Annotated in this window: 47 protein-coding genes and 2 tRNA genes; 15 read left to right on the top strand and 34 right to left on the bottom strand. The window is 44.2% G+C overall.

Annotated features, from left to right (window positions below; genetic code table 11):
• Positions 1–114: 114 nt before the first annotated feature.
• From ACVBIU_RS18480 to orn, 3 genes are all read right to left on the bottom strand, one after another.
• Positions 115–190, bottom strand: a tRNA-Gly gene (locus ACVBIU_RS18480).
• Between the two features lie 48 nt (positions 191–238).
• Positions 239–314, bottom strand: a tRNA-Gly gene (locus tag ACVBIU_RS18475).
• Between the two features lie 196 nt (positions 315–510).
• Positions 511–1,056 carry an oligoribonuclease gene (gene orn, locus ACVBIU_RS18470; RefSeq protein WP_447159582.1) on the bottom strand — a complete coding sequence of 182 codons (546 nt, stop codon included), beginning with the start codon at positions 1,054–1,056 and terminating at the stop codon, positions 511–513.
• Positions 1,057–1,168: 112 nt separating this feature from the next.
• Between orn and rsgA the strand changes: the two genes are divergently transcribed.
• The 5 genes from rsgA (at position 1,169) to ACVBIU_RS18445 (ending at position 8,127) form a co-directional block, all read left to right on the top strand.
• On the top strand, positions 1,169–2,233 hold the full coding sequence (gene rsgA / locus ACVBIU_RS18465) for a small ribosomal subunit biogenesis GTPase RsgA (RefSeq protein WP_447159583.1): 1,065 nt from the start codon (positions 1,169–1,171) through the stop codon (positions 2,231–2,233).
• A 159-nt stretch (positions 2,234–2,392) separates the two neighbouring features.
• The gene (gene asd / locus ACVBIU_RS18460; protein WP_447159584.1) at positions 2,393–3,256 is read left to right on the top strand and encodes an archaetidylserine decarboxylase; all 864 of its coding nucleotides are present in this window, start codon (positions 2,393–2,395) and stop codon (positions 3,254–3,256) included.
• A 14-nt stretch (positions 3,257–3,270) separates the two neighbouring features.
• Positions 3,271–4,149 carry a DMT family transporter gene (locus ACVBIU_RS18455; protein ID WP_447159585.1) on the top strand — a complete coding sequence of 293 codons (879 nt, stop codon included), beginning with the start codon at positions 3,271–3,273 and terminating at the stop codon, positions 4,147–4,149.
• A 69-nt stretch (positions 4,150–4,218) separates the two neighbouring features.
• Positions 4,219–7,407: a mechanosensitive ion channel domain-containing protein gene (locus ACVBIU_RS18450; protein WP_447164493.1), complete on the top strand. Its 3,189-nt coding sequence runs from the start codon at positions 4,219–4,221 to the stop codon at positions 7,405–7,407.
• A 24-nt stretch (positions 7,408–7,431) separates the two neighbouring features.
• Positions 7,432–8,127, top strand: a complete 696-nt coding sequence (locus tag ACVBIU_RS18445; RefSeq protein WP_447159587.1) for a glycerophosphodiester phosphodiesterase — start codon at positions 7,432–7,434, stop codon at positions 8,125–8,127.
• 71 nt (positions 8,128–8,198) lie between these two features.
• Here the strand turns inward: ACVBIU_RS18445 and ACVBIU_RS18440 are convergent, their stop codons facing one another.
• Positions 8,199–8,543 carry a DUF3392 domain-containing protein gene (locus tag ACVBIU_RS18440; RefSeq protein ID WP_447164494.1) on the bottom strand — a complete coding sequence of 115 codons (345 nt, stop codon included), beginning with the start codon at positions 8,541–8,543 and terminating at the stop codon, positions 8,199–8,201.
• 49 nt (positions 8,544–8,592) lie between these two features.
• On the opposite strand from ACVBIU_RS18440, the gene ACVBIU_RS18435 reads away from it, so the two are divergent.
• Together ACVBIU_RS18435 and ACVBIU_RS18430 are read left to right on the top strand one after the other, a co-directional pair.
• Positions 8,593–9,519, top strand: coding sequence for a D-2-hydroxyacid dehydrogenase (locus tag ACVBIU_RS18435; protein WP_447164495.1), 927 nt, complete (start codon positions 8,593–8,595; stop codon positions 9,517–9,519).
• 181 nt (positions 9,520–9,700) lie between these two features.
• Positions 9,701–9,892: a bacterioferritin-associated ferredoxin gene (locus ACVBIU_RS18430; RefSeq protein WP_447159590.1), complete on the top strand. Its 192-nt coding sequence runs from the start codon at positions 9,701–9,703 to the stop codon at positions 9,890–9,892.
• Positions 9,893–9,957: 65 nt separating this feature from the next.
• Here the strand turns inward: ACVBIU_RS18430 and parC are convergent, their stop codons facing one another.
• The 7 genes from parC to nudF form a co-directional block, all read right to left on the bottom strand.
• Positions 9,958–12,225, bottom strand: coding sequence for a DNA topoisomerase IV subunit A (gene parC, locus ACVBIU_RS18425; protein WP_447159591.1), 2,268 nt, complete (start codon positions 12,223–12,225; stop codon positions 9,958–9,960).
• Positions 12,225–13,328: a PQQ-dependent sugar dehydrogenase gene (locus ACVBIU_RS18420; RefSeq protein WP_447159809.1), complete on the bottom strand. Its 1,104-nt coding sequence runs from the start codon at positions 13,326–13,328 to the stop codon at positions 12,225–12,227. The genes parC and ACVBIU_RS18420 overlap by 1 nt, the downstream gene beginning before the upstream one ends.
• A gap of 77 nt (positions 13,329–13,405) precedes the next feature.
• Positions 13,406–15,292 (bottom strand): DNA topoisomerase IV subunit B, encoded by a 1,887-nt coding sequence (parE, locus tag ACVBIU_RS18415; protein ID WP_447159592.1) that lies wholly within the window; start codon positions 15,290–15,292, stop codon positions 13,406–13,408.
• A gap of 55 nt (positions 15,293–15,347) precedes the next feature.
• Positions 15,348–15,920, bottom strand: a complete 573-nt coding sequence (locus tag ACVBIU_RS18410; protein WP_447159593.1) for a YqiA/YcfP family alpha/beta fold hydrolase — start codon at positions 15,918–15,920, stop codon at positions 15,348–15,350.
• 27 nt (positions 15,921–15,947) lie between these two features.
• A complete protein-coding gene (cpdA, locus tag ACVBIU_RS18405; protein ID WP_447159594.1) occupies positions 15,948–16,787 on the bottom strand; it encodes a 3',5'-cyclic-AMP phosphodiesterase in 840 nt (279 codons plus the stop codon).
• Between the two features lie 21 nt (positions 16,788–16,808).
• Positions 16,809–17,243: a DUF1249 domain-containing protein gene (locus tag ACVBIU_RS18400; RefSeq protein WP_447159595.1), complete on the bottom strand. Its 435-nt coding sequence runs from the start codon at positions 17,241–17,243 to the stop codon at positions 16,809–16,811.
• 72 nt (positions 17,244–17,315) lie between these two features.
• The gene (nudF, locus tag ACVBIU_RS18395; RefSeq protein ID WP_447159596.1) at positions 17,316–17,918 is read right to left on the bottom strand and encodes an ADP-ribose diphosphatase; all 603 of its coding nucleotides are present in this window, start codon (positions 17,916–17,918) and stop codon (positions 17,316–17,318) included.
• 291 nt (positions 17,919–18,209) lie between these two features.
• On the opposite strand from nudF, the gene tolC reads away from it, so the two are divergent.
• Positions 18,210–19,529, top strand: a complete 1,320-nt coding sequence (gene tolC, locus ACVBIU_RS18390; RefSeq protein ID WP_447159597.1) for an outer membrane channel protein TolC — start codon at positions 18,210–18,212, stop codon at positions 19,527–19,529.
• A 104-nt stretch (positions 19,530–19,633) separates the two neighbouring features.
• On the opposite strand, the gene ACVBIU_RS18385 is transcribed toward tolC, so the two are convergent.
• From ACVBIU_RS18385 to ACVBIU_RS18375, 3 genes are read right to left on the bottom strand one after another with little or no spacing between them, the layout of a single operon-like run.
• Positions 19,634–20,371, bottom strand: coding sequence for a TIGR04219 family outer membrane beta-barrel protein (locus ACVBIU_RS18385; protein WP_447159598.1), 738 nt, complete (start codon positions 20,369–20,371; stop codon positions 19,634–19,636).
• A gap of 2 nt (positions 20,372–20,373) precedes the next feature.
• Positions 20,374–21,345, bottom strand: coding sequence for a DUF2333 family protein (locus tag ACVBIU_RS18380; RefSeq protein WP_447159599.1), 972 nt, complete (start codon positions 21,343–21,345; stop codon positions 20,374–20,376).
• 12 nt (positions 21,346–21,357) lie between these two features.
• Positions 21,358–21,837: a copper chaperone PCu(A)C gene (locus ACVBIU_RS18375; RefSeq protein ID WP_447164496.1), complete on the bottom strand. Its 480-nt coding sequence runs from the start codon at positions 21,835–21,837 to the stop codon at positions 21,358–21,360.
• 33 nt (positions 21,838–21,870) lie between these two features.
• Between ACVBIU_RS18375 and ACVBIU_RS18370 the strand changes: the two genes are divergently transcribed.
• Positions 21,871–22,608 (top strand): enoyl-CoA hydratase-related protein, encoded by a 738-nt coding sequence (locus tag ACVBIU_RS18370; protein ID WP_447159601.1) that lies wholly within the window; start codon positions 21,871–21,873, stop codon positions 22,606–22,608.
• A 228-nt stretch (positions 22,609–22,836) separates the two neighbouring features.
• On the opposite strand, the gene ACVBIU_RS18365 is transcribed toward ACVBIU_RS18370, so the two are convergent.
• The 5 genes from ACVBIU_RS18365 to ACVBIU_RS18345 all read right to left on the bottom strand — a co-directional run bounded on the left by ACVBIU_RS18365 (position 22,837) and on the right by ACVBIU_RS18345 (position 26,859).
• A complete protein-coding gene (locus ACVBIU_RS18365; protein ID WP_447159602.1) occupies positions 22,837–23,037 on the bottom strand; it encodes a PspC domain-containing protein in 201 nt (66 codons plus the stop codon).
• 128 nt (positions 23,038–23,165) lie between these two features.
• Positions 23,166–23,474 (bottom strand): hypothetical protein, encoded by a 309-nt coding sequence (locus ACVBIU_RS18360; RefSeq protein WP_447164497.1) that lies wholly within the window; start codon positions 23,472–23,474, stop codon positions 23,166–23,168.
• Positions 23,475–23,734: 260 nt separating this feature from the next.
• Positions 23,735–24,721 carry a tRNA dihydrouridine(20/20a) synthase DusA gene (gene dusA, locus ACVBIU_RS18355; RefSeq protein WP_447159604.1) on the bottom strand — a complete coding sequence of 329 codons (987 nt, stop codon included), beginning with the start codon at positions 24,719–24,721 and terminating at the stop codon, positions 23,735–23,737.
• A gap of 226 nt (positions 24,722–24,947) precedes the next feature.
• Positions 24,948–25,898, bottom strand: a complete 951-nt coding sequence (locus tag ACVBIU_RS18350; RefSeq protein ID WP_447164498.1) for a LysR family transcriptional regulator — start codon at positions 25,896–25,898, stop codon at positions 24,948–24,950.
• Entirely contained in the window at positions 25,882–26,859 is a 978-nt protein-coding gene (locus ACVBIU_RS18345) for a LysR substrate-binding domain-containing protein (protein WP_447164499.1), read from the bottom strand. The genes ACVBIU_RS18350 and ACVBIU_RS18345 overlap by 17 nt, the downstream gene beginning before the upstream one ends.
• 426 nt (positions 26,860–27,285) lie before the next feature.
• On the opposite strand from ACVBIU_RS18345, the gene ACVBIU_RS18340 reads away from it, so the two are divergent.
• Positions 27,286–29,466: an OmcA/MtrC family decaheme c-type cytochrome gene (locus ACVBIU_RS18340; RefSeq protein WP_447164500.1), complete on the top strand. Its 2,181-nt coding sequence runs from the start codon at positions 27,286–27,288 to the stop codon at positions 29,464–29,466.
• A gap of 148 nt (positions 29,467–29,614) precedes the next feature.
• Here the strand turns inward: ACVBIU_RS18340 and ACVBIU_RS18335 are convergent, their stop codons facing one another.
• From ACVBIU_RS18335 to dnaB, 3 genes are all read right to left on the bottom strand, one after another.
• Positions 29,615–30,940 carry a hypothetical protein gene (locus ACVBIU_RS18335; RefSeq protein ID WP_447164501.1) on the bottom strand — a complete coding sequence of 442 codons (1,326 nt, stop codon included), beginning with the start codon at positions 30,938–30,940 and terminating at the stop codon, positions 29,615–29,617.
• A gap of 69 nt (positions 30,941–31,009) precedes the next feature.
• On the bottom strand, positions 31,010–32,086 hold the full coding sequence (gene alr / locus ACVBIU_RS18330; protein ID WP_447164502.1) for an alanine racemase: 1,077 nt from the start codon (positions 32,084–32,086) through the stop codon (positions 31,010–31,012).
• 93 nt (positions 32,087–32,179) lie between these two features.
• Positions 32,180–33,586 carry a replicative DNA helicase gene (gene dnaB, locus ACVBIU_RS18325; RefSeq protein ID WP_447159609.1) on the bottom strand — a complete coding sequence of 469 codons (1,407 nt, stop codon included), beginning with the start codon at positions 33,584–33,586 and terminating at the stop codon, positions 32,180–32,182.
• A 123-nt stretch (positions 33,587–33,709) separates the two neighbouring features.
• On the opposite strand from dnaB, the gene ACVBIU_RS18320 reads away from it, so the two are divergent.
• Positions 33,710–35,929 carry a S46 family peptidase gene (locus ACVBIU_RS18320; RefSeq protein WP_447164503.1) on the top strand — a complete coding sequence of 740 codons (2,220 nt, stop codon included), beginning with the start codon at positions 33,710–33,712 and terminating at the stop codon, positions 35,927–35,929.
• Positions 35,930–36,164: 235 nt separating this feature from the next.
• Here the strand turns inward: ACVBIU_RS18320 and rplI are convergent, their stop codons facing one another.
• From rplI to rpsF, 4 genes are read right to left on the bottom strand one after another with little or no spacing between them, the layout of a single operon-like run.
• A complete protein-coding gene (gene rplI / locus ACVBIU_RS18315; protein WP_012278732.1) occupies positions 36,165–36,617 on the bottom strand; it encodes a 50S ribosomal protein L9 in 453 nt (150 codons plus the stop codon).
• 27 nt (positions 36,618–36,644) lie between these two features.
• Positions 36,645–36,872 carry a 30S ribosomal protein S18 gene (gene rpsR, locus ACVBIU_RS18310; protein ID WP_005497284.1) on the bottom strand — a complete coding sequence of 76 codons (228 nt, stop codon included), beginning with the start codon at positions 36,870–36,872 and terminating at the stop codon, positions 36,645–36,647.
• 11 nt (positions 36,873–36,883) lie between these two features.
• On the bottom strand, positions 36,884–37,189 hold the full coding sequence (gene priB / locus ACVBIU_RS18305) for a primosomal replication protein N (RefSeq protein ID WP_447159611.1): 306 nt from the start codon (positions 37,187–37,189) through the stop codon (positions 36,884–36,886).
• A gap of 6 nt (positions 37,190–37,195) precedes the next feature.
• A complete protein-coding gene (gene rpsF, locus ACVBIU_RS18300) occupies positions 37,196–37,609 on the bottom strand; it encodes a 30S ribosomal protein S6 (RefSeq protein ID WP_447159612.1) in 414 nt (137 codons plus the stop codon).
• Positions 37,610–37,954: 345 nt separating this feature from the next.
• On the opposite strand from rpsF, the gene ACVBIU_RS18295 reads away from it, so the two are divergent.
• The gene (locus ACVBIU_RS18295; protein ID WP_447159613.1) at positions 37,955–38,698 is read left to right on the top strand and encodes a DUF481 domain-containing protein; all 744 of its coding nucleotides are present in this window, start codon (positions 37,955–37,957) and stop codon (positions 38,696–38,698) included.
• A 230-nt stretch (positions 38,699–38,928) separates the two neighbouring features.
• On the opposite strand, the gene rlmB is transcribed toward ACVBIU_RS18295, so the two are convergent.
• The 8 genes from rlmB to zapE all read right to left on the bottom strand — a co-directional run bounded on the left by rlmB (position 38,929) and on the right by zapE (position 47,516).
• A complete protein-coding gene (gene rlmB, locus ACVBIU_RS18290; protein WP_447159614.1) occupies positions 38,929–39,669 on the bottom strand; it encodes a 23S rRNA (guanosine(2251)-2'-O)-methyltransferase RlmB in 741 nt (246 codons plus the stop codon).
• Positions 39,670–42,153, bottom strand: a complete 2,484-nt coding sequence (gene rnr, locus ACVBIU_RS18285; RefSeq protein ID WP_447159615.1) for a ribonuclease R — start codon at positions 42,151–42,153, stop codon at positions 39,670–39,672.
• A gap of 41 nt (positions 42,154–42,194) precedes the next feature.
• Entirely contained in the window at positions 42,195–42,818 is a 624-nt protein-coding gene (locus ACVBIU_RS18280) for a tetratricopeptide repeat protein (protein ID WP_447164504.1), read from the bottom strand.
• A 169-nt stretch (positions 42,819–42,987) separates the two neighbouring features.
• Complete coding sequence (locus ACVBIU_RS18275; RefSeq protein WP_447159617.1) at positions 42,988–44,283, bottom strand: adenylosuccinate synthase; 1,296 nt, start codon at positions 44,281–44,283, stop codon at positions 42,988–42,990.
• A 66-nt stretch (positions 44,284–44,349) separates the two neighbouring features.
• Entirely contained in the window at positions 44,350–44,538 is a 189-nt protein-coding gene (locus tag ACVBIU_RS18270; RefSeq protein WP_447159618.1) for a DUF2065 domain-containing protein, read from the bottom strand.
• Between the two features lie 665 nt (positions 44,539–45,203).
• Complete coding sequence (rpsI, locus tag ACVBIU_RS18265) at positions 45,204–45,596, bottom strand: 30S ribosomal protein S9 (protein ID WP_249000655.1); 393 nt, start codon at positions 45,594–45,596, stop codon at positions 45,204–45,206.
• A gap of 14 nt (positions 45,597–45,610) precedes the next feature.
• Positions 45,611–46,042 carry a 50S ribosomal protein L13 gene (gene rplM, locus ACVBIU_RS18260; protein WP_012278742.1) on the bottom strand — a complete coding sequence of 144 codons (432 nt, stop codon included), beginning with the start codon at positions 46,040–46,042 and terminating at the stop codon, positions 45,611–45,613.
• 364 nt (positions 46,043–46,406) lie between these two features.
• Positions 46,407–47,516 carry a cell division protein ZapE gene (gene zapE, locus ACVBIU_RS18255; RefSeq protein WP_447164505.1) on the bottom strand — a complete coding sequence of 370 codons (1,110 nt, stop codon included), beginning with the start codon at positions 47,514–47,516 and terminating at the stop codon, positions 46,407–46,409.
• Between the two features lie 295 nt (positions 47,517–47,811).
• On the opposite strand from zapE, the gene ACVBIU_RS18250 reads away from it, so the two are divergent.
• The 3 genes from ACVBIU_RS18250 to degS all read left to right on the top strand — a co-directional run bounded on the left by ACVBIU_RS18250 (position 47,812) and on the right by degS (position 50,923).
• On the top strand, positions 47,812–48,177 hold the full coding sequence (locus tag ACVBIU_RS18250) for a ZapG family protein (protein WP_442529498.1): 366 nt from the start codon (positions 47,812–47,814) through the stop codon (positions 48,175–48,177).
• 165 nt (positions 48,178–48,342) lie between these two features.
• Positions 48,343–49,698, top strand: a complete 1,356-nt coding sequence (locus ACVBIU_RS18245) for a DegQ family serine endoprotease (protein WP_447159620.1) — start codon at positions 48,343–48,345, stop codon at positions 49,696–49,698.
• Between the two features lie 142 nt (positions 49,699–49,840).
• A complete protein-coding gene (degS, locus tag ACVBIU_RS18240) occupies positions 49,841–50,923 on the top strand; it encodes an outer membrane-stress sensor serine endopeptidase DegS (protein ID WP_447159621.1) in 1,083 nt (360 codons plus the stop codon).
• The last annotated feature ends 98 nt before the right edge of the window (positions 50,924–51,021 follow it).

Here is a 51,021-nt window from a genome sequence, read left to right as displayed (position 1 = left end):
ATATCGGGTTCGAACCGATGACCTATACCTTGGCAAGGTATCGCTCTACCAACTGAGCTAATGTCGCGTAAATCTTTTTTACTTACCGGACTTGGTGTTCCCATAAGTTTAATTTGGAGCGACATATCGGGTTCGAACCGATGACCTATACCTTGGCAAGGTATCGCTCTACCAACTGAGCTAATGTCGCATAAATCTTTTTTACTTACCGAATGTAATCATCCCATAAGTTTTAATTTGGAGCGACATATCGGGTTCGAACCGATGACCTATACCTTGGCAAGGTATCGCTCTACCAACTGAGCTAATGTCGCATAAATCTTAATTTTGCATCTTAGCTTGTAACCACTCACTAAAGGTATCGTTCTTTCCTCTAGCAACTGAGCTAATGTCGCATTTCAACTTTTATCAGTAATCACTAAGTTTGGTGCTTAGCGAAAAGTTGAGGCCGCATTATATGAAAATATCCCTACGGTGCAACCCCTTCTTGCAAATAAACTGACTGATTGGTCAAATTCTAAATACTTTCGCTCGATAAAACTGCAATTCGGCGATAGATTCTTCGATATCTTGTAATGCTTGGTGAGTATTCTTTTTACTGAAACCTTCCATCGCGGTTGGTTCCCAGCGACGAACTAGCTCTTTAATTGTACTCACATCGATATTGCGATAGTGAAAGTAATCTTCTAAAGCTGGCATATAACGATTTAAGAAGCGGCGATCTTGACCAATACTGTTACCGCACATAGGTGAAACACCTGCGGGTACATATTGCGATAAGAAGGCAATAGTCTCTGCAATAGCCTGCTCTTCATTAACAGTACTCGCTTTTACGCGGTCCACAAGGCCAGACTCACCATGATGTTTCTGGTTCCAGTCATCCATCAAAGCAAGCTGTTCATCTGACTGATGGATAGCAAAAACAGGCCCTTGCGCGATAATGTTGAGCTCTTTATCTGTCACTATTGTGGCAATTTCAATAATTCTGTCAACGTCAGGCTCTAGCCCTGTCATTTCCAAATCGACCCAAATCAGATTGTTTTCATCTATAGCCATAAAGCGACCTGTTATTCCTGTTAGCCTAAATTCAGGCTTTTTTGTTTTAGACCGTGTATCATACTGCTTTTTTAAGCAACACAAAATCACCTTTATCATTGAAGACTAATACGTGAGCAAAAAGAAACCGCTAAGCCATGGTCAATTACGCAGAATGCGGACCAACCAAAAAAAGAAATTACAGAGCCACGACGCAGGCGAAACGACTGACTTACAAGACAGTACGTTAGGCCCTGAGCAGCAAGGCACCATTATTTCCCGTTTCGGTCAGCACGCTGACGTTGAGACCGACGGAGGACATCTTGCTCGCTGTAATATTCGACGCAATATTAAAAGTCTGGTCACCGGTGATAAAGTTATCGTTCGTTTAGCCTTGACCAGTGAGTCGGGCGCTAGCCGTATCGAAGGCATTGTAGAGGCTGTTCATCCAAGACATTCGCTGTTATCACGCCCGGATCTTTATGATGGCGTGAAAATCATTGCATCAAATATCGATCAGATTTTGATTGTCACCTCTACACAGCCGGCGTTTACTACCCAAATCATCGACCGTTATTTAGTTGCAGCTGAAGACACAGGCATCCAACCTGTCATCATCTTAAATAAAGTTGACTTAATTACGCCTGAAGAAGCGCCTGAAATCGATGCTGCACTTGAACGCTACAAAGCCATTGGATACCAGATTTACCGCGTAAGCAGCATAACCGGTGAAGGTGTAGAGCAGCTACACGCGTTAATGGATGGCAAAGTCAGTGTCTTTGTGGGGCAATCGGGTGTCGGTAAATCTTCAATGATTAATGCCATGATGCCGGATGCAGAACTAATCACCGGAGATATTTCTCAAAACTCTGGCTTAGGTCAACACACAACCACCACAGCTAAACTCCTGCATATTGCAACTGGCGGAGATTTAATTGACTCACCAGGTGTGCGAGAATTCGCGCTCTGGCACTTACCTGCAGACAGAGTGGGCTGGTGCTTTATTGAATTTAGAGACTATTTAGGCACTTGCAAATTTAGAGACTGCAAACACTTAAATGATCCTGGTTGCTCAATTACCGAAGCTTTTAAAGCAGGTGAGATCACCGAAGACAGATACAATAACTACCACCGTATTATTGCTAGCTTAGACGAGCAAAGACATGCCCGTCATTTTAGAGCGGGTCCAGACGAATAATAACGACTCGATAACTGTCAAATCAAAATAGATAAAGCGGTACGATGGCAAACTTGAGTGACGCTGCACTTAACGCAGCCCACTTGTGAAAATGGCCCACCCGCTTTATTAAAAACAGATAGCACCTCAAAATAGGTGAAAGATTAAAGGATATTGAAATTGGATAAAGTTAAAATTGCCCTGCAGTACATGATGCCAAAGCACTTGCTTTCTCGCCTTGTAGGCAAACTTGCCGCTGCAGAAATGGGGTCAGTGACGACAGCCGCTATTAACTGGTTTATCAAGCAGTATAAAATTGATATGAGTGAAGCCGCGCAGCCAGAAGCCACTGCTTATGCAAGTTTTAATGACTTCTTTACTCGCGCATTAAAACCAGGGATTCGTCCATTATGTGATGACAATGATTATATCGTTCACCCTGTAGATGGCGCAGTTAGCCAACTCGGCCCGATTAAAGAAGGACGTATTTTTCAGGCCAAAGGACATGATTATTCTTCACTTGCATTGCTAGGTGATCAGGCTGATGATGCTAAGCGTTTTGAAGGCGGCGACTTTGCCACAATTTACCTTGCACCAAAAGACTATCATCGCATTCACATGCCAATTAAAGGCACCTTGTCTAAGATGACTTATGTTCCTGGTGAACTCTTCTCTGTTAATCCATTAACAGCTGAAAACGTGCCCGGTTTATTTGCACGTAACGAGCGTGTTGTCGCTATTTTCGAAACTGAAATCGGCCCTATGGCCATGGTATTAGTTGGCGCTACAATTGTGGCAAGCATTGAAACAGTTTGGGCAGGTACAGTCACACCACCAACAGGCAAAAAAGTATTCACTTGGGATTACCCAACTGAAGGCCCTAATGCATTGACGCTTGATAAAGGCGCTGAAATGGGCCGATTTAAGCTAGGTAGCACTGTAGTGATGTTATTCGCTAAAGATGCCCTCGATGAATTTGCTACTGGAGTAGAACCAAAAAGCGTGACACGTATGGGTCAAGCTTTTGCAAAAATCGAAGACTAATCTCTAAGGTATGAATGGACAATAAAAAAACAGGGCTGTTAGAACTTCACTTCGCGGTGCTACTTTTCGGCGGCACCGCGCTGTTTTCAAAGCTTATCCCTCTTAGCGCACTCGATATCACCCTGCTACGCTGCGTTGTCGCTGCCACCGTATTAGCCTTAATCGTAAAGCTCAGTAAACAACGCCTGTCACTCAATGCTGGTAAAGACTACTTTATTGCCATAGGTCTAGGCATTCTTGTTAGTCTGCACTGGGTCACCTATTTTGCCTCTATGCAGCTATCATCGGTTGCCATAGGCATGATTGCCTTTTTTACTTATCCGGTTATGACCGTACTGGTTGAGCCTATCGTTACCAAAACAAAGCTTAAACTGGCTGATGTTGTCAGTGGCGTGGTGGTATTAATTGGTGTGTCTTTACTGATCCCGGAGGCGAGTCTAGGTAACGAGGTGACTTTAGGTATTGCTATCGGTATTTTATCTGCGGCACTATTTACAGCCCGCAATCTATTACATAAGCGATACTTTACCGCCTATAGCGGCCAGCAAGCCATGTTCTATCAGACCTCAGTTGCTGTATTCTTTCTGGCTCCATGGTTAAGTGTCGAGCTTAATACCATAGAGCAAAATGTATGGTGGTTAATTATTTTATTAGGCGTAGTGTTTACCGCTGCCCCTCATGCGCTATTTACTTCAGCATTAAGATTACTCAGCGCTAAAACGGTAGGATTAGTCTCATGCCTGCAACCTTTTTACGGCGCCATGCTGGCTTTATTCGTGCTTGGTGAAGACTTAGCAATGAAAACGATTATTGGTGGGATGCTAGTCGTCGCAACGGCCTTATTTGAAACCCAACAAAGTCACAGATCAAACCGAGCAAAAAAGAGTACATAGAGCGATTTATTTATCACGATAACTTGGCTACTATGAGCAAGTCCTTTTTGCCTTGTTCGTACTCTTATCATGCATCGTTTTTTATTACTCTTTCTGTGCTTATTCGCCTTATCCGCTAATGCGAACTCCCCACTCCAAATAGAGAAACGCCTTGGCCTGTCTCCCTCTAGTAGCGAGTCGACGCCACAAGAACAATTGAGCCTATTACAGGATAAAATTAACGATCTTGTCTTCACTGAAAATAGTGCCCGTGAACTACTGCAAAATTTTGATAAGCATAAACAAAACCTGCTCAATCAAATAAAAGATGCACAGAAGCCACTCACATCATCAAATCAAAAAGATATTAACCAACAAGCATCACTCGCATACCTACGCTTGTCGGAATTGAAAGAAGTAGAAATAAGCCTTAGTCAAAAAATCAATGCACTGATTAAATCCCATAATGAACTCCCAGATGCATTGGTAAAAGCTAGAGCTGCGCTGCAAAAGCACAAAAAAATCCGCATAGCTAAAGAACAAACGATTAATAACCAAATTTTGACGGCTCAGGGCGAACTGTACCAACAACATGTTAAGACCTTAGAAGCATTACTCGCAAGCAGCCAAAAAGAGATAGACCTTAATCAGTTACAGTTAAAGTTGGTACGTGAGCAACTCGCTCAGCAAGAACTTTTGATCGAACGCTTGAATCAACAAATCGTGCTACAGAGGCAAGCTCGCACTGAAGCGACCATTGCTGGCAGTCTTTTACCCAGTGGTAAAGACCACGACCCCGTAGCCCAAGAGCTCAGTGACAGTAACTTGCTTTATGGCGAAAGTTTAAAAAAACTGAATCACAAGATAAGCCTAGCACTGAGTCAACAAGAACAAGCCGAAGCCCTGTATCAAGCGCAAGCCATACAGTTAACCACTATTCAACAGCAGATTGGCTGGATTAAGCTCAACTCCGCCTTTGGTGAGCGTTTCTTACAGATGCTTCAAGCACTGCCTAAGCCGCCAAATCAGGATCCTGTACAGAACGAAATTGCCAATACTCGACTTGCTCGATATCAGGTAGAACAAGCGCAAACTCTTAATAGTCAGCAAGTGATAGATATTGGCGCCGATAACTCATTGCAAGCCAAACTGTTATCGTCTCAAGGCATGTTATTGCAGCAGTTGCTGCAAAGTTATGACCAATATTTAAGTGAACTGGCCGATCTTAGAGTTAGCTATGAGCAACTTAATCAGCAATATCTCACACTAAAAAGCACCTTAAATGAACATCTATTCTGGGTCCCCAATGCAAACAGTATTGGAGGTCTGTGGATCACCGACTTGCATCAAAGTATCCAATGGATGCTGCAACAAGCACCTTGGAATCAGATGCAAAGCTCTTTTAACGATCAAAGCTCGCTTTGGTCTTGGTGGCTGATCCTATTTGTCGTTAGCCTTGTCGCTCAGGATATCTTAACCCCTAAGTTTAAATCCGCCATGCGCCGCGAACTCGCTTTTGTGGGTAACGTTACCCAAGATAAGTTTATTTACACCTTCCATGTATTGGTTAACTCATTTTTCTATAGCCTATTAAAACCGCTACCAATAGTACTAGCAGGTGGCATTTTCCACCTTTCTAGCCATAATTTCGTCTCCGCAATTGGCATGGGGATCATGGCCCTTGGGATCTTGTATCAACTTTATCGATTTGTGTATCTACTAGCCCTAGACAGAGGCTTATTGATCAATCACTTTAAAGCCCCTAAAAGCATTGTAAGATCGGGACAAGAACGCTTCAGACAGTTCACCATTATGGCTACCCCATTTTTTGCCATCATGGCCTTTACTGAGATCATCGATACTTCATTGGTTCGAAACAGCCTAGGCCGTGGTGCATTTATCATTTTCTGTTTAATGCTGTTTTGGTTTTACAAAGATATGCTCAGCCTATCGAACAAACAAACCACTCCCGAACACAGCAAAAACAAAAAGCTCATTCAAAAACTCTTGTGGGCCATGTTAATCATTATGCCGCTTGCCTGTGCAGTTCTAGCATTTCAGGGCTATTACTACACTGCATTCCAGATGTTCCTGCAGTTGCAGCTATCATTAATTTTTGGCCTTGGTTTCCTACTGCTTTACCATCTCATTAAGCGTTGGATGTTAATTGAACGTCGTCGTATCGCCTTCGATCGCGCCAAAGCCAAACGTGCAGAAGTACTCGCGCAACGTGAAAAAGGTGATGTCGGTGTGAGTGAACAAGTCGATACCTATGAAGAACCGACGGTCGATCTGGAAACCATCTCTAGTCAGTCTTTAGGGCTAGTACGCTCATTGTTACTACTCGCGTTTCTTGCCAGTATTGTTGGTCTCTGGACCCAAACTCATACCGCACTGTTCTCATTACTTGATGGCGTCACGTTATGGTCTAGCAACACCACGATTAATGGTATTGAGCAACAGATCCCAATCACCCTTAAGTCCCTGCTGCTATCGCTAATAATCGTCGGTTTTTCGATGATGATAGCAACTAATCTACCTGGCCTTATTGAGCTAACCATTCTACAGAGGTTAGATCTCAGTCAGGGCACGGGTTTTGCTCTAACGACTGTAAGCCGTTATTTAGTCATATTATTTGGTGTACTCAGTGGCTTTTCAACCTTAGGGATGGAATGGTCGAAACTGCAATGGTTAGTGGCGGCACTGTCGGTTGGTTTAGGTTTTGGTCTGCAAGAGATCTTTGCAAACTTTATCTCAGGTTTGATTATTCTATTTGAAAAGCCTGTGCGAATAGGCGACACAGTCACCATTCGTGATTTAACCGGTACCGTGAGTAAAATTCAAATTCGAGCGACGACGATCGTCGATTGGGATCGCAAAGAGATCATCGTGCCCAACAAGGCCTTTATTACTGAACAATTGATTAATTGGTCTCTATCAGACCCGATTACACGCGTTATTGTTTATGTTTCTGTTGCACGAGACTCCGATCCTGCGCGTGTTGAAGCGGCACTTTATCAAGCGGTACAAGAATGTGATGATGCACTGCTTTCACCTGAACCTGAAGTTTGGTTTGCAGGATTTGGCCAACACACCCAAGACTTTGAAGTTCGAGCTTATGCTAAAGACATGGGTGCACGCTGGCCATTAAGACATAAACTCCACAAGCAGATTAGCAAGAAGTTACGAGAGAACGACCTAGAGCTTGCTTATCCGCAGCTTGAAGTACATCTGTCCCCTACCCAGAGTAAGGACGTACAAAGCTTGTTAAGAACCTAAACACAAGATTATTGAGAACTCGTTATGATGATATTTGCTCACCGCGGCGCCAGCGGTTATGTGGCTGAAAATAGTCTTGCAGCTTTTGCCAAAGCCGTTGAATTAGGTGCAAAGGCTGTAGAGCTTGATATCCACTTAGTCGAAGATGAGCTGTATGTATTTCATGATAGGCGCCTAGAGCCGAAAAGCTCAGGGACGGGTCTTATTGAACAATTCACTAAGGAGGCGTTAAGCTTAGTGACCATTGATGGTGAATCAATTCCAAGCTTAATCCAAGTGTTAAGCTTGCTTAACCCCCACAATACCTTAGTCAACATTGAACTAAAGGGACTAGCTTGCCTAGAAGCATTTATGGCTCTCTACCCAAAACTTCTTAGTGAACTTAAGTATGACGCTGACAAGCTATTGATCTCATCGTTTAATCATCCGTTTCTAGCGAGCTTTAAACAGCAATTTCCAGATGCGTTAGTTGCACCGTTAATCGAAGGTGTGCCACTCGAGCTCGCTCATATCGTCAGTCAACTCCATGCCTATTCAATCCATTTAGGGTTAAGTTTTACGACCCAAGAGATGGTTGATGATGCCCATAAGCGAGGTGCCAAGGTGTATGTTTATACTGTAGATAATCTTGACGATCTCGACATGCTAAAGCGAATGGGGGTCGATGGGATATTCACTAATTACCCAGACCGAGCACTGACTCATCTAGCGAAAAAATAGCGGCTCTGGCAAGCGAGACATTCGCTGATTTGCACAAAGTAAAAAAAATAAACTACACTAAAATTAACAACTTAAACTTGTCTATTGCGTTGTGCCCAGCTACCTATAGCGAAGAAAATGGTCACAAGCAAAACAAATAACCAGTGTAAGGGTATTTTGGCCATATATTGCGCTAACAATGGGCTTAAATTGATGATAATCAAACCATAGCCAAATGCATTCACAATCACAAAAATAAGTGTGCGTAGCAAAAACGAGCGCCCCGCAAAATATCGACGTAAAAAACGATTAATATCAGCGCCAAACACGACCAGACAGCAAGCGATAATTGCCGTTGAAACTTCAGCTAGCCAAGGGGTGATGAATCCGCCTAAATAGTTAAGAAATTCAATAGCATTAGATATTAGATTAGACATTGGCCAAGCAAGTTAAAACAAAGATAAATGTAGAATATAGGGAGTTAGTATGGGACACAAGCTACTATTGCTTACCAGAGAAAATGAGCGTTATCGCCAACTATTAAATTCGTGCCATCTTCCTAACACGCTCATTTTAGATGATGATCCTAAAAGTATTTTTAATGCCGATATCTGGTTAGCTGAACCACAATTGGCCGCTCCGCTGCTACCTCATGCTGCCAATTTAAAATGGATGCAATCGACTTTCGCGGGGGTCGACGCCCTGGTCAAACCTAGGCAAAGAAAAGACTATGAGCTCACCAATGTGAGAGGCATTTTCGGACCACTAATGAGTGAGTATCTGTTTGGTTACCTGCTGGCCTACCAAAGGCAGCATCGTAAGTATAAGACCCAACAGGAGCAGAAAATCTGGTTACCTGGCAGTTTTAAAACCCTACAAGGACAAACATTACTGTTACTAGGTACTGGCTCAATTGCCAAGCATATTGCTCAAACAGCCAAGCACTTTGGTATGCATGTTATTGGCATTAACCGTGGAGCTAAACCCACTAAAAGCTTTGATGAAGTTGATACTTTAGCCAACCTTAGCCGTTATTTACCCCAAGCCGATGCGGTTGCGAGTATCCTCCCCAGCACACCTGAAACACGAGGCGCACTAGACAAGCATACCCTGTCGCTCCTCAAAGAAGAGGTCGTGCTATTTAACCTAGGTCGCGGAGATGTACTGGATTTAGACGCGCTCTATCAACAGTTAATTTCGCACCCTGAGCAACAGGCGATTCTCGATGTATTTAATCAAGAGCCTCTGCCAGAAGAGCATCCAATTTGGTCCCTGGACAATGTTATCATTACACCGCATATTGCGGCGCCTAGCTTTCCTGAGCAGGTGGTAGAGATTTTTAGCGAAAACTTCCACAAGTGGATAAACGGCGAACAGCTTTCCCATAGAGTGCACTTTGAGCGTGGTTACTAATTAACGTCCAGTGGCGCACAAAATATGAGCAATACGGCAACCATAACAATAATGTGAGCTAAGCACGCTTTTTAATAACTGGCTTAGATGAAATGACCAATATCTATATCTAGTCGTTATTAGCATTGAGAATCATTTCCATTTATACTTCGGACCATGTTCGATTTAGAGATGATATTCCATGTACGTTTGTCTTTGCCATGCAATCACTGATACCCAGATTAAAGAAGCTGTTAGCCAAGGTGACTCTTCTTTAGCTGACGTTAAAAGGCGTCTTGGTGTGGCTGATCAATGTGGGAAATGTGCCAAGATGGCGACGCAGATCATCCAACGACAAGTTGATATCGAACCGAATTTCTACGAAGTCGCATAAACACGATTCATAAAAAATGCAGCCAATGGGCTGCATTTTTTGTTTAACGGCTAGATAAATAAACCCTAAATTACAGGCTCTCCGTCTCCTAGCTCTACGCTATCAACACGTTGCAAGCCACGCGGTAACTTAGCACCACGGCGGCCACGCTCACCACGATAATGCTCCAAGTCACTCGGCTTTAAGGTTAGCTTGCGCTTACCAGCCCACAGGGTAACCGCTGTATCTTCTGGGATCACATTCAAATGCAATAGCAGTTCTTCACGGCTCTTAGCTCGTTCGCCAGGGATGCCGATGATCTTATTGCCTTTACCTTTAGAAAGCTGAGGTAGCGCATCAAGTGAGAACAGTAACATACGGCCCTCATTGGTAATCGCTAATATCGACTGTGCCTTTGACTTATCCACCTTCTGTGGCAACAACACCTTAGCATTAGCTGGCAAGCTCAGCAGCGCCTTGCCCGCCTTATTACGCGACACCATGTCTTTGTTGGCACAGATAAAGCCGTAACCCGCATCAGACGCTAATAAGTAGCATTGCTCCTCATCAGACAGAAGCAAATGCTCCATGGTCGCTCCAGGGGCTAAATTAAACCTAGTTGTAATAGGTTCCCCCTGAGATCGTGCTGAGGGCAAGGTATGGGTTTCGGTGGCAAATGCCCTACCAGATGTGTCAATAAACACGCTCGGTTGATTACTGCGCCCTTGAGCAGAGCGTAAGAAGCTATCGCCTGCTTTGTAAGATAAAGTCTGACCATCAACATCATGGCCTTTAGCACAGCGCACCCAACCTTTCTCAGACAGCACAACCGTAACAGATTCTACTGCGACCAACTCTTGCTGAGTTAGCGCTTTAGACTCTGTACGCTCAACGAGTGGCGAACGACGCTCATCACCGTAATCTTCACCGTCTCTGATAAGTTCTTTCTTGATCAACGTCTTCATTCGACGCTCAGAGCTTAACAATAATTGTAACTTGTCACGCTCCTCTTCAAGCTCGCTCTGCTCACCCTTAATCTTAAACTCTTCAAGCTTTGCTAAGTGACGCAATTTCAAATCTAAAATAGCATCGGCTTGCTTATCTGATAAATCAAATCGAGAGATCAATTCAGCTTTAGGATCATCGTTATAACGAATAATCTCAATCACTTCGTCGATATTCAAAAATGCAATCATCAAAGCATCTAGAATATGTAATCTCGCTAAAATTTTATCTAATCGATATTCTAAACGGCGTTTAACCGTCGTCATTCTAAATGTGAGCCATTCAGTTAATAGCTCTAGCAAGCCTTTAACTTGCGGACGACCATTTAGCCCTAGTACGTTAAGGTTAACTCTAAAGCTTTTCTGCAGATCGGTGGTGGCAAACAGATGTGCCATCATCTGATCGCAATCAACACGATTAGAACGTGGCACTATGATAAGACGAACAGGGTTCTCATGATCAGATTCATCACGTAGATCCGTCACCATAGGTAGCTTTTTAGCCTGCATTTGCGCCGCTATTTGCTCTAAAATCTTGCCACTACCCGCTTGGTGAGGCAAGGCGGTAATAACGACTTCACCATTTTCTACCGTATAAACAGCGCGAGCCTTAATCGAGCCTCGACCCGTCTGGTAAATTTTAGCGATATCGGCAGCAGGCGTAATAATTTCAGCTTCGGTCGGATAATCAGGCCCTGGTACAAACTCCATCAAGCGCGCTAAATCGGCTTTGGGGTTATCTAGTAGCTCTACACACGCGCCCACCAACTCTTTGGCGTTATGCGGTGGAACGTCAGTTGCCATACCAACGGCAATACCAGTAATACCATTAAGTAAGATATGCGGTAAGCGTGCAGGCAAAACCAGTGGCTCTTTCATGGTGCCGTCAAAGTTAACGCCCCAATCAACCGTACCCTGTCCTAGCTCACTGAGTAATACTTCTGAAAACTTTGACAGTCTCGCTTCGGTATAACGCATCGCCGCAAATGACTTAGGATCATCGGGCGCCCCCCAGTTACCTTGACCATCAACCAACGGATAACGGTACGAGAAAGGCTGCGCCATCAATACCATCGCTTCATAACAAGCACTATCACCATGAGGGTGATATTTACCTAAAACGTCACCGACTGTACGAGCTGACTTCTTGTGCTTAGATTGAGCCGATAAGCCAAGCTCACTCATTGCATAGATAATGCGTCTTTGAACGGGTTTAAGTCCATCGCCAATATGTGGCAATGCACGATCCATGATGACATACATGGAATAGTTCAGATATGCCTCTTCCGTGAAGCGGCGTAGAGGCATTTGCTCAACGCCATCAAGGCTTAAATCTATCGCATCACTCATTAATCATTATCCTGTGACTGATTTTTTGCTGAGTCTCTATAGAACAAACGGTAAATATTGCCCTTTAGATCATCAGAAATATACATAGCACCATCGGGTGCAGTGACCAATGAATATGGTCTAGCGACGGGAAACTCTCCGTCTAAAAAACTCACTACAGTGCTTCTTTTGCTAACTTGGCCATCGTTAATCTCTAACATAACCACTTGATAGCCCACTTTACTTGAACGGTTCCAAGAACCATTTTCGGCAACAAACATCTGATTATGAAAACGTTCAGGGAACTGTGTACCACGATAGAAATGCAGCCCCTTAGCGCCAACATGAGCGGGTAACTCGTAATTTGGCGCAACCACTTTTAAGTTTTTAGGCTTATCATATGCGGGCTCTATAATGTCGGTAGCATGAATATATGGGAAGCCAAAATGACTTCCTTTGCGTTCAACTTTATTAATCTCATCCGGTGGTAGGTTATCCCCCATCCAGTCACGACCATTATCAGCGAACCAAAGCTGCTTATCTTCAACAGACCAATCAAAGGCAAGTACCTTTCTAACACCCGTAACGATTTGCTCACTCGCACCAGTTTCAATATCTATCGCCATAATACTGCTGTAGGGCGCTTCTGATTCGCACACATTACAGGGGGCTCCAATAGCAATATATAACAGCCCATCTGGGCCAAATTGCATGGCACGGCGGCTTTTCTTACTATTGCCCGGCAAGCGGTCGTAAACTTCTTTCGGACGTCCCGGCCTTTTTAGTCGAGACTCGATTTGATTGAAGCGTAAAATACGTCTCTGTTCAGCGACATATAACGCACCGTTATGAAATGCGATCGCCTCAGGATAATCTAAGCCTTTCGCTATCGTATAACGTTTGTCTACACGCCCGTCGTTATCGGCATCAACCAAAGCGGTAATAGTACCGTCTCGATAAGAGCCGACAAACAAAGTGCCTTTGTCGCCTATCGCCAACTGCTTAGCATCACCAAGATTGGAGGCGTATAAGGTTAAACCAAAGCCTTTTGATACAGTGATCATCACTGGATCGGCCGCTAAGGCACTACAGCTAAAAATAAAGTGAGCGCAAAGCAGCGACATCCCAACAGCTATTTGATTTCGATAGTTTTCAAACGTCATTATTATTCTTTTGTCTGATTAAAATCACAAACTACCGATTAGAGCAGGGCAAGATCACCCTTAGTCTCTAACCAAGTCTTTCTGTCTCCAGAGCGTTTCTTGGCTAAAAGCATATCCATAAGTGCCATTGTGTCATCGGCATCATCTATGGTTAATTGCACTAATCGACGCGTATTTGGGTCCATAGTGGTTTCACGTAATTGCAGCGGATTCATCTCACCCAATCCCTTGAATCGTGTAACTTGGACTTTTCCTTTCCGTTTTTCTGCGGTAATTCTATCAAGAATACCGTTTTTTTCCGCCTCATCGAGGGCATAAAATACATCTTTGCCGATATCGACACGAAACAGTGGTGGCATAGCCACATAAATATGTCCCAGCTCCACCAACACTCGATAGTGCTTCATAAAGAGCGCGCACAACAGTGTGGCAATATGCAGACCATCCGAGTCCGCATCAGCAAGGATACAGATTTTACCATATCTCAACTCTGAGATATCCGCACTATCTGGGTCACAACCAATCGCCACCGAAATATCATGTACTTCTTGCGAGGCTAATACTTGTGAAGCATCGACTTCCCAGGTATTTAAGATCTTACCACGTAGCGGCATAATCGCTTGAAACTCACGATCACGGGCCTGTTTTGCACTACCGCCCGCAGAGTCACCTTCCACCAGGAACAGCTCGCCGCGCATTGGGTCTTGGCCACTACAGTCCGTTAACTTACCCGGCAAAGCTGGGCCTGAAGTAATACGCTTACGCGCCACCTTCTTTGCCGCTTTCAATCGCTTTTGTGCATTATTAATACACATGTCAGCCAAGGCTTCTGCTTGCTCTGTATTGGTGTTTAGCCAGAGGCTAAATGCATCGCGTACGATACCCGATACAAACGCCGCACACTGCCTGCTAGACAGTTTCTCTTTGGTTTGACCGGCAAACTGCGGATCTTGCATCTTAATTGATAAAATAAAGGTGCTTCGATCCCAAATATCTTCAGGAGTTAGCTTAATGCCACGCGGCATCAAGTTACGAAACTCACAAAACTCACGCATAGACTCAAGCAAACCTTGCCTAAAGCCGTTTACGTGCGTACCGCCAAGTGGGGTTGGAATAAGGTTTACGTAACTTTCATTTAGGTAGTCACCACCTTCAGGTAACCATGTAATCGCCCAATCTGCAGCCTCTAAATTACCAGCAAAGCTACCGACAAATGGCACTTCAGGCAGTGTAGGCACGCCATTGATAGACGATTTTAAGTAATCTTCTAAGCCGCTTTCATAAAACCACTCTTGGGTTTCATTAGTTTGCTTATTAACAAACTTAATCCGCAGTCCGGGACACAGTACCGCTTTGGCTTTAAGTAAATAAGTCAGCTTGGAAATCGAAAAATTGCCAGAGTCAAAGTAGCTAGGATCTGGCCAAAAATGAACACTGGTACCGGTATTACGACGACCACAGGTACCCGTTACATGTAAATCTTCAACTTTTTCACCGTGCTCAAATGCCATCTCATAGACTTCAGCATTACGTCTCACGGTTATTTCGACGCGACTTGAAAGCGCGTTTACCACTGAGATCCCCACACCGTGGAGACCCCCTGAAAACTGATAGTTTTTATTGGAGAACTTACCGCCCGCGTGCAGCTTAGTTAAAATCAGCTCAACGCCTGGGATCCCTTCTTCAGGATGAATATCAACAGGCATACCACGGCCGTCATCGGTGACTTCCAGGGAATTGTCGGCATGCAAAATAACGTCGATACGGCTGGCATGCCCAGCTAATGCCTCGTCGACACTATTATCTATGACTTCCTGTCCTAAATGGTTCGGGCGCGAAGTATCGGTATACATACCGGGGCGACGTTTTACAGGGTCGAGTCCATTTAGGACTTCAATAGCATCTGAGGTGTATTGGTTTGTCATGGCACACATATTTTTATGTTATTCAGGCCATGTTGCGGCCCTACGGGTCTATTTGTCAAGAAAACAGATATTCACAGATAGAAGCAAGCTGGGCCTCATAACCAATAAAGCTATGGTCCCCATCCGGTTCTATTAAGAGCTTACAGCAGTGATATTTCTGCACGGCCTGTTTATAGTCGAGCACTTCATCGCCTGTCTGTAACAGCACATAAAAGCGATCTGGATTTAATATTGCGGGCGTATTGTAACGCGCGACGTCTTGCTTATGTTCAGCAACGACTTGGTAGGTCTCATCCGTATAGGGATTGTACTGAGTGCCAATGAATTCATCAAACAGTTCGAACGGTTTTACCGCAGGATTAATTAAAACTGCGCGTCCACCGTAAGTTTCTGCCAAATAACTTGCGAAATATCCGCCTAACGAAGAGCCAATATAGGTTAGAGACTCTCCCTCAGCTTTGGCTTTTTCAATAATATCGATCAAAAGTGCCATCGCTTCTAGCGGTTCGCTGGGCAGTTGCGGCTGTTGAAAATTCAGCTTGGGGTGATGTTGCGCAATAAAACGCGCGGTAACCACACCTTTGTCAGAAAGGGGAGAACTATTAAATCCATGTATATATAGCAGCATACTTCCTCACACTGCGGTTTTTCTTATCTAATAACCGCCAGCATCTTTATCGGGTGAAAATGTTTCGCCAGGTACCCGGTAAACATTAGTCAGAATGCTACCATCGGATTTAAGCTCCAGCAAACGGTATCCCGGTTGCAGTGCATCAAGGGCAAAGTATGGAGACTTGGGCTTAAACTGGATGCAGGTCGATGGGGTTGCCATCAGTTTAACGGCACCATGAGGACCTTTATGCTCAGTATCGATAGTTTGATGAATGTGCCCCCACAACAAACCTTTTACTTGAGGATACTGGACAACTCTTTCAATGAAGTCGCTGCCATTATCCATACAGTGTTGGTCAAGCCAGGTGCAGCCAGCAAGAACCGGATTGTGATGCATAACAAGTAAAGTATGACGTTCAGGCTCAGCCGCTATCGCGCTATCAATCAAGCCTAACTCGGCAGTGGACATATGGCCACCAGGGCGCCCTCTTACCGTCGAGTCCAACATAAGGATCTGCCAATTTCCAGCCAAAATACGCTTTTGACCAAATACTTTAGGCCCTTGCATATGTAGATTCATGATCCGTGGATCATCATGATTACCGGGAAGATAATGGCAAGGGAGCCCTAAAGGAGAAATAGCATCGACAAAATTGTGATACGACTCATTGGAGTAATCTTGACTAATGTCACCGGTTGCCAGCATGAAGTCGGCAGGATAGTTTACAGCTGAGATAGTATTAAGTACTGCCCCAAGACTTTGAGCAGTATTAACGCCGAGTAGCTGAGCTTCGGGATCGGCAAACAGGTGAGGATCTGTGACTTGCACGATTCTCACACTCTTAGCTTCAGTAATTGAATAAGAGATAGCCGTCTTTAGCAAATTAGTTACCCAATAATTAGATCAACTGACAAATTTAGTTAAGTTATCAATCTTCAATAACTCTTCTAGAAAAGCATTGACTTGGTACTTTTCATCCCGATGATGCATATGCATATTTGGATAATCATACACTGGTCGCAATTGGTAAATCTGTTGACTAGTTAACACTTCTGCTAATTTAGCATCATGGTAAATGCGCACAGAAACTTTAGGCGTTGAGATCAGCTGATGGTTACCGATGCAGCGGGAGATCTGTACCAATTGAGTGTATTTGGTATTTTCTAGCAAGCAAACATCGAGCTGACCAAACTCGCCTTTTACCCGCCATTGCATGCCCTCTGACGGTTCAAGGGTTAGCCAGCGCTGAATGTGCATATAGTTACGCCCACAAAGCGCCAAAAACTGACTGACATTAGGCTGATATTTTTTATTTTTTGCAAAGACGATATTTGACACGACTACATTCCAACACTTTCTCGTTAATTGCTTTAATACGGCGGTTTATCGTTAATCGACTTGTTTAGTGGATTATTTGGTGATTGTTTGATAATTAAGTTGCAACCAGAGCAAACCTATTACCGTAGAGGCGTTATCTATTCGTCCCTCTACCACCATGTTATACGCTTGCTCGCGACTGACAACATGCACCCGAATATCTTCATGCTCTTCATCTAGACCGTGAAGCCCCGTCGCATCTGCGGCGCACACTTTAGCCCAATAAAAGTCAAAACGCTCGCTCGTTCCACCCGGACTTGAAAAGTATTCATTAACCTTGCTCATACTCTGAGCGGTTAATCCGGTTTCTTCTTTTAACTCTCGATGCGCTATATCCATTGATGTTTGACCGCTATCAATCATCCCGGCCACCAGCTCAAATAACCAAGGTGATTTAGCACATTCAAGTACCGGAATTCGGATCTGTTCGATTAATACCACTTGGTCGGTAATGGGGTCGTAAGGTAGCACCACTACCGCATGACCACGCTCAAACACTTCACGTGACACCTCAGCGCTCCAGCCCCCGGCAAACAAGCGGTGTTTAAAGCGATATTCATCCATTTTAAAGAAACCTTTATACAAGGTTTTCTTACTGAGAAGCTCTACGTCGTTGCGATTAAAGGTACTGTTCATTTTTCATCCTAAACATACTTGTTTATAAAGGTATTTATGCCACAATAAATTCAAACAAAAAAATTAATACTATGATGAAAGCAGTACTAATCATAACGATTAAAAACTGTTACACTTCTGAGTTGACTTAGAATTTGTAGGTTTTTACTATTTAACCACTAAGTTTAGATGTATTGGGAAGCGTCGGGAAGCGCAAACCGTCTTACTTTTAGTTTTATAGGTAAGGCAAAGCTAAACATAACAAGTTAAATTCGCTCCTCAATGGAGAATTTTGTCTAAAAAGGACAGCAAATGAAATTCAAGATCCGTTCTCTATGTGCCGCACTGACACTTGCAGCTACCGCACAAGCAGCTAATGCTGATGACCTTCTACAAATATATCAACAAGCATTGACCAGTGATCCAATTGTGCTACAAGCTCAAGCCCAACGTGATGCTTTGTATGAACAGATTGAAGAAAACCGTGCGCCACTACTACCAACCATCAGTGCAAATGTAGGTTACGACAAAGCATGGAATGACCCGAGTGCTGACTCAAGTGGTATTGTTGGCGGCATAACGCTTAATCAAGTGATTTACGATCACAGCGCATGGGTAGGCTTAAACCTAGCCGAAAAAGCCGCTTCTCAAGCAGATTCTGCTTACGCATCGTCGCTACAGAGCCTTATTATCCGTGTAACTAACGCTTACTTTGACGTGTTAACCGCTATGGATGACTATGAGTTTCAAGGCGCAGAAAAGCGTGCTATTGGACGTCAGCTAGAGCAGACTAAACAACGTTTTGCTGTAGGTTTGACCGCAATCACTGACGTACACGAAGCACAGGCTCAGTATGACTTAGCTAACGCGCAAGAAATCCTAAGCCAAAATACCCTTGCTAATAGCTACGAAGCACTACGTGAAATTACAGGTATTGATCATAAGAGCATCGATATCCTAGATATGAATCGCTTTTCAGCAACAGCGGTTGCACCAGCATCTTCAAATGATTGGATTAAGATCGCAGAAACCAACAGCATTGACTTGATGACAACGCGTATCGGAAAAGATATTGCAGAAGAAACCATCACGCTTTATAAAGCGGGTCACATGCCATCACTAAGCTTAAATGCCGGTTACAATAAAGGGATTGAACAAAAGCCTGCCATGAATGGTAGTGACCAGTTTGATAACGGCACGGTTGGTGTAACACTGAGCATTCCTATTTTTGAAGGTTTCAAGGTCTCTTCACAAGTTAATCAAGCACAGTACCAATACGTAGAAGCAAGCGCAAAACTTGAGCAGACGCACCGTCAAGTGGTTAAAAATGTACGCAATAACTTTAACAACGTCGGCGCTTCTATCAGCTCTATCCGTGCTTACGAGCAATCAGTGATCTCTTCACAGAGTGCACTACAGGCCACTGAAGCTGGTTTTGAAGTCGGTACACGTACCATTGTTGACGTATTGAACAGTACACGAAACCTATATGACTCAAAGCGTAAGCTATCTGACGCACGTTATGGCTACATCAACTCTATTCTAGCGCTTAAGCAAGCGGCTGGTACATTAAACGAAGATGATGTTGCTTCAATTAACAATGGCCTTACTGCTCCTGTAAAAACTCAGTAACTCGTCTTGTTAAACATAAAAAAACCGCCAAATGGCGGTTTTTTTATGTGCGATTCTTAATAGTGATTAGTATTAAGAATCGCTGGAATTAGAATGCTAAATGATTAGAATACGAGTTCAACACCAGCAAAGTAACCTTTAAACTGCATGTCAGCCGTTACGCCATCGAAACCATTAACGTCAAACTTAAAGTCACGGTAACCGGCGCGAATACGGTAATCTAATGCTGCACCGTCAAAATTCCAGCCAAGGCCGACAGAGTAATCATAAACGCTAGACTCATCAACGCCCATCATTACATCAGCAAAACCATAAAGACCAAGACCTGGAACACCAACCTGCGCGTCGATATAACCCATTACAATGCCGCTATCGATATTTTTAGTTTCAGGGTGACCAGCATCAGATACGCGGAACTTACCGTCCATCTTCTTATAAGCTGCACCTAAATCCAGTGCTACGATATCGTTATCTAAGATCTCGTAGTAAAGCACGAAATCGGTGTTGCTTAAATCAGTGCTAGTATTCACATCACCTTGGAAATCGTGACCGTTATAGCTGAAATCAGCACCGCTCATCTTGCCATCAGCATCTAAGCTATTTTGTCTAATCTTCACATTTGGCACTAACGGAATTGGATGCTCTACAGCAACCCAGATGCTTCCTTGCGAAGAGTCTTTATAATTAAACTCTTGCTGCGGTTGACCCTTCTCAGCAAAAGTTCCATTAGTATCAGCCTTCCAGTAGTCGCCACCGACTTTAAAACCTAAAACAGTAGCAGCCTGAGCTGAAGTGCCCACAAATGAACCTAATAGGGCACATACCAATAACGTCTTTTTCATAGTTAACCTTGAGTCAATAAGTTAGTTAGATCGATAACCGCAGCATTTGCGCGGGAGATGTAGTTTGCCATCACTAAAGAGTGATTAGCGACAACCCCAAATCCAGAACCATTAAGGATCATTGGGCTCCAAACAGGTTGTTGTGTTTCTTCTAGCTCACGAATAATCTGACGCAGACTAACTTGAGCATTTTTCTTTTCTAGTACATCGGCAAAATCGACTTCGATAGCCTTCATGAAATTCAGTAACGCCCAGGTGGCACCACGAGTCTCATAAAAAACGTCATCAATTTCCCACCAGCTGGTTTTGATCTCTTGCGCATCATAGCCAGGTGTAGATTGTCTGGCAGAACTATCGCCTGATAGATCGGTATTTAATCGTTCCTGCCCTACGCTTGCAGACAACCTTTGCGACATACTGCCTAAACGCTTTTGCACCTCTTTAAGCCACTCATTGAGGTTATCGGCGCGAGCATAAAACTGCGCATCAGGATTTTCAGCAGCCGTCATGCGAGCACGATAAAGCTTGAGTAACTTTACAGCGTCACGGTACTCACTCTCAGCACTAGGGACTAACCAACTTGTGTGCTCAATATTCAGTTTTGAATGCGCCGCTAGTAGATCTTTGTCAGCCGTTGATTGTGACTGTGAACGACTAAACTCTTTGCGCATGATCAACGCAAGATCTCGCGTTTGCTCAATGGCTCCAAATTCAAATGCAGGCATGTTATCCATAAAAATAGCAGGAGGAGTCACATCATTTGACAGCCAACCACCAGGCTTATCCAACAAAGCTTCAATAGTCAAAATCAATGCGCTCGTTGTTGCATAACCAATAACATTGTCAACACTCTGCTGGTTATATGCGTTTTGCTCAATCGGTTCAGGCTCAACACTCCACCAGACACTAATCAGATAACCAATCAAAAAAACAACAATAACGGCTGCTAAGACTTTCTTCCATGTCACTTGCATTTGACTTGCTCCTTAGTGGTGATGATGCTGATGAGCACTATCGCTTGGTTTGGCTTGTTTCTTAACGGGTAAGCTAATCTTCTGCTTTGTTCCATCTGCAAATTTAAGCGTCATATCAACGCTAGAATCGATAACTAACGGCGCAACTAATCCCATTAGCATAATATGATTTCCTGATTCAGACAGTTCGAGGCGTCCATGAGAGTCTATGTCAAAGCCATCAACTTGACGCATTTTTATCATGCCATCTTCTTCTATTAGCGTGTGTAATTGCGCTTCTTTAGCAAAGGGAGCATCGACAGCGACTAAGCGAGTCGCATCACCATGATTCTCAATAGTGATATATGCTGCGCTGTTCGGTACGGTTGCAGGCATAGCGCGTACATAGCCATCAACGAGTACCACTTGCGCATAAGTTGTAAACGACAAACAGCTCAAAAGAACAAGGTTAAACAGTTGTTTGAATATTAGCTTCAATGTCTTAAACTCCATGTAAACCCAATTCGTAAAATGAGGATATAACGAATGAGCACGATTCAGGTTAGGGACGATAATGGGGTACGTATTATTACGTTTAATCGTCCGGATAAGCGTAATGCGCTTAACCTACAAATGTATACACAGCTAACAGAATACCTTATCCAAGGTGAGTCGGACAATGAAATTCGAGCCTTTATGTTTCGCGGTCAAGCAGATTGTTTTACTTCCGGTAATGATGTTGCTGACTTTTTACAAAATAGTGGTTTAGGTGCTGAACACCCAGCTTTTCGCTTCCTATTTTGCCTGTTAGAACTTAAAAAACCTGTCGTTGCCGCCGTAACCGGTGCAGCCGTTGGTATAGGAACGACCATGCTACTGCATTGCGATTTAGTTTATGCCGATAACAGCGCTAAATTTCAGCTGCCTTTTGTGCAACTGGCTCTCGTCCCTGAAGCGGGTGCGAGCATGTTACTCCCCCAAGTGGTAGGGCAAGCAAAAGCAAGCGAGCTGTTGATGCTAGGAGAAAGCTTTAATGCCGAACAAGCACTGTCTTATGGATTAATTAACGACATCATCGACAATGAAAGCATTTTTGATTTTGCTTTTAATCGTGCCCAGAAATTAGCGGCCTTGCCGCCTATATCGCTGCAAACAACAAAAAAATTGGTACGCTATAACAAGGATGCTGTACGAATACAGATGGAAAAAGAGCTTATAGAGTTTGAGGCGAGACTTGCAAGTGATGAGGCTAAAGCTCGATTTGCTGCATTTTTAAATCGTTAATCGGTTAAGGTTTAAGATTTATTGCGCTTAGCTTTAATATGTTTAGCTTTAATGCGCTTGCTTCATCCAGTAGATACGGATGCTAATTATCAATGTTAGCATCCGTGTTTCATGGGTATTATCACCGGATAATGACAATGCAGCTGATAACAAATTATGGTGATGCCTTTCGAGGGGGTCAGCACTCTCATTCAATTTTCCTCTTGCTCACTATTTTATACACTGGCATCAACATGGCTTTTCCCATTTTGGTAGCACTAAAGCTAATACAAAATAAGTAAGCAACCCCATAGCTGGATTACAAAATATAGCTACAGCACAGACCACTCGGGTCCACATGCAAGACCAATCAAACTTATCAGCCATTGCCGCTGCCACACCACATACTAATGAACGTGGATCTTTTAATCGATCAACAATATCACCCATAACAAACTCCCTTTTCTACTAATCTTCTAATTTGTGCCACTCTAGTGAACACACTAAACAAGCAAACATAACTAAACTAATCACTGGCAGTAGTAGCAATGCTATAAACTGAGCAAAGAACCACATGATTAATCCTTAATGACAGCACTTGTTACTAACGGCTTATCATTGTTTGTTGCAGTTAACTGCTCATTCACTAATTCATGCTCACTGCCTAAATCGAACATTATTTCAGACATTTGAGATTGGATAGACAGACTTAATTCAGTTTGCGCTTTACTCATCATCTCTTGCATCTGCGAAGAAATATTCTTTTCGATGTTGTTAGCCACATCGGTAATGATTGAGTTTTCAGCCTGAGCAGTGGTGCTTGCCGCTAGAAGTACAGCTGTGAATAGAGAAGCTTTAACAGTTTTCAATACAGTAGAATTAAACATAATGGATTCCTTTTCGAGTTTCACCTAGTTGTATGGTTCTTAATTACGTAAGAGCTAATTACATCGTAACTAATTACATAATAGTTAATTACATAGTAACTAATACAAGCTGTGTGCCAACTTTACAAAAATCAAATAACAATATGTTTTTAAAGGGGAATAACCGTAAAAGGCAGTTTTGTGTGGATGAGTAAAATTCAAACAATAAAAGATATTAGTGAAACTCACCAAGCGCTGGTGAATTTCACTAAATTGAATAATTACAAGCTAACGATGTCGTCCATAGCGGCTCGAGCTTGAGTGATAACCTCAATCCCAGCCCCTTGTTTGTGAGCATTTTCGCTTATATAACGGCGCCATATGCGTGAGCCCACCTCACCTTGGTAAAGACCAATAATATGGCGAGAAATATGGTTAAGGCGACCACCTTGCTTAAGGTGAGCTTCAATATAAGGCAGCAATCTTTCTAACACGTCATCACGGCTAAGTATCGGAGAGTCGATGCCACATAGCTTTTGATCGACTTCAGCTAGCATATATGGGTTTTGGTAAGCTTCACGGCCAACCATAACACCATCGAGATGCTGCAGATGTGTCTGACACTCTTCTAGGGTTTTAACACCACCATTGATACTGAGATTTAACTCAGGATAATCGCGCTTAAGTTGATACACGCGCTCATAATCTAAAGGCGGAATTTCGCGGTTCTCTTTTGGACTCAACCCCTGAAGCCACGCCTTACGAGCGTGAATAATAAATTCTTCACAGCCAGCAGCTTTTACTGTATCGATAAACTGCGTTAAAAACTCATAGCTATCTTGCTCATCAATACCAATACGTGTCTTAACAGTGACTGGAATATCTACCACCTGCTTCATTGCCGACACGCACTCGGCGACAAGTTCTGGCTCAGCCATTAAGCAAGCACCAAAGCGACCATTTTGCACTCTATCCGATGGGCACCCAACGTTAAGGTTAATCTCATCGTAACCACGCTCGGCAGCAAGCTTGGCACAAGCCGCTAGATCTACCGCATTTGAGCCACCCAATTGCAACGCCAACGGATGCTCTTCTTCGTTATAAGCGAGGTAATCGCCTCGTCCATGTAAGATTGCACCAGTCGTTACCATCTCGGTATATAGCAGGGTCTGAGAAGACATCAAACGCGCAAAATAACGATAATGCCTATCTGTCCAATCCAGCATTGGAGCGATTGAAAAGGTACGATTGATTGGTCTAACTGACATAAACTATTTATCCAACTCTATATAATGACTTATCTCACCGGAATCTAAGGGAGTGTCTATTTAGTAAAATACTCGCTCCCTAAACCCGCCGTGATAGATACCAGATTGAACAAGGTTATCAAGCAAGAAAAAGCAGCTGAAATGCAACAATGGCGCATTATAGCACTACATCGCGAGTTATAATAAAGCCCAGCAGCTAATGATTAGTGACTCATGGTTCTAAGCGCTATTTATGCGACGTCACAATATAGGACTCTAGTGTCTGTTGCAGCCACAAGGGAGCAACCACCCTTTTATCAATAGAACGTTTAAGCCATAAATAAACGGTGGGATGAGAAAAGCCTTCCAGTAGATACTTATCCTGGCTGAAATCGATTTTACTCGCATGTAAGCCTTTAATATTTGATAAAAAATCTACAGCCCCCTGCACGCCAATAATCATAAATGCATCGGAATTTAGCAGACTGCTTGCCGCACTGCCTAAGTCTGGCGCGGTAGCATATACCTGCATTGGCTTTCCTTTCGCCTTAGCATAAACCCCTATCGGGGACTTATTGGCAGGAAATGGCATTGTCACCAGCTTAACCATGGGGTAGTCAATCATCTTGTCGATAGTCGGTGCATCCCAAATAGGATGCTCAGCACGCGCAATGAGATGGCCACCCCGATGCTGAATAATCGACTTTGATAATAGCTCTTTTCTCGTTGATGGCTTAAAGCAAATTGCCGCATCGACTTCACCATCTACAAGCTGTTGCTCCGTATTTTCTGACCAAGCAACCGTCGAAATAGTAAAGTTAGGGTTGATACTATGCAGAGCGGCTTCTCTAATCACCTGCTGGGCTAACCCTATTTCTAATTGAGGCACCGTACTAATCACCACGGGGGGCTCTGCCACTGTAATACGACTAATCGCAGCGGTTTCTACCGAGATCGTGCATGAGATCATTTCAGAAAAGCAGGGGTATAAGCTATGAGTCAGCTCTGTAGGCACCAGTTTATTATTCTTGCGGATAAATAATGGATCATCAAATACCTCTCTTAATGCATTTAATGCGCGGCTGACTTTAGGCTGCGATAACCCCAGCGCATTAGCGACATCCTTGGTGCTATTTTTAAGGTAAAGCTGACATAAAATTTCAAGTGCACCAATATTGATACTAGATAACTTTTTCATTATAACCTCCACTTTCTGAGGCCATATTGGTTTGTATATACGCTTGGATCTCGTGGCCAATCCAATCTGGATAAGTCGTATTTTTTCGCATTTGCGTTAAGTAGTAGTGATAGCGACCGCTTCTTTGGTTAATCAACTCGCTAAGGCCGGAGCCGAGTTTCAACCCACCAATATTGCCCCGTTGACATAAAAATTCAATGGAATCTCGATGACATAAAAGTGCTACCGCATTGCTTTGCTCCAGTTGCAGCATTAGATCGGCCAGCAAACAAACCTTTCCCACCACGTCTAAATCCCTTGCACTATCTAAGGCATAACTCTCTAGAGGGTCAATCGCATCATAGTGCTCGTCGCCAGAAAAACTCATATATGGATAATCAAATATGTCCTCCACTTGCAGGAGCTGACCAGAATTCAGTAATGGGTGTTCCCGCCTAGCAACCAGCATATAAGCGTCTGACTTCGCGATTAAACTAGAGGTCAATTGCTCTGTATTATAAGCGCTATAGGTCACAGCGATATCCACATATTGCTGCTTGATAAGTTCAGCAACATTGCTAGTACAAGGCTTAATATGAAACAGATAGCTTTGCCGTTCTTGAGTCGCCCTTTGTTGCAGGTGCCGCAAAAGGCTGAGAGATAATGTGGGCGGACAAGCAATAACCACCTCACGCGTTCTCGTGTCATTACTGCTAACATCTATACTCTCGCACATTTTCGCTAATTCAATCACGCGCTTCATTTTAGGATAGATTTCGTTAGCTAAATCGCTTCTCTCAAACCCTTGCTGCTTACGTATAAATAAGGGCGAATGCAGTGAATGCCTTAATGACTTTAAACTTCGACTGACTTTGGAGCTAGAAACACCTAAGGTTTGGCTAACCGTCGTGGCATTGAGTGATTCATACAATAGTACAAACACTTGAATATCAAATAAGTTATTAGCGTTTAGCTTGTTCATTTACCCTCAAATCAATCTCTTAGATTTACGTCCTAGATCCATTATTAATTAATCTAAACCAATCATTAACGCTTAGGTATACACTCCATCCATATTCGCGACACCAATATTAGTTAATACTCAATTTTGTGACCTAAGTTTAAAATTTCACACCCCGTGTAAGCCTCAAATTCTAGATTTGCAATATGTGAATTTTACACTTTCACATTTCAACATTCAGAGTAAACAACCAATTAACAACCCAAGAGCAAAATCAAACACCAAAAACCAAACAACAAGGTAGTAGTAAAACCCAACTCAAAACCATCAAGCAGATTTAAAGACCAACACCACCCAAGCTAACTAAGTGATCAACTTCATATCAAATTACCACCCATAGCAATAACATTTTAGCAACCAAGAGTGGTTACCTTTAAGGAACGTATGATGATGATAACGAAAAGAAAAGCATCGTTAGCTCTATTGATTAGCTCTGCATTGCTAATCTCTGGCTGTTCAGATGGTGAAGACGGTAAGAATGGTGAAGATGGGGCACCTGGTGGCGGCGGAGAGCCGGGCACGTCAGGGCTGCATATCGACATGGCTGCAGATGCCATCGCCACAATCAATAACGCAAATTATTCCGACGGTATTATTAGCGTCGATTTTGAACTTGAAAACCAACAAGGTGTTGGCCTTTACGGCCTCAGTGCTGATAATCAATTTCATGATTTCCGCTTCTCTCTTGCCCAGCTTAAAACCAATGATGGCTCTGATCTTAAACAGTGGATCTCACTGTTAAATGAGACCACAAATGATGCTGGCACCACCTTTGAACAAGGCTTCGAAAAATTAAAGGATTGCGCTGAGTGCTTAGTCGACCATAAAGATGGTACCTATAGCTACACTTTCAATACCAACCTCACAACCGTAACCGATCCAGCAGGCGTAGTATTCGACCCCGCTTTGACTCAACGTATAGCGATTGAAATGCAGTTTGAGTATGACTCAGGCCATGAATTAGCAGAAAATACCCACTATGACTGGCTGCCAGCCACAAATAGTACTGAGGGTGTTGAGACTCGTGAACTGGTCACACTAGAAACGTGTTATACCTGCCATCAGCCAGACAGTTTAAAAGCTCATGGTGGACGCCGTTTAGATATGGAAAACTGTCAGTCATGTCATAACGGCATAGTGTCAGACCCAAATGATGTGTCTGTTGAGCTTGGCCATATGGTGCACGCTATCCATATGGGACCAAATCGTGAAGGCAAAGACGCTGAAGGCAATGTCATCCCTATGCCTTACACCATTGCAGGTTACGGTGGCGATCACGCCTTTGACTACCCTGCATTCCCAACTAAGCCCTTTATGGACTGTGCGACTTGTCACGTGGAAGATGACACGCTTGCAGATAAAGACTTATGGTTAGCCAACGCCAACGCCAACGCGTGTACGGGCTGCCACACCGACTCACCTGCACAACATAAATCAGATAAAAACCCAGAGCTTGTCTGTACAGACTGCCACAGCGCCACTGTACATACCGATCATAAGAAACCTTATGAGGCGGCTGAAAACTACAGTGTTGAAGTCAGTAATGTCAGCATTAGCCCTGCAAACTTGATTGAATTTGACGTAAAAATAATGGATACAGCTGGTGCACTCGTCACTGAAGATGAAGTCTACAAGCAAGGTTATAGCAAGCCTTATATGGTTGTAAGCTGGGATGTAGAGAAAGACTATCCAGATTACAATCAATCTCCATACAGCGAGCGCCGTATCGACTTAAAAGATGATACTAAAGCCACTTGGAATACCGACAACACAGTCAGTGTTGCAGTAACCATGAACTTCCCAAGCGATATTGCTTCTCGCTCTTTAGAGGTTCTACCGGTCCTAAAAGTATGCTTCGAAGAAGGTAGTGAGACCCGCACAGATTGCAGTGCAGATAACGCCTACCCAGCTTATGTACAAACCGATGCTTACCGAGCGGTATTAAGCGATCCTGATGCGGTTGTCGCAGATAGACGATCTATCGTAGACACTGCGACGTGCTTTGGCTGTCACAGCAAAGAGTTCTACCATGATTCAAATGGCGTGAACTGTATTGCTTGTCATACCAATGATAAAAGCCTCAAAGGGAATGGCGAAGCTAGCAATGGCGTCGCACTACTGAAATCAACCAACTTCATGTACAAGGCGCACAAAGCTGAAGGCCATGATAATGGTCACGGTGGAAGTGGCACAATCCTTAAGACAGATTGTACGACTTGTCACTCAGCTGTTGAGGGTTGGGGTGGTCTAGCTTATGGCTTTGAATTAGGCCGTAATGCCGGTCAAGCCCACACAGTTCCTAGCACTCAAAGCCCAGCAGCCGATGAAACGGTTGAGACTTGGTACGCCTCTTCTGATGCCGCTGCATGTATGAGCTGTCACCAGAAATACCTGTCTGATGCTGCCATGTCACATATTAGAAGCAATGGTGGTTACTTCGGTGCCAATAAAGATGCTGACCACATTGTTGATGTGAATGATGCGGGTAATGCTAAGGATGCTAAAGAAGCTTGTGCAACCTGTCATAGCCCACAGAAAGTCATGGAGCATCATGGATTTAGCTTATAGCTTTATCGTGTAAATTCTTATGCAAAAAACTGAGGTGCTAATTAGTCCCTAGCACCTCAATAAGCTCCATCCCTGCAAAAGTCAAAGGCACCTCAAGGTGCCTTTTTTGCATGTTTTGCATATACAGCCAACAAACCTTGCGGCTCGCTTAAAAAGGCTGGTTGACCATGATCCAGAATTGATTCGATTCAGCGCTAAAAGCAAGCTCAGCACGCACCACTATACTTTCAACTTCAAACCGAGCACCAAAGCCTGCAGACCACTTTAAGTCATCATGCAGTGCACTGGCGCTAAAGTCATCACTCACCTGCCCCGCTTCGGCAAATGCCACCCACTGCCACCAAGGCACATCATATAAGTTAAATACAGGCCATTCTTGCAGCGGCTGCCATCTAGGTTGGACGCGATATTCGGCGCTGTAAAGCACAGCTGAACGGCCTGTATAACGCTTACTCGTGTAACCACGCAGACGCTCAAAGCCGCCTAAACTAATACCGGCAAAACTTGGTGGACGATGATAATCACCTTGCAGTTCTGAAGTCCAAGTCGGGGTATCGGCTAAATAAAAGTTAAACGCTAAAATTTGTTGTCCAAACCATTCATTAGAGTCGATTGAAACAAACGCGCTTTGATCTAACTCCCAGGTGGTCCAGCTATTGCGCGAGCCACTACCAAAGTCACGGGTCACCTTAAAGCTGGTTTGCCCCCCCTGGGTGCTGTTTTTCCCGTTATCACGGTTATCCCAATCAAGCTCAACTGCCAGCCCCTTGGCTTCATCAGGCAAAAATTCATAGCCTTCGAGTTCACGGCTATGGGTAAAAGGGCTGAACTTAATACTGGTGACACCGGATTCCAACGGGTTCCAACTCGTTTCACCTCTGGCACGACCTAGACTGCGCACAGCACCTTGACTACCTCGACCAATAGGCAATATATATCTAGCATGAAATTTAGTGAATGCCTCATCACCAAGCGTGATTACCCGCTCAGTATCGCCATAAGGCGCGGCTTGCTCTGGCACGTAATAGACGCCCTCTTTAAAGCGAGCCTGATACGTTTCTAACGAGAATAACCATTGGTCAACAGAGGGGAGCTGAAAGTCATTAAAACGCAGGTAGCTGACCCAGCTGTTGTTAGTGCTATATACACCAATGCCCAATATCGAAGACTGGATCTGCCCAGCGTGTTTGAGGACTCCTGCACCACCAAAAGCGGTACTTAAGCTTTCACTCGAAAACACGAAAGGCACGGCAGCAAACTCAGCATTATAATCAGCTATTGTTTGAGGGCTCTCTTGCTGTGATGAGCCAGGCTTATTCTGCTGTTGGCGTTTTGCCTTTGGTGTAACAGCTTCAATAATTACTGTTTCTTCACCGGATTGGCGTGCACTGCTTTGTTCTGCTGTAGAGGCTGCGATGGCCCAAGGCGACATAAAGCCTAGAGCTGCAATTGTACAGAGTTGATTCGTTTTCAATTTAAGACATCTTCTACTGCAACGGGCATCCAGCCTCAAATTGCAGCATCACATAAGTTGATTATTTGCTCAGTCTAGGCAAACTGCGACTCTTGGAGTCAATTTTGTTACAAGCTCGTAGGCGATAGTCCCTATATGCTCTGCCACCTCCTCTACTGGAAGGTCTTTCCCCCAAAGCACTGCGTTATCACCGACACAATCTTTAGCATCAGCGCCAAGATCCACCGTCAACATATCCATCGAAACACGACCAACAATAGGCGCTAATCGGCCATTAATTAATACTGGCGTACCGACAGGCGCGTTTCGTGGATAGCCATCTCCATAACCGATAGCAACCACGCCTAGCTTAGTATCTTTATCAGCAGTCCAATAACTGCCATAGCCAACTGGCTGCCCGGCTTTATGCTCACGTATGGCTATCAGCTGTGACACCAACTCCATCGCAGGAATAAGCCCATGCTTGGTACCCAGGTCGCCCACAACCGGTGACACACCATACAGTGCAATTCCAGGGCGGATCCAATTGGCCTGGCTTTGTTGCCAAAACAATGCCCCTGCAGAGTTAGCTAGGGTGCGATCGCCAGGTAAGTCTTTGGTTAGTGCATCAAAAGTGGCTAATTGTGCTGCGGTGTAAGGATTATCAGGCTCATCAGCGCAAGCAAAGTGGGTCATCAAGTTAATTGGCTTAGCGATGTTGTCACAGGCTAATAAACGCTGATAAACCTGATGGAACTCGTCAGGTACAAAACCTAAGCGATGCATACCAGAGTCGACTTTCATCCACACTGTGACAGGTTTGCTTAATGTTGCCTGTTCAAGCATTTCGATTTGTGATTCGTGATGAACCACCGTCTCAATATCATGCTCAACTAAGGTGGCTAAATCGGTTGCGCGAAAAAAGCCTTCCAATAATAAAAGCTTAGCTTTAACACCGCCAGCACGAAGCGCTAGGGCTTCTTCAAGACGCGCCAATCCAAAACCATCGGCATTATCTAAACATTGAGCCACGTTAAGTAAGCCATGGCCATAGCCATTAGCCTTAACAACTGCCATCACTTTACTTGACGGGGCAAGTGTATGTAGCCGGGCCAGATTATTCTTTAATGCGTGGCGGCTAATTTCTGCTCGTGGGAATGGTTTCAAAAGTAACCTTGTTCTATCTAATCTAAACATAAGAGCCTCATTGAGGCTCTATTGTAGGCAATCATGGTCGTAAAAGACCTTTATTGACGATAATTAATCTTCTTCGAATTGCGGACCGGCGTAATTATCAAAACGTGAGAATTGACCTTGGAAGGTTAAACGCACACGCCCAATGGGGCCGTTACGTTGCTTACCAATAATGATCTCAGCAGTGCCTTTATCTTCAGAGTCATTGTTATACACTTCATCTCGATAAATAAACATGATCAAATCCGCATCCTGCTCAATCGCGCCCGATTCACGCAAATCCGAGTTAACTGGGCGTTTATCGGCACGTTGCTCCAATGAACGGTTAAGCTGTGACAATGCAACCACTGGAATTTCTAGCTCTTTTGCCAAAGCTTTAAGTGAGCGAGAAATCTCTGAAATCTCTAACGTACGGTTATCTTTAAGCGCCGGAACCTGCATCAACTGCAGGTAATCGATCATGATCATCGACAAGCCGCCATATTCACGTGCGATTCGTCTAGCACGACTTCGAACGTCGGTCGGGGTTAAACCTGAGCCATCATCGATGTACATTTTACCTTGCTCAAGCATGATCCCCATCGTTGAAGACACGCGCGCCCAATCGTCATCATCTAGCTGACCAGTACGGATTTTAGTTTGGTCAACGCGGCCCAGTGACGCCAACATACGCATCATGATCTGTTCTGAAGGCATCTCCAAGCTGAAAATAAGCACGGGTTTGTCTTCGTGCAGTGCAGCTTGCTCACACAAGTTCATCGCGAAAGTGGTTTTACCCATTGATGGACGCGCGGCGACAATAATCAAATCGCCTGACTGAAAGCCAGCCGTCATTTTATCTAAGTCGCCAAAGCCACTCGAAACACCGGTTACACCATTACTTGGGTTATTGTAGAGCTCTTCGATTTTATCAACGGTCTTCTCAAGAATAGCTTTAATGCCTTCAGGACCTTCATTGGCATTGGCGCGCTGCTCAGCAATTTTAAATACTTTGGTTTCAGCTAAATCGAGCAGCTCGCTCGAGTTACGCCCTTCAGGGTTAAACCCCGCATCTGCAATCTCGTTAGCAACTTTGATCATATCGCGAACAACAGCACGCTCACGCACAATGCTGGCGTAAGAAAGAATGTTACCCGCACTTGGGGTATTCTTCGCAATTTCACCTATATAGGCAAAACCACCTACATCTTCGAGTTGGTCTTCAAGTTCTAGCTGCTCAGATACCGTGATCAAATCGATGGGTTGACCCGCGCTGACTAACGATTCCATCGCAGTAAAAATCGTACCATGAGCACGAGAATAGAAATCTTCCTTTACAACAGCTTCAGCCACTCGGTCCCAAGCATCAGAGTCCAACATCAACCCACCGAGAACCGATTGCTCAGCTTCAATTGAATGCGGTGGCATCTTCAGCGCGTCCATCTGAAGATCTCTTGGCTTCTCTTTGCCCTTAAAGGTGCGTTGTTGTGACATTAAATCTCCAAAATTCCAACGTTTAAGCAAAATGTGGTATAAAACTGGGGTCAGGCAAAGCAGGCATTTAACATCTAACGACCTGCAACTAAAAAAACACTATAACAATATTAAGGAAAGCACATGCGCAATGCATTGATTGCCGCCATCGCTCTATCGTCAGGGATGCTGCCATCAGCCGTAGCATTGGCCGATGAAGGACAATGGCAACCCTATCAAATGCCGTCTATCGCCGATAAGCTCAGCGAACGTGGCATCGATATTCCAGCTAAACAGTTAGCGGACTTAACTAGCTACCCAATGAACGCGGTAGTCGGACTGGGCTATTGTACCGCCAGTTTTGTTTCGCCCCAAGGCTTAGTTGTGACAAACCATCATTGCGCCTACAGAGCTATTCAATATAACAGCAAAAAAGAGCATAACTACCTTGCTGATGGCTTTTTAGCGACCAGTAAAGACAAAGAACCAACTGCTGGCCCAAATGAGCGCCTTTATATCACTGAAGCGGTTACCGATGTATCAGCGCGAGTAAAAAAAGATATTGGTGAAGACCCACTTAAGCGCTATGAAAACATCCAAGCTAATCGCAAAGCGTTAATTAAAGAGTGTGAAAGCAATGATAATTATCGCTGCTCAGTGCGAAGTTTCCACAACGGTTTAGAATACTACCTCATTAAACAGCTTATTATTCGTGACGTACGCCTAGTATACGCACCACCAGAAAGCGCTGGGGCATTTGGCGGTGATATCGACAACTACGAGTATCCTCGCCACTCAGCTGATTTTACCTTTTTACGTGCATACGTAGGAAAAGATGGTAAGCCAGCAGCCTTTGCTGAAGACAACGTACCTTATGTGCCAAAAAGCTATTTAAAGGTTAATGCTGACGGCGTTAAAGCGGGTGACGGTGTATTTGTTGCCGGCTACCCAGGCTCAACCAGCCGCTACCGTTTAACTAGCGAACTTAAGTTCGCTAGTGACTGGCTATATCCAACGCTTGCGACTCGCTATCAGCTGCGTATCGATACTATCGAAGCCATGAGCGCTAATGATAAAGACGTTAAAATCAAATATGCAGGCACGCTTGCAGGCATGGCAAACCGCATGAAGAAGTACAACGGTTTGTTAGATGGCTTTAAAGCGACTGACATTGCAGGTATTAAGCAAGGCCGTGAAGATGATTTCAGTGCGTGGCTTGCAAAAGATCCCGAGTATCAATCATTCCAAGCTCAGTTTGATGAGCTCGAAACCTTGTTAGTTGAGCAGCGCTTGCTGCGCCAAGGCCGTTATTACTTTGAAAACGCCCAAAGCAGCACACTGTTGTCGACGGCAAATAAACTATATCGTTTAGCTAAAGAAAAGCAAAAAAGCGATGCCGAGCGTGAAGAAGGTTATCAAGAGCGCGACATGAAGATGTTTAAGGCTCGCCTTAAGCGCTTAGACTCAAGCTTTGCGGTAAGTGTTGATAAGACACTTTGGATGCAAGACTTAGAGGCTTATTTAGCTCAAGACAACCGTGTCGCTCAGCTCGATACCATGCTGAATGAAGGCGATAGCGATGTCAGCCTAAGTGAAAAACTTGATGCACTCTATGCGCTGAGCTCGCTAACCGATAAAGATAAGCGTATTGCCTGGATGGATGCCGACGCAACAGAGTTTGAAACCAGTGCCGACCCGTTTATTCGTCTCGCAGTCGCCCTGTACGCTCAAAACATGCAGGCCGAGAAAGATGCTAAAACATTGGCAGGTAAACTATCAAAAGCTCGCCCTGACTACATGAAGGCTATTATTGCTTATAACAAAGCTAATGGCTGGCCAGTATACCCTGACGCCAACGGTACGCTACGTATCACATACGGTATGGTTGATGGTTACCAATCAACCGATGCGCTTTATAAGCAGCCATTTACACGCTTAGAGGGTATTGTTGCCAAGCATACAGGTGAAGAGCCATTTAATGCGCCAACTAAGCTATTAGAAGCTATTGAAGCAAAGCGTTACGGCACACATGCAGTCGAAACTGTATATCAAGATCCCGCGTCTTGGTTATGCCGCCTATTCTCCTGCTTAGATAAGCCTGAGAGTTTTGGTTCTGTGCCCGTTAACTTCTTATCGAGTGTTGACACCACTGGTGGTAATTCTGGCTCACCGGTATTTAACGGTAAAGGCGAGCTAGTCGGCCTGAACTTTGACTCAACTTATGAAGCGATTACTAAAGACTGGTTCTTTAACCCAACCATCACTCGCGCAGTACATGTCGATATTCGTTATATCCTATGGATGATGGATGAGGTCGATAACGCACAAAACCTGATTGAAGAGTTAGATTTAGTGAACAACTAATCCGGTGCCATTGCACACTTAAAAGGCATATGAGCTACGCTGATATGCCTTTTTTATTTGCACTGCGACTCATGTTCTACCTTCTGCTTTCCTGCTTTCCTGCTTTCCTGCTTTCCTGCTTTCCTGCTTTCCTGCTTTCCTGCTTTCCTGCTATGCCATTTTCCAGACATAAAAAAACACCGCACTAATAAATTAGTGCGGTGTTTCAATTAAAGCATTTGCTTAGCGCAAATTATTAAGCTTCTGCAACTACAGAAAGTTTAACGATTGCTTTAACTTCAGTGTGAACTTGAACTTCAACTTCGAATTCACCAGTAGTGCGGATAGCACCTAGTGGAAGACGAACTTCGCTCTTAGCTAGTTCAACACCAGCAGCTGTAACTGCATCAGCGATATCACGGTTGCCAATAGAACCGAATAGCTTGCCTTCGTCACCAGCTTTAGAAGCGATAACAACAGACTCAAGTGCAGAGATTTTCTCAGCGCGTTGAGTAGCAGCAGCTAGGTCAGCAGCTAACTTAGCTTCTAGATCAGCACGACGTGCTTCAAAAACTTCAGTGTTAGCAGCGTTAGCAACAACAGCTTTACCTTGTGGTAAAAGGAAGTTACGTGCGTAACCCGCTTTTACTGAAACTTGGTCACCCAAGTTGCCTAGGTTAGCGATTTTATCAAGTAAAATAACGTTCATTTTATATTCCTCTAAATTAATGCAGTATTACTGATGTAAATCAGTGTACGGCAGTAGAGAAAGATAACGAGCACGCTTGATAGCGCGAGCTAGTTGACGTTGATATTTAGCATTTGTACCAGTGATACGACTAGGAACAATTTTACCACTTTCAGTGATATAGTTCTTCAAAGTAACGATATCTTTGTAATCGATCTCGGTAACGCCTTCTGCAGTGAAACGGCAGAACTTGCGACGACGGAAATAACGTGCCATGTGACAGTCTCCTAAGTTTTCAATTCGACATTTTCAGCGTGTAAAACCAAGCGATTTTGACCATTTCTGCTCTGTTGCAGATTAATGAAGCCTTCTACTTGTATTTCAACGCCGGCTGTTAGGTTTTTTGAAACGCTATTAAAGCGTTCTCCACTTAATACAACTTGGATTTGGCAATAAACGTTGCGGAGCATTTCTGCTTCATAACGCTGCGATTTGTGTTCTAACATCACTACCGTGTGGGCAATGCCTGCTGGACTATCAAACTGCCTGGAACGCGTAATGGTTCCTGCTAATACCAAATTGTTCGTGGTCAAAAAAACTTACTCAGCAGTGTTTTCAGCGCTTTCTTCTACTTCTTCAGTAGCTTCTGCACGAGGTGCACGCTCTTCAGATGAACGACGTGTGTCGCGCTCGTCTTTAGCTTTAGCCATTGGAGATGCTTCAGTGATGGCAGCTTTAGTACGCATAACCATGCTACGCAAAACAGCGTCGTTGAAACGGAAAGCTGTTTCAAGTTCTTCAACCGCTTCTGCAGTAGTCTCTACGTTCAAAAGAACATAGTGAGCTTTATGCAATTCGATGATTGGGTAAGCCAATTGACGACGGCCCCAATCTTCTAAACGGTGGATTTGACCGCCAGCTTGGGTAAGAATACCCGTGTAACGTTCGATCATACCTGGCACTTGTTCACTCTGATCAGGGTGAACTAAAAATACGATTTCATAATGACGCATTTTTTGCTCCTTACGGTTATCTAGCCTCGTTGTTGGCTCAGTCAGACCTAATAGAGGCAAGGAACTAATTAAAGTGACTGAATTAAGCCGCGGAATAGTACATAAACTCAAGCCAGAATTCAAGTAATAACTTAGCCTAGGCGTTAGCTATTTACACCCAATGATTAAATACACCAACAAAGCGCATAAGTAGCGGCTAACTCTTAGCTGTTACCGGGCTATCTCAGCTTGTGTTGTCGGATGAAAAGTGTAAGCAATCTAGTTTGCGTGCAGGCTGATTGTAGGTATTATGTCGCTACGACAAAGTAATGATCTCCAATTAGAAACACACCAAGAATAAGAATAATGCTAAAAACTCTCATTGTTGTAATTGCGCTAATGTTCTCGCAGGCGGCCTTCGCCCTCGTGCCACCAGACTACCAAGAGCCTCCTAGCGATCTGACGGCGGAAATTGAAGCGGGCTTCCAGCTCAATACCGGTAACACCGAATCCAGTAGCTTTAACGGCAGAACCAAATTGGTTTACGATACTAAGCAAACTCGGCAAGAGGGAACAGTTAAAGCTTACTTTGCTGCAGACGACGAGAAAACAACCGCAGAGAAATATGATCTTCAGTTGCAGTCTAACTATAAAGTTAATGGTGGTTACTTTTTTGGACGTGGTGACTTCACCTGGGATCAATTTGGTAGTTACACCCGTATAGCAACGGTTTCGGGTGGTTATGGTTTCGACACGATTAGCACGTCTAAAACTAAACTAAGTTTAGAAATCGGTCCTGGTTATCGTTATAATTTACCGATAGCAACTGATGACGCCCCTAATCCAGAAGCCTCGAAAGACATCATTTTGCGTACAGCGGCCAAATTTGAGATGAAACTACAAGAATACACCAGTTTAAATGCCGATCTAATCGCAGAGACAGGTGAAGACAATAATACTCTCACCCTAGATTTAGGCTACAAGAATACCCTATTTCAAGACTGGGCATTTAAAATCGGCGTTAATGTAAAATATACTCAAGTGGTGCCTGAAGGGTCAAAGCAAACTGATACGATCACCGTGTTTAATCTACTCTATACCTTCCAATAGAGGCTTGCAGCACTCGGTTATAACGTTTCTAAACTCACATCAGTTTACATTACTATTAATTGATGAGCTGAGTGAACTCGATATCAATCCGTATCTACCCGCTCCGTTCACTATCAATCTGTAGATACAAAAATGCCGATAAGAGTTTACTCTCATCGGCATTTTTAAACTGATGCTAACTTCAAAACTCAAGTTCAAACCTGAAACTCAAAGTTCATCACGCCCAAGCATTACGCAAGACGCTGGCGTACCGCTTCAAATAAGCAAACACCTGTCGCCACTGAAACGTTTAAGCTCGACACGCTACCCGCCATAGGGATCGATACCAAGGTATCACAGCTTTCACGTGATAAACGACGAAGACCTTTGCCTTCGGCGCCCATAGCGATTGCTAGAGGGCCTGTCAGACTTGCTTGGTAAAGCTCACAGTCCGCTTCACCGGCTGCGCCGATGATCCAAATGCCTTTCTCTTGCAGGCTACGCATAGTGCGCGCAAGGTTAGTCACTTGATATAACGGCACCACTTCTGCTGCGCCACAAGCCACTTTACTGACAACTGGCGTTAAGCCCACTGAGTTGTCTTTTGGCACAATAACGCCATGTACACCTGCAGCATCAGCATTACGTAGACATGCGCCTAAGTTATGCGGATCGGTAACACCATCTAGAATCAACAAAAATGGTACTTCAGTTTTTTCTAGCATCGCTGACAAATCATTGTCACTCAGAATTTTTGCCGGCTTAACCTTGGCAACAACGCCTTGATGTTGGCCACCGTCAGACTTCTCGTCTAATGCTTTGCGAGAAGCGTACTGTACTGACACGCCCCACTCTGCAGCCATTTCAAGAATAGGAGTCAGTCTCGCGTCATCACGACCTTGAAGCACCCACATTTCAATTACACGCTCAGGGCTGTTTTTAAGTACCGCTTCAACTGCGTGTAGTCCAAAGGTCATATCTTGCTTTTTCATCTATTTCTTACTCGCTTTACGCTTGGCTGACTTAGCTTTATTTGCTGAAGATTTTTTTGCCGAAGCTTTTGTCTTTGTCTTGTTAGCAGCGCTGCTGCCGCTCTTATATTTACCGCTGCTAGACTTAGCGCCTGAGCGGCTCGGCTTGCGTTTCGCACCAGACTTAGATTCAGAGTCTGAACCACCGTCCGCGCCTTTGCCACTTGAAGACTCACGCTTAGAGCCAAGCTTTGCACCTTCGCGATTAACTCGCTCACGGGCCGTTAATGGCTTAGTTGGTCTACGACGTTTACCACCTGCTGAGTCACCTTCCATCATCAAGTCAATTTGACGGTCATCAAGATTAACCCCGGCAACTTTAACCGTTACCATATCGCCAATTTGATAAACCTGACCAGAGGCTTCGCCCACTAAACGTTGGCGCATATTATCGTATTGGTAATAATCACTGCCTAGACTTGAGATATGCACTAAGCCGTCAATAAACAGGTCATTAAGACGTACGAACATGCCAAAATGCGTTACAGAAGCAATAACCGCTTCAAATGTGTCACCGACATGGTCTTGCATAAACTCGCATTTAAGCCAGTCATTGACATCACGAGTGGCCTCATCGGCACGACGCTCTGTGGTTGAACACTCTTCACCAAGCTTATCAAGCTCTTCAATCTTATAATGATAACCACCATCAGCAGTCCACTGATCAGTTAAATTACCTTCTTGCTTAGCAAGTAGATAACGGATCACTCGGTGCAGTATCAAGTCAGGATAACGACGAATTGGTGAAGTGAAGTGTGAATACTCCTCTAATGCCAAACCGAAATGCCCTTCATTATCCGGGGTGTAAGTCGCTTGGCGCATAGAGCGCAGCAACATCACCTGAATAAGCTCGGCATCGGGTCTGTCTGCAATTTGCTCCATCACCGCTTGGTAGTCTTTCGGCTCAGGCTCTAGGCCACCAGCCATTGTTAAGCCACGCTCTTTAAGGAAGTCCTTAAAGTTCGTTAGCTTTTGCTCTGAAGGTGCCTCATGCACACGGTATAACACTTCACCTTTGTGCTTTTTAACAAACTTAGCTGACGCAACGTTGGCTAAAATCATACATTCTTCAATGATCTTATGCGCTTGGTTACGGTTACGCGGTACGATCTTGTCGATCTTACGTTGCTCATTAAAAATAAATTGCGTTTCTGTGGTTTCAAATGCAATGGCACCACGCTCTGCGCGAGTTTGTTCTAATGTCAGGTATAGCGACTGTAATGTCTGTAGGTGCGGGAATATCGGCTTGAGCTTATCGCTCACCTCTCCACCTTCAAGCATATCGGCAACCTGGGTGTAGGTTAAACGCGCATGTGAATGCATCACTGCTGGATAAAACTTGTAACCTGATAGCTTACCTACCGCCGAGATGGTCATCTCTGCAACCATACAAAGACGGTCGACTTCTGGCATCAAAGAACACAGACCATTAGAGATCTTCTCTGGCAACATAGGGATAACTTGCGATGGGAAATACACCGAGTTACCACGAGCGCGAGCTTCTTTATCGAGTGCCGATTCAGTGCGAACATAATGGCTCACATCTGCAATAGCCACCCATAAACGCCAGCCACCAGACTTTTTCTTCTCAGCGTAAACAGCATCATCAAAGTCACGTGCATCTTCGCCATCAATCGTAACTAGCGGTAAATGACGCAGGTCGACGCGGCCCTCTTTGTCAGCCTCGGTCACTTCATCAGGTATTTTACGTAGTTTTTTCTCAATCAAGCTAGACCAGGTGTGAGGTAGGTCGTAATTGCGTAGTGCAATCTCAATCTCCATCCCCGGCGCCATCTCTTTGCCTAGCACTTCAGTCACTTTACCTGCTGCTTTGACATAACGACCAGGTCTGCGTGTAAGCTCAAGTACCACGATATCGCCTTGACGCGCGCCTAAACGATCTTCTTCAGGGACTAGAATCTCTTGCGTAATGCGGCGGTCATCGGCAATCACAAAGCCCATGCCAGCGTCCAAGTGGAAACGGCCAACTAAAGCAGCGCTGCGCTCTTCCACTAAACGTACAATACGCGCTTCACGGCGACCTTTACGGTCGACACCCGCTTTTTGTGCAAGAACTCGATCACCGTGGAAATACATCAGCATGTCACGGTTATTAATATAAAGGTCGTCACCGCCTTCTTCTAGCTTCAAGAAGCCAAAGCCGTCACGGTGGCCAATAACGGTACCGGTTAGCAAGTCCATTCGTTCAGGTAAGCCATATGCTTTGCCGCGGGTAAAAACAAGCTCACCATCACGCTCCATCGCTCTTAGGCGACGACGAATAGCTTCTAGCTGTTCTTCACCTTCAATTTTTAAGGCTGTGGCAATGTGTTCACGGGTTAACGGGGACGTTTGCGAGCGCAAGTATTCCAAAATATACTCGCGGCTTGGGATAGGGTTTTCGTACTTCTCTTGCTCACGCTTAATATGCGGATCTTGTATCATTCATTTTCCAAATTATTGACATGACCTCTACTGGGGCATGCTTATTGTGGCGTTCTAAGGTGCTCTTTCTTTGCCCTAGCAACTGCGCTGGGCGGCATCTTTGCCTCTAACACCTTTAACAAATTAATTGCTTCGGCTTGCGTGGTTTCATCGCTAAACACTTCATTGTAAAGCCAATGAAAACCCACTTCGTAATCACGAGGACTACCATAGCCCTCACCAAATAACCGAACCAACATCATGCGAGCAGGCAGATCACCTGTCGCGGCAGCTGGCAATGTATATTGCACAGCGCGTTGTTTATCTTCGATGACAAATTTACCATCGTGATAATACTCAGCCATTCTAACCATGGCTTCAGCACTCCCCTGCTCAGCAGAGGTTTTTAACATAGCGATCCCACGCGGCGGGTTGGCCTTTACGCAGATCCCATAGTTGAGCATTTCCGCCCAAAGATACTGATACAAAGGCTGCTTTAGCACCTCAGCCCTTGCTTCAATATCCTGCACTATCTGGCAGTCATCACCTTTAACTTGCGTTAAATAACGTTTGCTCCGAATTAACTCAACCAGCTGCTCCTGAGTATAAACATCAACCGCCTTAGGAGTCGCAAAACTTGGTAGAGATAATATAGACAAAATTATAATCAATGCATAACGCAGCATAAGGATTCTCAATGACAATAGGGTTAATCTAATAACGTGTTATCAAGTGACCAATATTAAAGGATTACTCGAATATACTCTATTTAATGTCATCGGCAGTATAACGTATTTCTTGAGTACCGCTTTAGAGGAGTCAATAAAAAGGCCGCTAATTTGCGGCCTCTTGTTATTAACTAAACGGATTCACTAGAATCATGGTCTCGTTTCTATCCGGACCCGTTGAGATAATATCGATTGGCGTTTCTAACAACTCTTCTAGACGCTTAATGTAGTTCAATGCTGCTTGTGGCAGTTGCTCTACAGAAGTCGCACCAAAAGTTGATTCGCTCCAACCAGGCATAGTTTCTAGAACTGGAGTAACCAGCTCATAACCTTCAGCCGCTAGCGGTGTTGTCGTAGCAACAGTTCCATCTGGATACTGGTAGCCAACACAAATCTTAACTTCTTCTAGTCCGTCTAGAACGTCTAGTTTAGTTAAGCAGAAACCGCTTACGCTGTTGATTTGAACTGCGCGCTTCATCGCAACGATGTCTAACCAACCTGGACGACGTTTGCGACCAGTAGTTGCGCCAAACTCGTGACCCTTAGTACCTAAGTAGTCGCCGATTTCGTTTTTCAATTCTGTAGGGAAAGGACCAGCACCAACACGTGTGGTGTAAGCCTTCATGATACCCAGAACGTAATCTAGATGACGAGGACCAAATCCAGAACCTGTTGCAACACCACCGGCAGTAGTATTAGAAGAGGTTACGAAAGGATAAGTACCATGGTCAATATCTAGTAACGTGCCTTGAGCACCTTCAAATAGAATTGGTTCGCCAGCTTTACGTGCCTGATCAAGTAGCTCAGATACGTCAGTGCACATGCTCTTCAAGTAATCAGCAATCGCGAGAGCATCTTTCAATGTCTCTTCGTAATCAACTGCGTCGCACTTGTAATATTCAGTCAGCATGAAGTTATGGTAAGCCATCACTTCTTTTAGCTTAGTTGCAAACAATTCTGCATCAAACAGATCGCCTACGCGTAAACCACGACGAGAAACTTTATCTTCGTATGCTGGACCGATACCACGACCCGTTGTGCCAATTGCATTATTGCCGCGCGCTTTTTCGCGAGCAATATCAAGAGCACAATGGAATGGTAAGATCAGAGGACATGCTTCAGAAATTAATAAACGTTCCTCTACAGGTACGCCACGCTCTTTAAGCATGTTAATTTCTGTCATCAGAGCGTCAGGTGCTAGCACCACGCCGTTACCAATAATGCACTTAACATTATCGCGTAAGATCCCTGATGGAATAAGATGAAGAACGGTTTTATCGCCATCAATTACTAAAGTGTGACCCGCATTGTGGCCACCTTGGTAACGAACGACATATTTAGCCTGTTCGGTAAGAAGATCGACTATCTTACCCTTTCCTTCGTCACCCCATTGGGTGCCGAGAACTACAACGTTTTTGCCCATTATTTGCTGCACGGTAGTGGTTAAAACGGGATTTTAGCAGATCTATAGGGGCGGTAGGCAAGTAATTTATGAAAAAATAATCAATAACACCACACCAACAGTGACTAAAGAACCACCTAACCTTCGCAAAAGTTGCTGATTTTGATTGGAAATTTCTTTTAAGTAGGCCCGCCAACGATTTGGAAACAAAAGTGGCCCAATTCCTTCAATAATTAACACAAAACCCAATGACATCATGATTAACTCAAAAGACATAACAATGTGTTCCTTAGGGTGAACAATCTAGCGGATAAAACCGCAATAAAGTACTTAAACTAATCAAAAGCACTTCGGAGCCAAGCTATCAAACGAATACCTATTCTGTATCAAGATCTACTCGCTCTGCGAGAATTTAACGCTGCAGAGGCTGTGTTATTAGTTGCGTCTCGGTAATAGCTCCTGCGTTACTCTACTCCCTATATCCATATAGTCGTGCATTTATGGCATTCGCAGCGCCTGACCATCCAGATAGGGAGGAAATCTCTTATGTATGTAGAGAACATACAAGACCATGCTATTCGCAACAAGTGAAGAGACCTTTAAGCCTGTTAACACAACATCGTAAGCAGTAAAACTCGCCATTTAGAATGTGTTTTAGCTACTCATACCAATTGCACTAAGTATCTGTTCATTCAGTGGGAGGAAGCAAGCATTCTACCCGCCATTGGCCTTGAATTCGTTCGCCAACAAACACTCTTAAGTAGCTGACATTATTATACGGATTGGTATAAGCCCTAAAGCACTCGTGACAAGCTAGCACTTAACGCTTTTCAAGCTAACTGTTATAGCAAAATAAAGAGACACCATCAGCGATGATGGTAAATGTTAGGCAATAAAAAGCCCAGCATATAGCTGGGCTTTTTGAATTCTGAAAGCGAAAATTAACGCTTAGAGAACTGTGGCTTACGACGTGCTTTACGTAGACCAACTTTCTTACGCTCAACTTTACGAGCATCACGGGTAACGAAACCAGCAGCACGTAGAGAAGGACGTAGAGACTCGTCAAGTTCCATCAACGCACGGGTAATACCGTGACGGATTGCACCTGCTTGGCCAGTGTTACCACCACCCTTTACAGTTACCATGATGTCTAACTTCTCAGTCATTTCAACTAGCTCTAGAGGCTGACGAACAACCATACGAGAAGTTTCACGACCGAAGTATTCGTCTAGAGGTAGCTTGTTAACGATAATGTTACCAGTACCTGCTTTAGCGAATACGCGAGCAGTAGATGTTTTGCGACGGCCAGTGCCGTAGTATTGAGTTGCAGCCATTGCTATAATCCCGTTTAGATATCAAGTACTTGAGGTTGTTGTGCAGCGTGGTTATGCTCTGTACCAGCGTAAACTTTAAGCTTACGGAACATGGCACGGCCCAATGGACCTTTAGGTAGCATACCCTTAACAGCCTTTTCGATAATCATTTCAGGCTTATGAGCTTGTAGCTTCTCAAAAGTGATCTGCTTAATGCCACCGATGAAACCTGAGTGTGAATAGTAAACTTTGCCTTTAGCTTTGTTACCAGTCACAGCAACTTTATCAGCGTTAATAACGATGATGTAGTCACCAGTATCTACATGAGGCGTATACTCTGGCTTGTGCTTACCACGTAGGCGAGAAGCGATTTCAGTAGAGATACGACCCAAAGTTTTACCTTCGGCGTCAACGACGAACCAATCACGAGTGACTGTTTCTGGTGTAGCAGTAAAAGTAGTCTTCATTTACAAAAACCCAATGTTAAAATTCTGTCTCACATGCTTATGCCATTATTGGCAAAAACACAAAAAATGCCATTCCCCGCCCCTTCGAGCAAAGAATTAGGCTTTACAACTTCCACCTAAATGGTGGATAACGAGGGCAGGTTGCGGATTATAGACAAAGCTGAGTTAAAAATCACCTGTTTTTTTAGTTTAATTCTTATCAGTTTTAAATCATTGTTGGCCAACGCTTGCTCTATTTCAAAAAACGTTAACCTACTGTTTGCCGCTATCCGCATATCAAGGGCACTCGGTCCAAAAACGTGCCACATTGTCTGTCTCTACTCGGTTATTTTTAAAGAGTTTACGCTATTTAGCTGATTTACCTTTAGGGGATATGCTCTAAAGCAAGATAATCATGGGATTGCATCTCTGTTAGCCTTGACCGACAACGCCTAAATTCAAAGCTAAGTAAACCTTCTGTATAAATGTCTTCCAGTGATACCGCCGATGAGATGATCAACTTAACATTACGCTCATAAAACTCATCCACCATGGCTAAGAAGCGACGAGCAATATCATCTCCAGTCAAATGCTCACCCATCTGCTCAACATTACTGAGTAATACCGTGTGGTAAAGTCTGGCGACTTCCATATAGTCGCGTTGACTTCTTGGGCCATCACATAACGCTCTAAAGTCGATAAGCAAGACACCCTGAGCTTGCTGACGTATATCGATCACTCTGCCGTCAATTTCTAATCCTTGGGTCGAGACCTCTGACTCTGGCGCTAACTTTTCAAAGTACTCATGCAAATTCTGCTCAGCTTTCGCATCAAGCGGTGAATGGAATATTTCAGCTTGCTCTAACGTTCTTAAACGGTAATCAACACCAGAATCGACATTTAATATATCGCAGTGCTTATTAATAGCCGCAATAGCGGGTAGGAAACGCGCGCGCTGCAATCCATTACGATACAGCTCATCAGGTATAATGTTAGAGGTCGCAACCAATGCTACCCCTTCTGCAAATAGTGATTCACATAAGGTGCCGAGCAACATGGCATCTGTGATGTCTGAGACAAAAAACTCATCGAAGCAAATCACTTGGTATTGTGCCGCCATCTTTTTAGCGATGATAATCAGCGGGTCTCTTTGACCCTGTAGCTCGGCAAGATCAATATGTAATTGGTGCATAAAGCGATGAAAGTGTGCCCGTAACTTTTTATCGCCCGGCAAAGCATCAAAAAACGTATCCATAAGATAGGTTTTTCCGCGCCCTACTCCGCCCCACAAATATAAGCCTTGAACTGCAGGCTTGTGTTTTTTACTAAAAAATGAAAACAGACCGCCACTCTTTAGTGGGTGAGAATTTAAAGCAAGCAGATCATCATAGACCCGTTGTAACTGTTTTACGGCTTGTTCTTGTGCAGCGTCATGTGAAAAGTCATCTCGGGTTAAGTCTTGTTGATAATGCTGCCAGGGGGTTAATTGCGACACGTAAATCATTCTCTATATTGTAGGGGTTACACACAAATCAACTCAATGTGAGCCGTTTGACGTCTTTTTATGCGTAATATACTAGCACGCAACAAAGCCGCAATGCATATCTGCCCTATACACGTAAATCGCCCAATATTTATAGGAGATTGATACAAATCAGCTCTACTCTGCTAAACATTGATCCGTATGACGATTTATTTTTAGTGGATTCTTCAGTAAACAGTACCACGCTAGAAAGCTGCGATGTATATTTGGCAGCATCAACATCATATCAGTATATTTAGGAGTCTATATGGAGTGGGCATTAACCCTTGCCGCGTTTGTGATTGGTGGCGTATTCGGCTATCTAGGCCATACTTTATTAGCCAAAAATAATCGACATAAAAACAATAATGAACAGTTAGAGCAAACACAGCTTGAACTAAGCCAATATAAACAAGAAGTATCAGATCATTTCGATGACCACTATAAACAGCTTGCAGAGCTGAGCGCACAACTAAACCGAGTTAACCAGCAGTGGAATGCATCAGCTAAGCTGTTTACCTCTCCGGCCACAGACAAACAACTACCAGAATTAAAGCTACTGTCTGCTGACAAAGGAAAAGATATCGATAATCAAGCAGAGCTGCTTGAAGAACCACAGCCTACCCTTGCCTGAGATTGTGGGGATAAATTAACCTTTATTAATAATTGATGAACTTTTTGATACTCACTTGAGTCCGAAACAATATGAATGAAAAGCTCTTTACGTATCAGTGTCTAGCGCAGCACTTATATTGAAGAGCCATTCAATTTAGTTTTGAAAAATTGGAGTAATATTTAAATGAAGACAAAATTATCCTTACTTTCAGCAGCGATATTAGGCGCAGCACTGACATTGGCCCCAGTGGTTTCCCAAGCCGCTATTCCCTTGGCCGTTAATGGGCAAGAGTTGCCTAGCTTAGCCCCAATGCTACAAAAAACAACACCTGCAGTTGTTGCTGTGGCAGTGTCCGGCACCCATGTTTCTAAGCAAAAAGTACCTGATGCTTTTCGCTATTTCTTTGGCCCTAATGCGCCACGCGAGCAAGTGCAGGAGCGCCCATTTAAAGGCTTGGGATCAGGGGTAATCATTGACGCAGACGAAGGCTATATCGTTACCAACAACCATGTAATTGAAGGTGCAGATGAGATCCTTATAGGCCTGCACGATGGCCGTGAAATAGAAGCAAAACTGATTGGCGCCGATGCCGAATCTGACATTGCCCTGCTGCAGATCAAAGCTAAAAACCTTACAGCGTTAAAGCGTGCTGATTCAGACGAGCTGCAGGTTGGCGATTTTGCCGTAGCCATTGGTAATCCATTTGGCCTTGGGCAAACCGTCACCTCAGGCATTGTCAGTGCCATGGGTCGAAGCGGCCTCGGTATCGAAATGCTAGAAAACTTTATTCAAACCGATGCTGCAATCAATAGTGGTAACTCAGGTGGCGCCTTAGTTAACCTTAACGGTGATCTTATCGGTATTAATACCGCTATCGTCGCTCCCGGCGGCGGCAACGTGGGAATAGGCTTTGCCATTCCCGCCAACATGGTGAACAACTTAGTCGAACAAATTATTGAACACGGTGAAGTACGCCGCGGCGTTCTCGGTGTTATGGGCCAAGATTTAACCAGTGAGCTAGCGAAAGGTTTTGGTATTGAAACTCAGCATGGCGGCTTTATTAATGAAGTTATGCCTGACAGTGCTGCCGATAAAGCCGGTATAAAAGTCGGCGACATTATCGTTAGCGTTAACGGGCGCAGCATTAAAAGCTTCCAGGAGTTACGAGCGAAAGTGGCGACTATGGGCGCGGGTTCAAAAGTTGAGTTTGGCCTTATTCGTGACGGAGACGAAGAAACCGTTACTGCGATTCTTGGTGAATCAACTCAATCTGCTGAGGCAGCAGCTGGAGCCGTACACCCAATGCTACAAGGGGCTAAACTTGAAACAAGCAACTCCTCTGGTGTTGAAATTACCGATGTCGCTCAGGGCTCACCCGCAGCTGCAAGTGGCTTAATAAAGGGCGATGTGATTGTTGGCGTCAACCGTACTAAAGTGAAAAATCTAAAGGGGCTTAAATCGGCACTCGAAGATCAAAAAGGGTCTGTCGCGTTAAAAATTAAGCGCGATAACACAAGTCTTTATTTGATCCTTAGATAGTCATCACTATGTCTGTAACAAACAGCCGAGCGTAATGCTCGGCTATCTTTTTAGCATTTAAAACGCATTATCATTGGGTACTAAGTACAAGCTAGTACAAACATGTTAATATAATTCATCTTTTCAGCATTTACTCTCAGACATGATCATCAAAGACGCTCTTATATATGTCGGTAAAGCCATTATTTTTGGCCTTATCATGGCTGCAGTTATTATTTTTGTTTTACCACTGATTACCGGCCAGAGCTTAACCAACGGCATTACCAGCCGAGTCTCCACAAGTAGCAACGAACTGTCTTTCTCTAAGGCGGTGCGCAGAGCAGCACCTGCTGTCGTCAATATTTATAGTCTGAGCATCGATCAATCTAAGCCGTTAAATCCTGGATCCCTTCAAGGATTAGGTTCTGGCGTGATCATGAGCTCTGAAGGCTACATATTAACGAACTACCACGTCATCAAAAGAGCCGATGAAATCGTTGTGGCTTTGCAAGATGGCAGAAAATTCACCTCTGAAGTGGTTGGTTCCGATCCTGAAACCGATTTAGCGGTACTTAAAGTTGAAGGTGATAACCTTCCTGTTGTACCTGTGAGCCTAGATATCCCGGCTCGTGTTGGTGATGTCGTACTGGCTATTGGTAACCCATACAACCTAGGACAAACCATTACCCAAGGGATCATCAGCGCAACGGGTCGTAACGGTTTGAGCTCTGGATATTTAGACTTCTTGCAAACCGATGCAGCCATTAATGCCGGCAACTCAGGTGGTGCACTCATTGATACCGCTGGCCAACTTATTGGTATTAACACCGCAGCCTTCCAGATTGGTGGCGAAGGTGGTGGACACGGTATTAACTTTGCCATCCCAATTAAACTAGCCCACAGCATTATGGGTAAGCTGATTAAAAATGGCCGCGTTATACGTGGCGCACTTGGCATTAGTGGTGAAGCCGTCGGTCCGGTTATGGCGCAAATATTAAATATCCCCGATCTAACGGGTGTCGTGATTACCGAAATTGACCCTAATGGTCCTGCTGCAAAAGCTAAATTACAGCCTCGCGATGTGATAACCAAATATGAAGGCGAGTCTATTCCCGGCGTAGAGATGCTGATGGATAGAATTGCTGAAACCACACCGGGTAAACAAGTGATGATGACCGTTATTCGAGAGGGGAAATCCTACGAGGTCCCTGTAGTGATAGGCGAAAAGCCAGTTCACTATAATTAGGTTCTAGGCTTAAGCACTAACAGGTTCTAGGTTCTAGGTTCTAGGTTCTAGGTTCTAGGTTCTAGGTTCTAGGTTCTAGGTTCTAGGTTCTAGGTTCT

The organism is Shewanella sp. 30m-14 (assembly GCF_052977125.1).
The sequence above is the reverse complement of the archived record's forward strand: the minus strand, read 5'-3'. Positions and strand labels throughout refer to the sequence as shown.

Excerpts from the sequence above, each read along its gene's own strand:
- ACVBIU_RS18430 (WP_447159590.1), top strand. The coding sequence starts at position 9,701 with ATGTACGTTTGTCTTTGCCATGCAATCACTGATACCCAGATTAAAGAA.
- rplM (WP_012278742.1), bottom strand. The coding sequence starts at position 46,042 with ATGAAGACTACTTTTACTGCTACACCAGAAACAGTCACTCGTGATTGG.
- ACVBIU_RS18380 (WP_447159599.1), bottom strand. The coding sequence starts at position 21,345 with ATGCAAGTGACATGGAAGAAAGTCTTAGCAGCCGTTATTGTTGTTTTT.
- ACVBIU_RS18295 (WP_447159613.1), top strand. The coding sequence starts at position 37,955 with ATGCTAAAAACTCTCATTGTTGTAATTGCGCTAATGTTCTCGCAGGCG.
- ACVBIU_RS18270 (WP_447159618.1), bottom strand. The coding sequence starts at position 44,538 with ATGTCTTTTGAGTTAATCATGATGTCATTGGGTTTTGTGTTAATTATT.
- parC (WP_447159591.1), bottom strand. The coding sequence starts at position 12,225 with ATGAGTGATGCGATAGATTTAAGCCTTGATGGCGTTGAGCAAATGCCT.
- ACVBIU_RS18435 (WP_447164495.1), top strand. The coding sequence starts at position 8,593 with ATGGGACACAAGCTACTATTGCTTACCAGAGAAAATGAGCGTTATCGC.
- ACVBIU_RS18445 (WP_447159587.1), top strand. The coding sequence starts at position 7,432 with ATGATGATATTTGCTCACCGCGGCGCCAGCGGTTATGTGGCTGAAAAT.
- ACVBIU_RS18365 (WP_447159602.1), bottom strand. The coding sequence starts at position 23,037 with ATGGGTGATATTGTTGATCGATTAAAAGATCCACGTTCATTAGTATGT.
- rnr (WP_447159615.1), bottom strand. The coding sequence starts at position 42,153 with ATGATACAAGATCCGCATATTAAGCGTGAGCAAGAGAAGTACGAAAAC.
- ACVBIU_RS18340 (WP_447164500.1), top strand. The coding sequence starts at position 27,286 with ATGATGATAACGAAAAGAAAAGCATCGTTAGCTCTATTGATTAGCTCT.
- degS (WP_447159621.1), top strand. The coding sequence starts at position 49,841 with ATGATCATCAAAGACGCTCTTATATATGTCGGTAAAGCCATTATTTTT.
- ACVBIU_RS18455 (WP_447159585.1), top strand. The coding sequence starts at position 3,271 with ATGGACAATAAAAAAACAGGGCTGTTAGAACTTCACTTCGCGGTGCTA.
- ACVBIU_RS18350 (WP_447164498.1), bottom strand. The coding sequence starts at position 25,898 with ATGAAAAAGTTATCTAGTATCAATATTGGTGCACTTGAAATTTTATGT.
- parE (WP_447159592.1), bottom strand. The coding sequence starts at position 15,292 with ATGACAAACCAATACACCTCAGATGCTATTGAAGTCCTAAATGGACTC.
- dusA (WP_447159604.1), bottom strand. The coding sequence starts at position 24,721 with ATGTCAGTTAGACCAATCAATCGTACCTTTTCAATCGCTCCAATGCTG.
- ACVBIU_RS18280 (WP_447164504.1), bottom strand. The coding sequence starts at position 42,818 with ATGCTGCGTTATGCATTGATTATAATTTTGTCTATATTATCTCTACCA.
- ACVBIU_RS18275 (WP_447159617.1), bottom strand. The coding sequence starts at position 44,283 with ATGGGCAAAAACGTTGTAGTTCTCGGCACCCAATGGGGTGACGAAGGA.
- ACVBIU_RS18360 (WP_447164497.1), bottom strand. The coding sequence starts at position 23,474 with ATGTTTAATTCTACTGTATTGAAAACTGTTAAAGCTTCTCTATTCACA.
- tolC (WP_447159597.1), top strand. The coding sequence starts at position 18,210 with ATGAAATTCAAGATCCGTTCTCTATGTGCCGCACTGACACTTGCAGCT.
- ACVBIU_RS18345 (WP_447164499.1), bottom strand. The coding sequence starts at position 26,859 with ATGAACAAGCTAAACGCTAATAACTTATTTGATATTCAAGTGTTTGTA.
- ACVBIU_RS18250 (WP_442529498.1), top strand. The coding sequence starts at position 47,812 with ATGGAGTGGGCATTAACCCTTGCCGCGTTTGTGATTGGTGGCGTATTC.
- rpsF (WP_447159612.1), bottom strand. The coding sequence starts at position 37,609 with ATGCGTCATTATGAAATCGTATTTTTAGTTCACCCTGATCAGAGTGAA.
- rpsR (WP_005497284.1), bottom strand. The coding sequence starts at position 36,872 with ATGGCACGTTATTTCCGTCGTCGCAAGTTCTGCCGTTTCACTGCAGAA.
- nudF (WP_447159596.1), bottom strand. The coding sequence starts at position 17,918 with ATGAACAGTACCTTTAATCGCAACGACGTAGAGCTTCTCAGTAAGAAA.
- ACVBIU_RS18320 (WP_447164503.1), top strand. The coding sequence starts at position 33,710 with ATGCGCAATGCATTGATTGCCGCCATCGCTCTATCGTCAGGGATGCTG.
- ACVBIU_RS18450 (WP_447164493.1), top strand. The coding sequence starts at position 4,219 with ATGCATCGTTTTTTATTACTCTTTCTGTGCTTATTCGCCTTATCCGCT.
- rlmB (WP_447159614.1), bottom strand. The coding sequence starts at position 39,669 with ATGAAAAAGCAAGATATGACCTTTGGACTACACGCAGTTGAAGCGGTA.
- ACVBIU_RS18410 (WP_447159593.1), bottom strand. The coding sequence starts at position 15,920 with ATGCTGCTATATATACATGGATTTAATAGTTCTCCCCTTTCTGACAAA.
- rplI (WP_012278732.1), bottom strand. The coding sequence starts at position 36,617 with ATGAACGTTATTTTACTTGATAAAATCGCTAACCTAGGCAACTTGGGT.
- ACVBIU_RS18440 (WP_447164494.1), bottom strand. The coding sequence starts at position 8,543 with ATGTCTAATCTAATATCTAATGCTATTGAATTTCTTAACTATTTAGGC.
- ACVBIU_RS18370 (WP_447159601.1), top strand. The coding sequence starts at position 21,871 with ATGAGCACGATTCAGGTTAGGGACGATAATGGGGTACGTATTATTACG.
- rpsI (WP_249000655.1), bottom strand. The coding sequence starts at position 45,596 with ATGGCTGCAACTCAATACTACGGCACTGGCCGTCGCAAAACATCTACT.
- ACVBIU_RS18385 (WP_447159598.1), bottom strand. The coding sequence starts at position 20,371 with ATGAAAAAGACGTTATTGGTATGTGCCCTATTAGGTTCATTTGTGGGC.
- orn (WP_447159582.1), bottom strand. The coding sequence starts at position 1,056 with ATGGCTATAGATGAAAACAATCTGATTTGGGTCGATTTGGAAATGACA.
- dnaB (WP_447159609.1), bottom strand. The coding sequence starts at position 33,586 with ATGTCACAACAACGCACCTTTAAGGGCAAAGAGAAGCCAAGAGATCTT.
- ACVBIU_RS18375 (WP_447164496.1), bottom strand. The coding sequence starts at position 21,837 with ATGGAGTTTAAGACATTGAAGCTAATATTCAAACAACTGTTTAACCTT.
- ACVBIU_RS18420 (WP_447159809.1), bottom strand. The coding sequence starts at position 13,328 with ATGTCGCTGCTTTGCGCTCACTTTATTTTTAGCTGTAGTGCCTTAGCG.
- ACVBIU_RS18245 (WP_447159620.1), top strand. The coding sequence starts at position 48,343 with ATGAAGACAAAATTATCCTTACTTTCAGCAGCGATATTAGGCGCAGCA.